Genomic DNA, 57,671 nt, shown 5'->3' on the forward strand with positions numbered 1-57,671 from the left:
GGACCGTTCGATCGACGAGATCGCGGAGGATTTCAGATTCCGCAAGCGTCCGGCGGCGGACGACATCTTCGACGACCGGTTCCTGCCGCCGGTCGAAAGCCGGCTCATCAATTGAGCAAAACCGGCAGCTTCCGCTGTATCTCGCGGCCAATCCCTGCTTAGAATATCGGCTCCGTGACCGCCGAGTTCTTCGCCCGCATGCCCATCCTCCGCCTCTACACCCGCGTTCTCGAGCTGCTCGGCAAGGAGGCGCGCCTTGGCTGGCTGCTGGCGTTCGCCAATCTCCTGCTGGCGGGTTCACAATTCGCCGAGCCGGTGCTGTTCGGCCGGATCGTCGACGTGCTCTCCGGCAAGACGGTGGCAGGCTCCAGCTCGGCCTGGCCATTCCTGATGGCATGGGTCGCGTTCGGACTGTTCACCATCGGCTGCAGCGCCCTCGTGGCCTTGCAGGCCGACCGGCTCTCGCACCGCCAGCGCCAGGCGGTGCTGACCAGCTATTTCGAGCACATTCTGCAACTGCCGCTGACCTTCCATTCCGGCACCCATTCGGGCCGGCTGATGAAGGTGATGCTCAACGGCACGGACGCGCTGTGGCGGCTCTGGCTCGGCTTCTTCCGCGAGCACTTTGCGGCGATCCTGTCGGTCGTGGTGCTGCTGCCGCTGTCGCTATACCTGAACTGGCGGCTCGCGATCCTGCTGTTCGTGCTCTGCGTCGTCTTCACCGCGCTGACGACCTTCGTCGTGCGCAAGACCTTCGGCATGCAGATGGCGGTCGAGGAGCAGTACAGCGAGCTCTCCGCGCGCGCCTCCGACGCACTCGGCAACGTCGCGCTGGTGCAGAGCTTCGTGCGCATCGAGTCCGAGGTGAAGGGCCTGCGCTCCATCGCCGACCAGCTGCTCGCGGCGCAAATGCCGGTGCTGTCATGGTGGGCGCTCGTCACCGTGATTACGCGCGCCTCCACCACCATCACCGTGCTCGCGATCTTCACCCTCGGCATCGCACTGCACGACCAGGGACTGACCTCTGTCGGCGAGATCGTGATGTTCGTGAGCTTCGCGACGCTGCTGATCCAGAAGCTCGAGCAGGTCGTGAGCTTCATCAACAACGTGTTCATGGAAGCCCCGCGCCTGCGCGAATTCTTCAACGTGCTCGACGCGGTGCCTGCGGTGCACGACCGGCCTGACGCGATCGATGCGGGCCGGCTCTCCGGCCTCGTCGAGTTCAACGACGTCACCTTCTCCTATGACGGCAAGCGGCCGGCGATCGAGGATATCTCCTTCACCGCGCTGCCCGGCCAGACCATCGCGCTGGTCGGCCCGACCGGCGCCGGCAAATCGACCGCGATCGCGCTCTTGCATCGCGCGTTCGATCCGCAATCCGGCATCATCAGGATCGACGGCATGGACGTGCGCGGCGTCACGCTGACATCGCTGCGACGGAACATCGGCGTCGTGTTCCAGGAAGCGCTGCTGTTCAACCGCTCGATCGCGGAGAATTTGCGTGTCGGCAAGCCGGATGCGACCGAGGCCGAGATGCGCAAGGCGGCCGAGCGCGCGCAGGCGCTCGAATTCATCGATCGCAGCGGCGGCTTCGAAACCAATGCCGGCGAGCGTGGCCGCATGCTCTCAGGCGGCGAGCGGCAGCGACTGTCGATCGCCCGTGCGCTGCTGAAAGACCCGCCGATCCTGATCCTGGACGAAGCAACCAGCGCGCTCGATGCCGTCACCGAGGCCAAGGTGAACGCCGCTCTCGATGAAGTGATGAAGGGCCGCACCACCTTCGTGATCGCCCACCGCCTTTCCACCATCCGCAATGCCACGCGGATCCTGGTGTTCGAGAACGGACGGGTGACCGAAAGCGGAACTTTCGATGAACTCGTGGCAAAAGGCGGCCATTTTGCCGAGCTCGCCAGGGCCCAGTTCATGGTGCAGGAACATCAAAAGGCCAGTGTCGGTGCCGCCGAGGCCGCTGCGTCTGCCGCCAAGTCGCCTTAGCAGGTCGCCTTAGCAAGCCCCTTAACAAGCCCCCGTGGCACCGTCGAAATTCGGCCTATTTCATTGCGGAATACCCGGCCGAAGCCCCTATTCTCGACGCAAGAGCCGGTATAGGTTTGCGCTGCCGCGAGCGGCGGCGCTGGATTTCAGAACCGAACAGAGATCACGAGATTCCGACCGGACCCGGCGGATCTCCAAGGACCGGAATCGGATAGTGCACGCCTTTCGCCCGCTGCTTCGCAAGCCCCTGTTTAACCTGTTCGCTGCGGCTCTCGCCGTCGCTGCGCTGCTCGCACCGCGCGTCGCAAACGCGGAAGCGCTGCTCCTGATCGAAGCCGACAGCGGCAAGGTGCTGCAAGCCGAAAACGCGACCATTCCCTGGTATCCGGCCTCGGTCACCAAGATCATGACCGCCTATGTGACGCTGAAGGCGGTGAAGGACGGCAAGATCACGCTCGACTCGATGCTGACGGTGTCGCCGACGGCCGCCTCGCAATCGCCCTCGAAGATGGGCCTCCGTCCGGGAACACAGCTCACCGTCGACAATGCGCTGAAGATGATGATGGTCAAGTCGGCGAACGACATGGCCGTGGTGCTGGCCGAAGGCATCGGCGGCTCGATCGACGGCTTCTCCGTGATGATGAACGACACCGCGAAGAAGCTCGGCATGACGCAGACGAACTACGTCAACCCGAACGGCCTGCCCGCGGACGGACACGTCACCTCGGCACGCGACCTCGGCATTCTCGCCCGTTCGTTCCTGCGCGACCTGCCGGAATATGAGTACTTCGTGCACATCCCGGCGATTCGCTTCGGCAAGCGCGTTACCGGCAATTTCAACAAGCTGATCGGCCGCTATCCCGGCGCCGACGGTTTCAAGACCGGCTTCATCTGCGCCTCCGGCTACAACCTCGTCGCATCCGCCACGCGCAACGGCCGCCGCCTGATCGCGGTGGTGCTCGGCGCCAACTCAGGCACCGCACGCGCGGTGAAGGCGGCGCAACTGCTCGAGCGCGGCTTCAGCCAGGATAGTCTGTCGTGGCTGCGGCCCTCGCTCGGCACCGTCGAGAACCTCGTTCCGGTCGACGCCTCGCCGCCGAACCTGCGCGAGGAGATGTGCGGTGGTCACCGCAAGCGGCCCGCCAGCGACGACGACGATGCGCTGATCGCGACCAACGGCGGCGGCACGAGCGGTTCTGCCACCGGCGGCGAAGCCCAGGTGACGTTCTTTACCGCAGGCCTCCAGCCGCCGCTGATGAAGGCGTCCGAGCTGATGGCCTCGGCGCCTGCAGCCGCAGAGCCCGTGGTGGTCTATACCGGCCCGCCCCGAACCGGCGCGGCCCTCGTCGCGGCGGTCGCAGCCGACGCCGACCAGCAGACCCCGCCAAAGGCGCGTGGCAAGAAGTCGCGCGTCGCCAAGAAGCCCGAGACCGGCAGCGACGCCAAAACGGCCGCGGCGAAGCCGGCGACCGCCAAGCCTGACGCTGCTTCCAAGAGCATTGCCAGGACCGATGCCAAGACTGACACCAAGAGCGATGCCAAAACTGCGGCAAAGCCGACGGCGAGCAAGCATGCCGCGGCCAAGCCTGTAGCGGACAAGCCGGCGGCGAGCGGCGATCAGGCTGCCAAGCCCGCCAAGCCCAAGGCGGCGACCAAGCCTGCGCCGAAGCCCGCGCCAAACAACAGCTAGGTTGACGCTCCAGGCCCCCCGGGCAGCGCCCGCACTTCGCACCTGCGGCAGCGATTTGTGACGATTCCAGTAGCCAGCTCCCCGGCCTTTGCCTAAGCCTCGACCGCTTGCCAGCCGTTCCGGCAGGCTCGATACTGCCGGCAATGAGGCAAGCCCGAGACACAACGGGCTCTGGTGTGAGAGAGGGGAGTTTCCATGGAGCGCATCTGGCTCAAGCAATATCCGCCCGGCGTGCCCGCTGATATCGAGCCGACGCAATACGCATCGCTGGTCGACCTCCTCGAGGAGAGTTTTGCGAAGTTCGCCGATCGCAAGGCGTTCATCTGCATGGACAAGGCGATCAGCTATCGCGACCTCGACCAGATGTCGCTGGCGCTCGCTGCTTACCTGCAGGGACGCGGCCTGCAGCGCGGTGCGCGTGTCGCGATCATGATGCCGAACGTGCTGCAATATCCGGTCGCCACCGCCGCGGTGCTGCGCGCCGGCTTTGCCGTGGTCAACGTCAATCCGCTCTACACCCCGCGCGAGCTCGAGCATCAGCTCAAGGATTCCGGCGCCGAAGCCGTCATCGTGCTGGAGAACTTTGCTCACACGGTCGAGCAGGTGATCGCGAAGACGCAGGTCAAGCACGTCATCGTCGCCAGCATGGGCGATCTGCTCGGCTTCAAGGGCGTGATCGTCAACCTCGTCGTCCGCCGCGTGAAGAAAATGGTGCCGGCCTGGTCGCTGCCCGGCGCGGTCTCGTTCAACGATGCGATCTCGGCCGGCCGTGGCCAGACCTTCAACAAGCCCAAGCTCTCGCCCGGCGACGTCGCTTTCCTGCAATATACCGGTGGCACCACCGGCGTCTCCAAGGGCGCCACGCTGCTCCACCGCAACATCGTCGCCAACGTGCTGCAGAACGACGCGTGGCTGCAGCCGGCGATGGCTGCGCCGCCCCATGTCGATCAGCTCATGATTGTGTGTGCGCTGCCGCTCTATCACATCTTCGCACTGACGGCCTGCTACCTGCTCGCGGTGCGCGCCGGCGGCTGCAATCTCCTGATCCCGAACCCGCGCGACATCGCGGGCTTCGTCAAGGAGCTCGCAAAATACCAGGTCAACAGCTTCCCGGCGGTGAACACACTCTACAACGGCTTGATGCACCATCCCGATTTCAAGAAGCTCGACTTCTCGAAGCTGAAAATCTCGAACGGCGGCGGCATGGCGGTGCAGCGCCCGGTGGCCGAGCAGTGGAAAAACGTGACCGGCTGCTTCATCGCCGAAGGCTACGGCTTGTCGGAGACCTCGCCGACGCTGACCTGCAATCCCGCGACCACGACCGAATTCTCGGGATCGATCGGCATTCCCGTGCCCTCGACCTGGATCTCGATCCGCGACGACGACGGCAACGAGGTCCCGCTCGGCCAGGCCGGCGAGATCTGCGCCAAGGGCCCGCAGGTGATGTCGGGCTACTGGAACAGGCCGGAGGAGACTGCGAAGGTCATGACCGCGGACGGCTATTTCCGCACCGGCGACATCGGCATCATGGACGAGAAGGGCTACACCAAGATCGTCGATCGCAAGAAGGACATGATCCTGGTCTCCGGCTTCAACGTCTATCCGAACGAGATCGAGGAAGTGATCGCGAGCCATCCGGGCGTGCTGGAATGCGCGGTGATCGGCGTTCCCGACAGCGGGTCCGGCGAAGCGGTGAAGGCCTTCGTGGTCAAGAAGGACCCGAACCTCACGCCGGAGGACGTCATCAAGTTCTGCCGCGAGCAGCTCACCGGCTACAAAGTGCCCAAGCAGATCGAATTCCGCACAGATCTGCCCAAGACCAATGTCGGCAAGATCCTGCGTCGCGAACTGCGCGACGAAAAGAAGGCTCAGGCGGCTTAAGCCGTCTTTTGCTGATGTCAGAGACCCACGACGTGACACCGGCCGGCATTCTCGCCTTCTGGCGCGAGGCCGGTCGCGAGCGCTGGTACAAGCGCAACGACGCCTTCGATGCCGAGGTCCGGCACCGCTTTCTCGCGCTCTGGCAGAAGGCGGCCGCCGGCGCGCTGGCGTCATGGGAAGACAGCGACGACGGCGCGCTCGCGCTCGTCATCGTGCTCGACCAGTTTCCACGCAACATCTTCCGAGGTACGCCGGAAGCTTTCGCCAGCGACGCGCTTGCGCGGGACGTCGCTCGCCGTGCCATCGCACGGGGCGCCGACCGCAGGATCGATCCCATCCTGCTCGAGTTCCTCTACATGCCCTTCATGCATTCCGAGCATCTGGCCGACCAGCTGCATTGCATTGCGCTGTTTGAAAACACCGACAATACGGAAAACCTGAAATACGCCCGGGAGCACGCCGACATCATCCAGCGGTTCGGCCGCTTCCCCCACCGCAACGGCCTGCTGTGCCGCGACACCACCGCAGAGGAGCAGGCTTTCCTCGACAACGGCGGTTTTGCGGGCTGATGACATAACGGTGAAGGGCCGCCGGCCCCTCAGCTTCCCTCGCCCGCAATGTTGTGCAGTCCCGCGCCACGGTCTAAAAAGCCCTACCGATTTTCAGGGAGACTGACGATGGCGATCCAGACTGGCGACAAGCTGCCCGAGGCGAAATTCCGCGTGATGACGGCGGAAGGCCCGCAGGTGAAGACCACCGACGATATCTTCAAGGGCAAGAAGGTGGCGCTGTTCGCGGTGCCCGGCGCCTACACCGGCACCTGCCACAAGATGCATCTGCCGAGCATCTTCCTCAACGCCTATGCGATGAAGGACAAGGGTATCGACACCATCGCGATCGTCTCGGTCAACGACGCCTTCGTCATGAACGCCTGGAAGCGCGACACCGACCAGCGCGACGAGGCGATCTTCCTCGCCGACGGCAATGCCGACTTCGCCAAGGCGATCGGCATGGAGCTCGATGCCTCCGGCAACGGCCTCGGCATCCGCTCCAAGCGCTATTCGATGCTGGTCGAGGACGGCGTGGTCAAGAAGCTGAACCTCGAAGCGATGCCCGGCAAGGTCGAGGTGTCCGGCGGCGATACGCTGCTGGGGCAGCTGTAATACTCTCGTCATTCCGGGGCGTGCGCAGCGCGAGCCCGGAATCCATCTCGCGTTAGAACGCGTAGAGGAATGGATTCCGGGCTCGCCCTTCGGGCGCCCCGGAATGACACCTACTCCGCCACCCGCTGCTGCGTCCGCGCCTTGACGATGCCGTCGCGCGCGAGTTGATCCGCCCGCTCGTTCTCCGGATGCCCGGCGTGGCCCTTCACCCAGTGCCAGCGCACGTCATGCGCCTTCAGCGCGGCGTCGAGGCGCTGCCATAGCTCGACGTTCTTGACCGGCTTCTTGTCGGCGGTGCGCCAGCCGTTGCGCTTCCAGCCGTGGATCCAGCCGGTGATGCCCTGCCGGACATATTGGCTGTCGGTGTAGAGATCGACGGTGCATGGCTTCTTCAGCGCTTCGAGCGCCGAGATCGCCGCCATCAATTCCATCTGGTTGTTGGTGGTGTGGCGCTCGCCGCCGTTCAGCTCTTTTTCCTTGTCGCCGAACTTCAGGATCGCGCCCCAGCCGCCGGGCCCGGGATTTCCCGAGCAGGCGCCGTCGGTATAGATCGTGACATTGGGAAGCTCGCTCACGCGACCAGTCCTGACGGCATCAGCCCATAATCGCGCACGCTGGAGACGCTCTGGTGGAAGCGCAGCTTGCGGAAATATTCCAGCGGATCTTTCGGCTTGACCAGCGCGCCCGGCGGCACATTGAGCCAGTCGACCAGCCGCGTCAGCAGGAAGCGGATCGCGGCGCCGCGCGCCAGCAGCGGCAGCGCAGCCTCCTCCGCCTCGGAGAGCTTCCGCACCCGCCCATAGGCGTTGAGGAAGGCGCGCGCCTTGGTGACGTTGAAGGAATGATCCGGCTCGAAACACCAGGCGTTGAGGCAGATCGCGACGTCGTAGGCCAGCATGTCGTTGCAGGCAAAGGTGAAGTCGATGATGCCCGAGAGCTTGTCGCCGAGGAAGAAGACATTGTCATTGAAGAGGTCGGCGTGGATCACGCCTTCCGGCAGATTGGTCGGCCAGACGCCACCGGAGAGATAGTCGAGCTCGGCGGCGAGAAACGCGCGCAGGCCCGGCTGCACCTCGTCGGCGCGGTTCGCCGCGGCATCGAACAGCGGCCGCCAGCCAGCGACCGACAGCGCGTTGGCACGCTTGATCGCAAAGTTCTCGCCGGCCAGATGCATCCGGGCGAGGCCCTCACCGACGCCGGCGCAATGCGTCGCGTTCGGCTTGCGCGGCCAGATGCCTTCGAGAAAAGTGATGATCGCGGCGGGCCGTCCCTGTAGCTCGTGCAGCGCCTCGCCGTCTTTCGCCTTCACCGGCAGCGGACAGCTGAGGCCGTGCTCGGCGAGATGCGTCATCAGCGCGAGGAAGAACGGCAGATCGTTCTTCGCCACGCGCTTCTCATAGAGCGTGAGGATGAACGAGCCGCTGGTGGTGTGCAGCAGGAAATTGGTGTTCTCGACGCCCTCGGCGATGCCCTTGTAGGAGAGCAACTCGCCGAGATCGTATTGCCTCAGGAAATCCGCAAGCTCGTCGGCGGCAACGTCGGTGTAGACCGCCATAAAAGTCTACTCGGCGGCGGCTTCGGGGCGCACCTGGCGCGGCAGCGGGAAGAACTCGTTCTCTTCCGCGGCAGAGACCGTCTCCACATGCAGCGTGTAGCGCTCGGCGAACGCGTCCATGATCTCCTCGACGATCACCTCCGGCGCCGACGCGCCCGCGGTGATGCCGAGGCTGGTGATGTTTTCGAACCGCGTCCAGTCGAGGTCGGCGGCGCGCTGCGCCAGCACCGCAACCTTGCAGCCTTCGCGCTCGGCAACCTCGCGCAGGCGCTGCGAGTTTGACGAATTGGGGGCACCGACAACAATGAGCGCGTCGACCACCGGCGCAACCTTCTTCACCGCGAGCTGGCGGTTGGTGGTGGCGTAGCAGATGTCTTCCTTGTGCGGCCCGTTGATGTTCGGGAAGCGCTCCTTGAGCAGCGCCACGATCTCGGCGGTGTCGTCGATCGACAGCGTGGTCTGGGTCACGAAGGCCAGATTGTTCGGGTCCTTCGGAGCGATGGTCTTGGCGTCCTCGGCGGTCTCGATCAGGGTGACGGCGCCGACCGGCAGCTGGCCGAGCGTGCCGACCACTTCGGGATGATGCGAGTGGCCGATCAGGAAGATCTCGCGGCCGCGCTTGAAGTGGATCGCGGCCTCGCGGTGCACCTTGGTCACCAGCGGACAGGTCGCATCGAGCGAGAACAAATTGCGGGACGTGGCGTCGGCCGGAACCGACTTCGGCACGCCATGGGCCGAGAACACGACCGGGGCTGTGGTGTTCTCCGGGATTTCGGCCAGCTCCTCGACGAAGATGGCGCCCTTCTTCTTCAACCCGTCGACGACATATTTGTTGTGCACAATCTCATGGCGAACGTAGACGGGGGCACCGTATTTATCGAGCGCCCGTTCCACGGTGTCGATCGCCCGGACCACGCCGGCGCAGAAGCCGCGGGGAGAACAAAGCACTAACTTGAGGTCTGGTTTGGCTGACATTGAGTGATCCTGGGACCGAATCACCCATTCGCCTTCTGGCGGGGGACGGTCGATGGATGGAAAAGGGCCTAAAACGGTCGGCTTGGACTTTATAGCGACTTGAGAGGGAATTGGCCCCCCTTTCGGGCGCTGTCAAGGCACTATCTATAGCAGAACCATTGCGTGGCTACCCCCTCCGGGCTTATATAGCGCGAATTCCCTGTCATCGCTGATGACCACCGGTTTCGCCTCCAAAAGGGGTGGGCGAAGCACAAAGGAGATTTGCCATGAGCAACGCACCTCTGATGCCCAAGGCGACCGCCGTCTGGCTGCTCGACAACACCGCGCTGACCTTCGACCAGGTCGCCGATTTCACCAAGATGCACCCCCTCGAGGTGCGCGCGATCGCCGACGGTGACGCCGCGCAGGGCATCAAGGGCATGGACCCGATTTCCAACGGCCAGTTGACCCGCGAGGAGATCGAGCGGGGCGAGAACAACCCGGACTTCCGGCTCCGCCTCCAGGAGAGCAAGGTCGTGCTGCCGCCCCAGCCCAAGCGCAAGGGCCCGCGCTATACCCCGGTGTCGCGCCGCCACGAGCGCCCCAGCGCCATCCTCTGGCTGCTGCGCAGCCATCCGGAGCTCAAGGACGCCCAGGTCATGCGCCTGGTCGGCACCACCAAGAGCACGATCGCCAGCGTCCGCGACCGCACCCACTGGAACACCTCCCAGCTGACCCCGATCGACCCGGTCACCCTCGGCCTCTGCTCGCAGATCGAGCTCGATTTCGAAGTGGCGCGCGCGGCCAAGGAAAAGCCGATCGACGCAGCCTATGGCGGCGCCACCCTGCTGCCGGCCTCCGAGACCACCAAGAAGGACGAGTACGAGACGTCGGAGAAGTCGAGCGACGACCTCAACGTCGACGCCGTGTTCGCCAAGCTCAAGACGCTGGGCGGCAAGAAGCACGAGGAAGAGGAGGAGTAGTCCTCGCTTTCATTCATCATCTCATGCAAACGCGGCGGGAAAACCCGCCGCGTTTTTGTTTTTGGGAGCTCTATCTCGGCAATGGCGAAAGAAGCCTCGCCTACGGCCGGTCGGGATGGTTCAGCATGTATTCGCCGAGATCGCGCTGGCGACGATCGGCGCGTGAGGTGGCAGCGCTGCGCTGGACGTCGCGATCCTTGCGGCAGGCCACATATTCCGGCGAACCGACCGCGAGGCCGCGGCTCTGGCACACCGCATCGTCGTCGTCACCGCCCATCGACGTCGGCGTCTGGTAACGCGCCGAGCAGGCGGAGAGAGCGAGGCCCGCAAACACAATCGCAAGGAACGACTTCGACTTCATAGCGGGGCCTTTCATCCTTCGAGACGCGCGCCGGGCGCGCTTCTCCGGACGAGGGTTGAGCGGAAAAATGCGGCCACTTCAAGCCTCATCTGCCCCTCACACCCGCCCCTTCAGCGCCTCCCCGATCTCGTCGAGCACCTTGGGGTCCTCGATCGTCGCAGGCATGGTCCAGGCCTCGCCGTCGGCGATCTTCTTGATGGTGCCGCGCAGGATCTTTCCCGAGCGTGTCTTGGGCAGGCGGCCGACGGTGATGGCGAGCTTGAAGGCGGCGACGGGGCCGAGACGGTCGCGCACAAGTGCGACGATCTCCTTCTCGATTTCGCTGGGCTGCCGCTTCACGCCGGCTTTCAGCACCAGGAAGCCGCAGGGCACCTCGCCCTTGATCGCGTCCTTGACGCCGAGCACGGCGCATTCGGCGACGTCGGGATGCGAAGCCAGAATCTCCTCCATGCCGCCGGTGGAAAGCCTGTGGCCGGCGACATTGATGATGTCGTCGGTGCGGCCCATGACGAAGACATAGCCGTCCTCGTCCTTGTAGCCGGCATCCGAGGTCTTGTAGTAGCCGGGGAATTCGGTGAGGTAAGCTTCCTTGAAGCGCTCGTCCTGATTCCACAGCGTCGGCAGGCAGCCCGGCGGCATCGGCAGCTTGATGACGATCGAGCCCATGGTGTTGGGAGCGACGGGCTTTGCCGCTTCGTCGACCACATCGACCTGATAGCCCGGCATCGGCACCGTCGGCGAGCCATGCTTCACCGGCAGCTGGCCCAGGCCCACCGGATTGCCGGCGATGCACCAGCCGGTCTCGGTCTGCCACCAATGATCGATCACAGGCACCTTCAGCTGCTGCTCCGCCCATTCCACCGTCGGCGGATCGGCGCGCTCGCCCGCGAGGAACAGCGTGCGGAACTTCGACAGATCGTACTGCCGGATGAACTTGCCTTCCGGATCCTCTTTCCTGATGGCGCGGAACGCGGTCGGCGCGGTGAAGAAGGCGACCGCCTTGTGCTGGCTGATCACGCGCCAGAATGCGCCGGCATCGGGCGTGCCGACCGGCTTGCCCTCATACATGATCGAGGTCGCGCCGTGCAGCAGCGGGCCGTAGATGATGTAGCTGTGGCCGACCACCCAGCCGATGTCGGAGCCGCACCACCAGACCTCGCCCGGCTTGACGCCATAGAGATTGAACATCGACCATTTCACCGCGACCAGATGCCCGCCATTGTCGCGCACGACGCCCTTGGGAACACCGGTCGTGCCTGACGTGTAGAGAATGTAGAGCGGATCGGTCGCGGCAACGGGCACGCAAGGTGCTTTCTTGCCGTCGTTCATCGCCTTGCGGCGGAGGCTCGCCCAGTCATAGTCGCGCTTTGGCGTGAGGTCGCAGACGAGCTGCGGACGCTGCAGCACGATGCAGGCCTTCGGCTTGGCGGATGCGAGCTTGATCGCCTCGTCGAGCAGCGGCTTGTACTGCACGATGCGGCCGGGCTCGATGCCGCAGCTTGCGGACAGAATGAGTTTTGGCTGCGCATCGTCGATGCGGGTCGCAAGCTCTTTTGCGGCAAAGCCGCCGAACACCACCGAATGCACCGCACCGATGCGCGCGCAGGCGAGCATCGCAACCACGGCCTCCGGCACCATCGGCATATAGAGGATGACGCGGTCACCCTTGGCGACGCCAAAATCCTGCATGATGGCAGCGAGCGCCTGCACCTCGGCCAGCAGCTCGGCATAAGTGAATTTGGTCACCGAATTGGTCAGCGGCGAATCATGGATCAGCGCGACCTGGTCGGCGCGGCCGCGTTCGACGTGGCGGTCGAGCGCGTTGTAGCAGGTGTTGACGATGCCGCCCGTAAACCAGCGGCCGTAAACGCCTTGCGTGGCATCGAAGATTGTCTTCGGCGGCTCGATCCAGTCGATCTCCTTCGCCGTCTCGGCCCAAAAGCCCGCAGGGTCGGTCAGCGAGCGCGCATGGACCTCGTGATAGAGACTCTTCCCTTGGACGTTCATTCCCGCGCTCCCGTTCCCTTTATCGGCCGGCGACGTCAGCCCCGTCATGACAGGGATCAAGTGCCGGCCTTGTTTGGAGGCTATTCTCCCGGGAACGGGCCGCGGTTCAAGCTGAAAAGAACGCATCGTCTCCCTCTCCCCGTTCTTACGGGGAGAGGCGAAGAACCCCGCCTAGCCCTCCATCGCATTCAGCCGCTGCAAGCGGTCCTGCATGACCTTCTTCAGATCGTAGCCGGGGCGGCGGAAGCTGGCGTCGCGGGTGGCGAGGAAATCGTGCTGGGATTTGCGCAGATCGGCGGCCGAGCGCCGGCTGATCGATTTCAGCGCCCGGTCGTAAGCCTCGGCGAGCTGGCGGTCGAGCATGCCAAGCTGCGGATCGGCGCAGATCACCTTCTCCACCTCGCGCTTGGCGGAGGCGCAATCGAATGACGGGCCGTTGCCGGAATTCGCCGCCAACGGCTGCGCGGGCTCGGCGCCGAACTTCGCGATCTCCGCCATCATGGTACGGCGGCCGTCCGCGGCGTTGATGTTGCCGGGGTCGAGCCGCAGCGCCGTCTCGTAGTCGGCCAGCGCCTTCTTGCGGTCGCCCATTTTCGTGTAGAGCACGGCGCGGTTGTTGTAGGTCTTGGCGAAATTCGGATCGAGCTTCAGGGCGTCATTATAGTCGCTCAGCGCTGCGCCGAACTCGGCCTTGAACTGGTAGGAATCGCCGCGATTGGTGAAGAAGTTCGGTCGCGGCGCCAGCCGCAGCGCCTGGTCGTAATCGGCGATCGCCTTGTCGTAATCTTTCATCGCGGCATAGGAGAGCCCGCGATTGTCGTAAGATTCCGGAACTTTCGGATCGAGCCTGATCGCCTCGCTGTCGTCGGCAATCGACTTGTCGAGCAGGCCAAGCTTCTTGTAGGCCGCGCCGCGATTGGTGTAGCTGCGCGCCCGGTTCGGATCGAGCCGCAACGCCTCGCTGAGATCGCTCACCGCCTTGTCGTTGTCGCCGTTGAGATAATAGGTCGCGCCGCGGTCAGACCAGGCCTGCGCATAATCCGGCTTCAGCTTGATCGCCTTGTCGTAATCGGCAAGCGCCCGGTCGAGCCGGCGCTGGTTGGTGTAGGCCACGCCGCGCAGCTCGTAGGCCTCCGCATCCTGCGGATCGAGCTCGATCGCCTTGCTGAGATCGGACGTGGCGCGGTTGAGATCGCCGCCCGCCTCGCGCAACAAATCGCCGCGCAGGCGCCAGGCGCGCGCGTTCTTGCCATCGAGCGCGATGGCGCGGTCGATGTCCCGCAGCGCCTGCGTGAGACCGCCGGAGGTCCGTGCATTGGCATCGGCCCGAACCAGCAGCGCCGCGACGCGATCGGAACCTGGGTTCGAGGCCTGGTCGATGACGGCGCTGCACGCCGAGATGATTTCCGCCGGGGCCGCCTTGCTGCCCATCACGCAATCAGCGGCGGATGCCGGGGCGGCGAGGACAAGGCCAACCGCCGCACCGAGAAGAAAGGTGCGAAGGGAGGTTTTTGCAAACGGGAACATTTGCGCGGAAGAACGCGTGCCGCACATGGGGAAGGCTCCGTGACATCGGGTTCTCACCGTTGTCGCGGCGGGCTGAAGTTCGGTTCAAGTCGGGCCACGGGCTCGGTTAACCTCTCCCGCTCGCGGGGGAGGTCGGCGCGCAGCGCCGGGTGGGGGCTCTCTCCACTTGGAGAGTCTCACCGCGGAGGCAGCCCCACCCCAGCCCTCCCCGCAAGCAGGAGAGGGAGCGCACTTTCCGTGTGCGAACAGCTCAGGCTGATCTTGCGATCAATACCCGTCCACCCCATTGAGCCGCTGCAAGCGCTCCTGCATGGCCTTCTTCAAATCATATGCCGGCCGGCCGAACCCGGCATTGCGACGCGCAACATAATCATCCTGCTCGCGCTGCAGTTTCTTCGTCTCCCCATCGTTGCGCGCCTCGCGCAGCACGCGCGCATTGGCGGCATAAACCTCCCTATCGAGATCCGCGAGCTCGCGGTTTCCGCAGATCGCCTTCTCGACCGGGCGGCGCGCGCCCGCGCAATTGAAGCTGGGCTTGCCGGCGACCGCCATCTGCGCGCCGATCCGCTCGAGCTCGCGCGCGATCGCCTTGTGATTAGCCTTGGCTTTTTCGTGATTCGGATCGATCCGGAGCGCCGCGCCAAAATCCTGCACCGCCTTCGGCTTGTCGCCTTTCTTCAGCCAGAGCTCACCGCGCGCATTGAAGACGTCGGCAAGCGCCGGATCGAGCAACAACGCACGGCTGTCGTCGGCGATAGCCCGGTCGATCTGGTCATGCCGCGCCAGCAGCGCCCCGCGCGCGATCAGCGCCTTGATCAGATCAGGTTTTGCCGTCTTCTCGTTGTCGATGACGGCGGCACAGGCCGGGCCTGCCTTGTCCATGTCGTCGGCAGCCGTCGCGGCCAGACAGAATGCAACGTCGATCTGCGCGACGGCCGCCGGCTCGCCCCCGGTCGCGGCCCGAGCGGCACCGAGCGAGAGCGCTGAGAGCAACACGGCTCCGGACAGTTGAAGAAGTTTTTGAAAACGCATGCTCGCTGCAGTCGGAAAGTCTTGTCTTCGGGGGCTTGCCTTGAGACCGTACTGTCCATCATACGGCCGGATTGGTGCTAGCTTGTGGCACTGCTCACATCGGTTTCGGGGATCGTCGTGTCGACATTCGAATGGATCATCGCGCTTCTGCTCGGCGCCGTTGCATTATCGGCGCTGGCGCGGCGGATCAAGGTCCCCTACCCGACCTTTCTCGCCATCGGCGGCGCGGCTATCGCCTTCGTGCCGAACAGCCCGACATGGGCGCTGGAGCCGGACCTGGCGTTGGCGCTTTTTGTCGCACCGGTGCTCCTGGACGCCGCCTTCGACACATCCTTGCGCGATCTCCGCAACAACTGGGTCCCGGTCGCGACCCTGGTGGTCGCAGCCGTCGGCCTGACCACGGTGGGCGTGGCCTTTGTTGCGCACCGGCTGTTCCCGGACATGCCCTGGGCCGCCGCGGTGGCGCTCGGCGCCATCGTTGCGCCGCCGGATGCCGCGGCCGCGGTCGCGATCCTGAGCCAGGTCAAGCTGCCCTACCGCATGGTCAAGGTGCTGGAAGGCGAGAGCCTGCTCAACGACGCCACTGCGCTCCTGATCTATCGCATCGCCGTCGGCGCGGTGGTCATGGAGCACCTGAAGTGGAGCGAGGTTGCGCCGACGATCGCGCTCGGACTGGTCGGCAGCGTGCTGGCCGGTCTTCTCGCCGGGCGCATCATCCCGCCCATTATGGAGCGCGTGAGGGAGGTGCCGAGTGCGATCATCATGCAGTTCGCCACCACCTTCATGGTCTGGATCGCCGCCGAGCATCTCGGCCTCTCCGGCATCCTCACCATCGTCGTTTACGCCATCACCGTCGCGCAAACGGCGCCGGCCCGTATCCCGGCGCGGCTGCGGGTGCCGTCCTATGCGGTGTAGGAGACCATGGTGTTCGTGCTCAACGTGCTCGCCTTCATGCTGATCGGCATGCAGATGCGGCCGATCTGGACGAAACTGGACGCCGACGTGCGCTGGGAATATTGCGTGGCAGCCGCCTGGATCCTGCTCACGGTCGTCCTGGTGCGGTTGCTCTGGATCACGTTCTACCGCACCACCCTGCGCGTGCTGATCGCGCGCGGCATCTATCACCCGAAGGACCCGAAGCAGGTCGCCTCACCGAAGGGCGGCCTCATCATCTCCTGGTGCGGCATGCGCGGCCTCGTCACGCTCGCGACTGCCTTTGCACTGCCGGAGAACTTCCCCTATCGCGACTTCATCGTCTTCATCGCCTTCGCGGTGGTGCTGGGCTCGCTGATCATCCAGGGCCTGACGCTGCGGCCGCTGATCCTCGCCTTCGGCCTCAAGGACGACGATCCCGTCGGCATCGAGGTCGCGCGCGCACGCGCCATCGCCTATCGCGCCGCGCTCGACGCGATCGAGGACGATCCGTCCGAGGAGGCCGAAATCCTGCGGCTCGAATACCGCGCCATCCTGATGCAGGCCGACGACGATCCGCACGGCGGCATCGCCAACGGCGAACTCCCCGCCGATCCGCTGCGCCGCCGCGCCATCGAAGCCGCGCGCAAATCGATCTTCAACCTGCGCACCACCGAGGTGATCGGTGACGACGCGTTTCACCGGATCGAAGAAGAGCTCGATCGGGCGGAATTGAGCGCAGGGGGCTAACTCCGATGCCTACGCCCCCGCCTTGCAGGTGATCCCGCCGTCGACCACGAGCTCGATCCCCGTCACATATTTCGACTCGTCCGACGCCAGGAACAGCGCGGCGTTGGCGACATCGAAGGCGTCGCCCATGTGGCCCATCGGCACCTGCGCATCGCGGGCGCGCCACATCGCTTCCACATCACCCTTGGCGTAGCTGTTGGCGAGGCCGGCGGAATGCTCCACCATCGGCGTTTTCATCAGGCCGGGCAGGATCGCGTTCACGCGCACATGGTGCCGCGCGAACTCGATCGCGGTGGTGCGCGTCATCTGGTTCATCGCGGCTTTCGAGGTGCCGTAAGTGACGTAGGAGATTCCCATGTGGCGGATCGAGGCGATCGAGGAGATGTTGATGATCGACCCGCCGCCCTGCTGAGCCATGACAGGAATGACGTGCTTCATGGCAAAATAAGCGCTCTTGAGGTTGACGCTGAAGACGCGGTCCCAGCTCTCCTCGGTGACCTCGACCACGCTGCCCATCTCTGCGATGCCGACATTGTTGTCGAGCACGTCGATGCGGCCGTAGGCCTTGAGGCACGCAGCGACCATCGCCTCGATCTCGGCAGGCCGCGACACGTCGGCTGTGAACGGCGTCGCCTTACCGCCCTCGTCCGTGATGATCTTCGCGGTCTCCTCGGCGGCGGCGCCGTTGCGGTCGACGCAAAGCACCTGCGCGCCCTCGCGCGCAAAGGTCACCGCGGTCGCCTTGCCGTTGCCCCAGCCGGGCCCGATCGAGCCGGCGCCCACCACCATCGCAACTTTGCCTTTGAGCCGGTCCATCGCGTGTTCTCCCTTTTGTTTTCCGGCAACAATCAAAGTAGAATACGGACTGTATCAACTATCGTGACGACGTCACCTGACCGCCCGGAGAGGACAAATTCCACAACTTCGATAGATCGGCGCTCCAATCCAACCACCGCGTTTGATGTGTTTAGCCGTGCAAAAAGGCACGTGTCGAAAGGAGAAGAATCCGTCTCAAAACAAACAAAAGCGCATGAAGGTTCATCTTTGGCTGCCAGAAAGCTCCCTTCGAGATACGAAGCTGTTCGATTGTCATAACCCAGAATTGCATCGAATCTGTTCCATTCGGATGATTCCGCCAGCGAGCGTGAGACGATCGACTCGAATAGGACCGCTGAAATCAAGTCCCAATCGTCGTAGTTGTTGGGCTCTTTCCATTGCATTCGCGCTCGTTCTGCTATCGGGATCAATGCAATCAGACCTGCGCGAAATGTGCGGACCAGTTCGTCAACGGACGTACTCCAACGTTCCGACGTCATGGGATACTTTCTTTTGCTGACAACATCGCACGCCCGCCGGTTCGGTCTCACCAACCCGAAGGCTCTTCGCAGATGCTCATCTTGGTGAAATTAGCACCAATGGGATGGCCGACAATCGCCGAAAGCGTCTGACACGCGCCGTCATGGCATAACCGCCATTCCCGGGCGGCGCCGGAATTGCCGAGCACGACCTCAGGCATCGGCGCGCGCGCAGGCTGCCATTGAAACCAACCGTCGACGAGCCGCGCCTCGGGCGGCGGCTCCATGCCGGGGCCGGTGCCCTTGACGCGGGCCTGCACCAGTTCGAGACCCGCCGGCGTGACGCGCCAGTCTTCCTGCCAGTCGACCTTCGCGATCGAATGCGTCCAGACAAGCGTGAACGCGGACAGCGCGAGCGCTTTCACGGCTCCTGCTGTTGCGAAGCAGAGGCTCACACCGCCTCGACCACAGCCGGCGGACGCTGCCGCCATTGCCAGAGTACGATTGCCGCCGAGAGGATCAAGCCGGCGGTGTCGCTGAATGGGAAGTCGCCGAGCAGGCACATTGCTGCCCCGAACGCGACGACGCGCTCGAGCAGCGTCAGCCGCGTGAACAGGAAGCCGATCGCGACCATGCCGAACAGCGCGATCGCCACCAGCGCCTTGAAGGTCGCGAGCGTCACCGCGCCATAGAAGCCGAGCTTCGCCGCCATGGGATCGCCAGCCTGCAGCATCAAGGCCGGCGAGTAGACGAAGATGAAGGGGATGACGTAACCGGCGAGCGCGATCCGCATCGCCTCCCAGCCGATCTTGTCCGGATTCTCCTTCGCGATCGGCGCGGCTGCGAGCGCTGCGAGCGCGACGGGTGGCGAGAGGTCGGCCATGATGCCGTAATAGAACGCGAACATGTGGCTCGCGATCAGGGGCACGCCGAGTTTCGCCAACGCAGGCGCTGCGAGCGCGGCGGTGATGATGTAGGTCGGGATCGTCGGGATGCCGGTGCCGAGCAAGATCGACAGCAGCATGGTCATGATCAGTGCCAGGAACAGGCTCTTCTCGCCGAGCCCGATCACCCAGCCGCCGAAGATGGTGCCGACGCCGGTCTGCGACATCATGCCGATGATGACGCCGACGATGGCGCAGGCCATGCCGACCGTGATCGCGGACTTTGCGCTTTCGGCGAGCGAGTCGCGGCATGAGCGCAGCGCCGCCACACCGCCACGAACAAAGGCCGTGATGAGAATCAGCGCGATGACGACGCAGCCGACCGGCACGATCTTCAGACCGTCATGCGACAGCGCAGCGACGACGAGCGCGAGCCCGATCCAGAAGATATAGCGGATCAGCATGGAGGAAGCGCCGGTCGCGATGCTGGTGCCCAGGATCAGCCCCACCGTCAGCGCAAGGCCCATGCTGCCGGCATAGAGCGGGGTAAAGCCCTCGAACAGCATGTAGACGAGCGCTGCGAGCGGCAACACGAGGTACCAGCCCTTCACCAGCGCGTTCCAGGCACTCGGCGTCTCCGAGCGCTTCATGCCGGTGAGACCGTGCTTGCCGGCTTCGAGATGCACCATCCAGAACGCGGAGGCGAAATAGAGCACCGCAGGGATCGCAGCCGCCTTGACGATTTCCGAATATTGGACGCCGAGCGTCTCCGCCATGATGAAGGCGACCGCGCCCATCACCGGCGGCATGATCTGCCCGCCCATCGAGGCCGTCGCCTCGACGCCCGCCGCAAACGCGCGGCGGTAGCCGAACCTGATCATCAAGGGAATCGTGAACTGGCCGACGGTGACGACGTTGGCGACGCCGGAGCCGGAGATCGTGCCCATCATGCCCGACGCAAACACCGCGACCTTCGCCGGCCCGCCGCGGGTGCGGCCGAACAGGCCGAGCGAGACGTCGGTGAAGAGCTGGATCATGCCGGCACGTTCCAGGAACGAGCCGAACAGGATGAACAGGAAGATGTAGGTCGCCGAGACGTAGATCGGCACGCCGTAAAAGCCTTCGGTGCCGTAGGAGAGATGCGTGACGATCTGGTCGAAATCGTAGCCGCGATGGTTCAGCGGCGACGGCAGATATTGTCCGAAGAACCAGTAGACGAGGCAGGCGCCACACATCAGCGGCAGCGCTGCGCCCATCAGCCGCCGCGTGCCCTCGAAGATCAGGACTGCGAGCAGCGTGCCGACGGCGAGGTCGAGCCTGGTCGGATCGCCGTCACGCGCGATCAGGTCCGCGTAGAAGATCCACTGATAGAGGCCGCAGAAGAAACCGGCAGCGCCGACCACCCAGCCGAGCGAGCGGCCAAAATTGCTCTTCGCGGTGAAGTTGGCGATCAGGCCAAAGGTAAGCAGGACCAGGAAGCCGACATGGACGCCGCGCACCACCTGGCTCGGCAGATAGTTGAAGGCTGCGACATAGAGCTGGAAGGTCGCAAAGGCGATGCCGATCCAGTAGGCAAGCGTGCCCCACCGGCCCGGGCCAAAACCTTCCGGAAACCCGTGCTCGAAATTGTCGAACTCGACCTTGATGAGCTCTGCGGTGCCCTCTGCCTTTTCCAGCATCTCAAATCGCCCCAGTCCAGCATCACGTCTGATGACATTGGCACGGTGTGCCCCGCGCCGGCATGCCCGGGCTAGTCCCGGGCTCCACGAAACTTCTTTGCATAATCGTAGAACGTGAATGGCCGGGACATCTGTGCGAAGACGCGCTTCGCGCTAATGCCCGGCCATGACGCCCGAAAGCGAGAGCAGACCCTACTTGATCAGCCCTTTTTCCTTGTAATAGCGGATCGCGCCGGGATGCAGCGGGATCGGGCTGCCGGTGGCGGCCGTCTCGAGCTTGATCTCCTTGCCGGCCGCGTGCGCATTAGCGAGTTCGGGCAGCGACTCATAGACCAGTTTGGTCATCTGGTAGGCGAGATCGTCCGACACCGCCGAGCTGGTGACGAGATAGTTGACCACGGCCGCGGTCGGCACGTCCTTGTCCTGGCCGGTATAGGTGTTGGCCGGGATGGTCGCCGCGATGAAGGGCGGGCCGATCTTGTCGACGGTCTCCTTCGGCACCGACACCACCGTGATGGGGGCCGAAGTCGAGAGATCCTTCAGTGAGGCGACGCCAAGGCCGGCCGATTGCAGCGTCGCGCCGAGTTGGCGGTTCTTCATGAGGTCGACGGATTCGGCGAACGGCAGATATTCCACCTTGCCGAGATCCTTGTAGGTCATGCCGGCGGCGCTGAGGATCGCGCGCGAGTTCAGCTCCGTGCCCGATTTCGGCGCGCCGACCGAGAGGCTCTTGCCCTTGAGGTCGGCGAGCGTCTTGATGCCGCTCTCGGCGGTCGCGACGATCTGGATGTAATTCGGATAGATCGCGCCGATGGTCCTGAGCTTGTCGAGCTTGGTCTTGAAGCCGGCTTCCTCGTCGCCGTCCCAGGCGGCTTTCAGCGAGTCGCCCAGCGTGAAAGCGATTTCGCCGCGGCCCTGCTGCAGCAGGATCAGGTTCTCGACCGACGCCTTGGTGGCCTGAACCTGCGTCTTCACGTTCGGAATCTTGTCGCCGTAGATCTTCCCGATCGCGACGCCGAGCGGGTAGTAGACGCCGGAGGTGCCGCCAGTCAGCACGTTGATGAAGGATTGCGCCTGCACGCAAGGTGCCGTCGCCGCCAGAGCAAAAGCCGCGGCCACGCCGAAAATCGTCCGTTTCATGGTTTTTCTTCTCCCCAAACCGGCGGCGAAATTGGCCGGATGAGGGGAGCGGGTCAACCCATCCAAAAGGCACAACAGGGCTGCGGAAGCCCCTGTTTTAGCTGCGTTTTGAGGGAACCCGCCGGGTGCGGCGACGTGGCGCAGTCAGATCGCTGGCGTGCGCCTCGTCGTCGTTAGAAGGCCGTCACTGGCAAGCCGTTACTGAAACGTCATGTCCAGGCACTTGGAAATGTCGGAGCCGAGGCCGGAGGAGATCGTGATGCAGCCCCGGATCTTCTGTGCGGCCATGTCGGCGGCCCAGATCGAGTAGCCGCCGGGGCCGAAGAACGAATTGGTGTTCGGCGGCTCGGTCTCGGTCGCGTCGAAATCATAGTGCCCGTCGGTCTCGAAGATGCGCGGCTTCTTGGTGCAGCCGCCGTCGGTCTGGACGTTGATGACTTCCTTGTTGTCGCGGGTCAGCGCCAGCGAGACCTGGCAGCGGAAATATTCCGAGGTCTTGCTATTGAAGAGATAAGTGTAGGACTTGCAGGTCGCGGTGTTGAGCTTGCCCGGGGCAAGGCCGCGGCTGCACGAAATCCGCTGGTTGTGGCTGAGCTGGTAATCATCGGCCTGGGCGGCCGGCGCGAACGCCGTCAGCGACAACCCGGCAATCCAGCAGAATTTAATGACATGGCGCATTCGAATCATCCCCACCAATATCTTTGTCGTGTTGCGTTCTAGACTGAAAGCGGAACATAGTCGCGAGGGGACGAAGGGAAAATCACAAACTGCTGGGCCAGACGTGATGCGCTGCGGCGTCATCGCGGATTGACCCGGAATCATCGTTCGTGATTTGTTCAAGAAGGCGCCCAACGACGGGGAGGATGGATGATGGCATTTTCAATCAAGACATTGGCAATCGCAGCCGCGCTGGGCGCGTTCGCCGCCCCCGCATGCGCACAAAACGCGGCAACGCCGTGGGAGCTCAAGGCGGACACCGGCTATGCCTATGACAAGGAGGGCAAGACGTTTTCCTACAAGATGGGCACCAGCAATGCCGGCGAGCTCTTGAAGGGCGCCAAGAAGGTGCCGAAGGGCACGCTGTTCTTCATCGGCCAGAACGGCCAGCTCTACATGCGCAGCGGGCAGTATCTCGAGGGCGACGGCAGGTTCAAGTTCGGGTCGGATCGGTAGGCTCGCGCCACAAGCGAAGCTACCGTAGGGTGGGCAAAGGCGCATCAGCGCCGTGCCCACCATCTGTTGCGTCTCAATCAAGAATGGTGGGCAGGCTCCGCTTTGCCTACCCTACAGCAGTTCGCCAGCAGCTAAAACGACGCCGCCAGCTCCCGCGCGCCGGCGTTGTTGCTGTTGCTGTCCATTCGCGCATCCGTCACCGCGAGCAGCTTTGCCACCGTGTTGTGGCGGATCGCGACTGGATTGCGCTCGTAGCCGCCGCGCTGGAAGAAGTTCGAGGTCGGCACCTGCTCGCGCATCGCCTGCGGCATCGTCACCATGTCGAGGCCGGTGCCGTCGCCGGTGAGGTTCATCATCTCGAGCTCGGCGGCGGTGAGCGGACGGGTGTAGCCCTTGGCACGCGCGAACAGCACCGAGGTCAAGAGCTTGTGGGTCTGCAGCATCGGCCCGATGTCGATGTCGAGCACCATCGCATGCATGGCCCAGCCCTGCGCGGTGTCGCCGATCTTCTCATGCTCCGACCAGGTGTCCGGCACCGACTTCGCATGCGCAACCATCTTCTTCAGGACGTTGAGCTTGTGCTCGAGCGACTGACGCGCAGGCCCCGAGGTGCGCGCCACCTTGTCGGAGAGCGCACGGATGAACTCATGGCCCTGCTCGGCGAGCAACTCGACGCTGTTGGTGGTGAGCAGCTGGTTGTAGCCCATCGCGGTCGAGATTGCGCGCTTGCCGCCATGCTCGATGCCCGCCTGCACATCGTAATTGCCGGTGCCGCCGGTCTCGAACGAATAGACGCGCACCGCCTGCTCGCGCGTCAGCCCGGAGGCGAGCGCGTAGCGCGCATAGACGCGCTTGAACTCGACCTCGGAGCTCGGCCGCTGCGGCGTGAATTGATAGAGATCCTGCGCGGCGCGCACGAGATCGGACGCGACCGGAAGCGGCTTGCGCGTGGGGCGCTCCGGCGTTTCTTCGGGCTCGGGGTTCACCGGCCGCTTCGGCCCGTTGTAGAGCGGCGCCTGCTCCAGCACGTAATCGTCGAGCGTAATCTGCTGCCCGCTGCGCCGCTTGGCATTGCGGCCACGCCGCTTCTCCGAAATCTGGCTCCAATAGGCACTCGCCTCGGCATCGAAAGCGCCGCGGATCTGCTGATATTCGGCCAGCTTGCGGCGATATTCGAGCACGGCCGGCGACGCGCCCCCGCTTTGAGCAAAAAACTGCGAGAGCAACTGGGCGTTGGCATTGCTGATCGCGGGCGGCAACGCGTCGGACTCGCCGCCACGCGCGGCGGGGACGAGCAGCACGAGCGCGAGTGGAACCAGCGCCAGATGTGTTCGAATCGAATGATGCATGCTGCCCTCTTAGCAGGCATCCGGTAACCGTCACGTTAACGCGCCGTTTACCACCTTTTCGCGCCTTGCGTTACTTCCAGGCGAATACCGGCTGTTCCAGGTCGGTGACACGGGTCTGTCGCCCCGCCAGCACCTCGCGGAACTGATAGATCAGCGCCGCCGTCGGCGCGTGGATCAGGCTCATCTGGTGATGGAAGCGGATCACGCGACGGCTGCTTTCGGCAATGGAAGTGAAATCGAAGGCGTCGTCGCGCTCGATCGTGTCGAGCGCGATGCGATGGACGGAGGCGACCTCGTCCGGGTTCGGCGCGATTGCATTGCTCTCGGCAGCCCACACCACGACCGGCGTGATCAGGTATCCGGAGCGCGTCGGATAGTCGTCGAGCAGGCCGAGCACCGCGTGGGCGGGAAGCCTGAGCGCGAGCTCCTCGTCGAGCTCGCGCAGCGCCGCCTCGACCGGCGTCTCGCCGGCGTCGCAGCGTCCACCCGGCAGCGCCCATTGACCGCGATGGGAGCGCAAGCTCGATGCACGCCTGGTCAGCAGAAACGCGGTGTCGTCGCCGTCATTGGATGCAGTCAGCGCGAGCACCACCGCGGCGCGCTTCAGCGTTGGCGGCTCGACCGCATCAGGCAGTCGCGCGAATGACGCGCAGGCGTCTGCGATATTCCGTCTGGTGGCATCGCCGAAAGCTCTCATGATGCTTGACTACACCAGGACCGCGCTCGATGAAACGAGGAGAGATCAAGCGTTGCAAGGATGGACGGAGCGATGACCAGCAAGACCGCCGCAAAGCTCAAATCAGATGGCTGGACCATCCTGGAGACCACGGGCTTCATGCACCTGGTCGGCCCGTTGTGGGAGCGCAAGGTCGACGGCCAATATGAATTCGCACTCGCGACCGAAGACAAGCACCACAACCGCCGCGGCATGGTCCAGGGCGGCGTGATGATGACCTTCGCGGACCGCACTTGCGGCATGACCGCCCGCTACGTCTCCGGCAAGGAGTTCATGGCGACGGTGCAGCTCGACACGCACTTCGTCGAGGCCGGCCAGATCGGCGACATCCTGATCTCCCGCCCCCGCGTGGTGCGCGCGACCCGCAGCCTGATCTTCATGAGCACCGAGGTCAGCGTGGACAATCGCTGCGTGGTGATGGCGAACGGCGTGTTCAAGGTCTTGAAGGGGCCGGCGTAGCGTCAACCTCGTCATTGCGAGGCGCTCGCGACAAATTTGCATAGCAATTTTGCGCTGATGCGACGAAGCAATCCAGAATCTTTCCGCGGACGCATTTCTGGATTGCTTCGCTGCGCTCGCAATGGCGGCTGTAGCTGGGCTATGCTGCCTCCATCAAAGTATCGAGGAAACACCCATGCAATACCGCCAACTCGGCCGCTCCGGCCTCAAGGTCTCGCCGATCTGCTTGGGCACCATGATGTTCGGCGGGCCGACGGATGAAGCCGCATCAACGCGTATCATCGCCAAGGCGCATGAAGCCGGCATCAACTTCATCGACACCGCGGACGCCTATTCGAAGGGCGGCTCCGAGGAGGTCGTGGGACGTGCGATCGGCAACAACCGTCACGCCTGGGTGCTCGCCACCAAGCTCGCGAATCCCATGAACACCGGGCCGGGCAACGATCCCAATCGCGTCGGGCTGTCGCGGCGCTGGGTGTTGCAGGCGGCCGACGAGAGCCTGAAACGGCTCGGCACCGACCACATCGACATCTACTATCTGCACAAGGAGGACCATTCGACGCCGCTGGAGGAGACGGTGCGCGCGATGGGCGATCTGATCCGCGCCGGCAAGATCCGCTATTTCGGCGTCTCCAACTACCGCGCCTGGCGCGTCGCCGAGATCTGCAACATCTGCGACCGGCTCGGCATCGACCGTCCCGTGGCGAGCCAGCCCTATTACAACGCGATGAACCGCATGCCCGAGGTCGAGCACTTTCCGGCCTGCGCCTATTACGGCCTCGGCATCGTGCCCTACAGCCCGCTGGCGCGTGGCGTGCTCACCGGCAAGTACAAGCCGGACGCAGCACCCGACAAGGAAACGCGTGCCGGCCGCAACGACACCCGCATGATGCAGACGGAATGGCGGCCGGAATCGCTCCACCTCGCGCAGGAGATCAAGACCCACGCAGAGAAGAACGGCATCACCGCCGGCCAGTTCGCGGTGGCCTGGGTGCTCAACTCCGCCTTCGTCTCGTCGATCGTCGCAGGCCCGCGCACGGAAGAGCAGTGGGATGGCTATATAAGCGCGCTCGACTATCGCTTTACTGCAGAGGATGAGGCACTGATCGACCGGCTCGTCGTGGCGGGCCATCCGTCGACACCGGGCTACAACGACCCGGCCTATCCGATCGAGGGACGTCGCGCGCGGACGGCGTGAACTTTCGGAGACAACGATGCCGCTTGAAGACCGCTACGGCCTGCCGCTCTCCACCACCTCCGATTCCGCCGCGTCCGCCTATCGCGAGGGCGTCGATCTCATGCTTGCCGGCTGGACCGGCACGGCGGAGGCGCTGGAGCGCGCGATCGCCGCCGATCCGGATTTCGCGCTTCCTCACATTGCTCGCGCCCGCGTGCATGCGTTCTACCAGCAGGGCGATCTTGCGCGGCAGAAGGCGGCACTGGCGCGCGAGCTTGTGGCCAGGCGCGGCACTGAGCGCGAGCGCTCGCATGTCGAGACGCTGGCGCTCGCGATCGAGGGACGCGGGCCCGACGCGATCGCGGCGATGTCTGGGCACATCGAGCGCTGGCCGCGCGATGCCGTGGTGCTGTCGCTGCCGCTTGGCGCATTCGGCCTGTTCGCTTTCTCCGGCATGGCCGATCACGACCGCGCGCGGCATGAGCTCTGCGAACGCGTCGCGCATCACTACGGTGAGGACTGGTGGTTTCTCACCATGGCCGGCTGGGCGATGACCGAGAATGGCGACGTCGCACGCGGCCGCGCCGTCACCGAGCGCGGTTTTGACCTCCGCCGGGCCAATGCCCACGCTGCCCATGCTGTGTTGCACGCGATGTTCGAAGATGGCTCGATCGAGGCCGCCGATCGTCTCGTCGACGAGTGGATTCCGACTTATGACCGCGCCGGCATCCTGCACGGCCATATCCTCTGGCACCAGGCGCTCGGCGCGCTCGAGCATGGCGATGCGGCACGGGCGCTTGCGATCTATGCGGATGTGCTGCAGCCCTCCGCCACGCAGGCGCCGCCGCTCAACGTCATCACCGACAGCGCCTCGCTGCTCTGGCGCCTCTCGGCCTACGGCCACGCCGTGCCGAGGGCGCTTTGGGTCGAGGCCGACGCCACCGCGCAAAAACTGTTTCCGAAATCAAGCCTGCCCTTCGCCGACGTCCATATGGCGCTGTTCGCGGCCGCGACGCAAAATCCCGAGGCACTGGCCGCGCGTCTTGCTGTGGTCGAGCAGCGGCTCAGCGAGGGCAAGCTGCCGGCCGGCCCCGTGGTGCCGGCAATCTGTCGCGCGCTGGCGGCCTTCGCGGATGAGGATTACGCGGCTTGCGTGCGCGAGCTCGCGCCCGTCCTCGCTGAGGTCGTGCGCATCGGCGGCAGCCATGCCCAGCGCGAGCTGATCGAGGACACTTTCCTCGTCGCCCTGATGCGCAGCGGCGAACTGCCCCGCGCCCGCAGCCTGCTCGATGCGCGCCTGCACCGCCGCCCGTCCTTGCGCGATACGCGCTGGCAGGCGGCGACGGGCTAGCTCTGCCACGAAAAAAACACCGGTCTGGCGGCAAGTGCCTGCCGGGACGGGTTGGGGTCAGCGAGGCGAATCGCCGATGGGTGGCGCGGTGGTATTCCAGTCGGGATTGGCGGAGCAAACGGGATCGCAACCAATTTGCGGTTCGATGGTTATTGGGCGGAACTTTCGCCCGTCCGTGGCCCCTTGGCACATGAGCCTGACGATGCGCCTCCGCCGACCGGTCCTGGCTGCACTCCTCGTCTTGGCCGCAAGCCCTTGTTTTGCCGAGTCTTCCAGCGCGATCCCCATCAACAACAACCCGCCGGCGCAGCAGAACTCCCTCATGGACGTGCTGGCGCTGATGTCGGGTCATTGCAAGACGCTGAAGGTCGCCGGGCGCCCCTTTGCCTGCAAGACCGTGGCCTTCGCCCATGACGACAAGGGCCGAGTCAATTTCGCGGTCGCCGTCGACGACCCCAGCGACGAGAACCACGTCGTGTCGTTCTCGGGCGAGAACGGCAAACGGGCCGACGACAATTCCTATGAGCTGCCGGTCGACCGCATGCTGCTCAACTCCAAGAACCGGCCGAAGGTCGACGGCCTGCCGGTGCCGGCGGCGCAGACCTCCACCGGGTCCTGCCGCCAGACCGGCAATTTCGCCGCCAGGAAGGTGAACGATGTCACCTGCTCCGCGACCGACAGCGAAGGCCGCAAGTACGAGCTGCTGTTCGTCTCCGACGGCACGCCGGTGAGTGTGCGCCGCATCAGGCAGTCGTCGCCCTCGTTCCAGGATCCGTTCAAGTAAACGATTGGTCGCGGCGTAGCATTTCACACACGCTTCGCATCGTCCCGGCCTTCGCCAGGACGACTTCGGCGAGACGCGATGGCGATGATTGCATCGCCGCGAAAGATGCACGGCGCTCATAAATCCCGCCAAACAATTCATTTGCTTTGTCGGCCGCCAAATCCGACTTTCGTACGAAATAACACGACACAATCCCGGGGGGATGCTGCGCTCGCCTGACCCGCGCATCATTTCATCGATCTCGCTCTCCGATCAGACGTCCGACGCTGACAGTCCGGCAATGCAATTGCCGGATCGTTGCGTCATGGCGGAGTGCGAGTACGCCATCTGCCGTCCAAAGTACCGAACCAAGAGAGGGGACCGTTCATGACAGTCAAGCGTGCCAGTAGTCCATCGATATCCACCGGAAGGATCGCGCTCGCTCTTGCAGCGGCCGCGATACTGCTTGCGCCCAATACGCGCGTCAGCGCCGCGGGTCTCAAGGACCTACCGTCGATCGTCCCGGTAATGACGTGCAGCTCGCTCGTCGGCGTCGATCTGAGCGACGTCGGCAAGAAGGTCGGCGGCACGGTCACCATCACCGCGGCGACGATCGTGCCGGCGTCGGCGACGAATCCGGCCGACTATTGTGGCGTGCGCGGCAATATCGGGCCCGGCACCAACTCCATCGTGATGCGCCTGCCGACCAACGCCTGGACGCAGCGCTATCTCCAGACCGGCTGCGGCGGCGAGTGCGGCAACGACAACATCAGCTACACGCAATCGACAGGCTGCGTGCCGATCACCAACGGCACAATCGCGAGCGCCACGACCAATATGGGCCACACCGGTGCGCAGGGGCCGACCTGGTCCGTCAACAATCCGCAGGCGCAGATCGACTTCGCCTTTCGCGGCGTGCACGTCGCTTCCGAGGCCGCGAAGGCGGTCATCGCAAAATTCTATGGCAAGAAGCCGGCCTACTCCTATTTCAGCGGCTGCTCGGACGGCGGCCGCGAGGCGCTGATGGCGGCGCAGCGCTACCCGCACGATTTCGACGGCATCGCAGCCGGCGCGCCGGCGAGCGACATGGACGTCCAGAACACCTATCACCACGGCTGGCGCGTCCTCACCAACCAGACCACGCCCGGCACGATCCCGATTCCGGCCAGGAACACCTATGTCCTGCTGGCTTCCAAGCTCGCTTATATCCACGCCAAGACGGTGGCCGCCTGCGATGCGATCGACGGTGTCGTCGACGGCGTGATCGACGATCCCAGAGCTTGCAACTTCGACACCCGGACGCTGGTGTGCAGCAACAATAGCAACGAGACCGGCTGCCTGACGCAGGCGGAGGCCGACGTCGTCCGCCGCATCCACGACGGCGCGGTGACGGCCGACGGCCAGCGGCTCGAACCCACAGCCAATTCCGAATGGGGCGGCGAACTCGACTGGAGCCTGTTCGTGCCGGCATCCCAGGGTGCCTCCGTCGGCAGCGAGAATTTCGTGACCTCGTGGGCCGCCTACAAGACCTTCTTCAATACCTACAATGCGAGCTGGACGCTGAACGACCTCAAGCTCACCGTGCCGGGCTTCAACAACACGGTGGCAAGCTCGACAGTCTATGCCGCGAACAATCCGGACCTCGGGCGGTTCGCGCGTCACGGCGGCAAACTGCTGCTGTGGCACGGCTGGTCGGATCAGCACATCCCGCCGCGCGGCACCATCAAGTACTGGCACGCGGCGAACGATTTGCTGGGCGACGATCAAGTCAACAGGTTCGCCAGGTTCTATCTCTTCCCCGGCATGGCGCATTGCGGCAGCGGGCTCGGGCCGAACACCTTCGACATCGTCACGCCGCTAATGTCCTGGGTCGAAACCAACAGCGCACCGAACGCGATCGTCGCCGCCAACAATTCGACCGCGACCTCGCGCCCGGTCTATCCCTATCCAGCCGTGGCGCGGCTGAAGGCACCCGGACTCGATCCGAAGGTGGCCGCCAACTTTGTCGCCTACACGCCGAAGAAGGAGCCGCCGGTCAGCGAGTTCGTGGGGAATTATCTGTTCTCGCCCGACTACCCGCAGGCGAAATGCCAAGCCGAGGGGACCACGCTCGTCTGCACCAACGACAAGCGTCACGATGACGGGCATGGCGACGACGGGCGCCACGACGAAGCCCAGAGGTGACGCCGCTGCGCTGCGCGCCACGCCCGGCAGGGGCAGGCGCGCAGCGTCTTTTCCGCATTCTCAAATGGCACGGATAGTGACGATGGGTTTCCCGGCGCTCGTCCTGACGAGCCTGCTCGTGATTGGCCAGGCGAGATTGGTGGCGGCACTGCCCGGCAGCGAAACCGGCCAAGACCAGGCGCCTGAGCAGACGCGTCGCGACGGCAATCCCCTGTGGGCGGTACCGCTCGCCGCGCTCGGCGCAACCGGCGGCCGCCCGATCTTCACACCCGCGCGCCGTGCGCCGCAACCGCCGGCGACGGAAGCTTCGCCAACATCCGTTCCGCAGCAGTCGCAGGCGGCACTCGACAGGCCGGCTCTCTCGCTGCTCGGAACGGTGACGGCAGGCGACGGACCCGACGGGATCGGCATCTTCATCGACGATATCGCCAAGCGCGCGCTACGTCTCAGGACCGGCGAGCAGCATGATGGCTGGGCGCTCCGGCGGGTGCAGCGCGGCCGGGTCGTGATGGAAAAGATCGGCATGCGCGTGACACTGGTGCTGGCGCCGCGCGACAGCACGCCGCCCACAGCCCCTGCTCTCCCTGCGTCGGTGCCGCGACCCGCAGCGGAGCCGACCGCGGCGCGGCCGGGGACGCCCGCACCCGTGCCCGTCGCAGCGTTCGACTGGACCTCGATCCTGCGGCAGGGCGAAGCCGGATCGCATTAGTTGCAGCACGCCCGGCCTTCGCGCCGCCTTCCCGCACGAGTTGAATGTTCGGGCCGTCGCGTGCAGTCTGGCCAACACAAACGCCGGCCCAATAAAGTCCGGTGACAGACGGTGCCGGGGGCGGGAATGCGGATCGATTTTCTGGGCTTGCAGGCCTTCGTCAGCGTGGCCGAGCGCGGCAGCTTTTTGCGCGCCGCGGCTCATCTCAATCTGTCGCAGACGGCACTGAGCCACCGGATGAAGAAGTTCGAGGAGGATCTCGGCGTCGCGCTGTTCGTGCGCACGACCCGGCAGGTCTCGCTCACGCCGGTGGGCCTCGAACTCTTGCCGAAAGCCTGCGCGCTGCTCGACGAACTGTCCGACACGCTCGAAGGCGTACGCGGGCAAGGCGCCAAGAAGGTCGAGCGCGTCACCATCGGATGCCTGCCCACGATTGCGGCCTATCAGCTGCCGCGGGTGCTGCGCGATTTCAGCGCGGCCTTCCCGAACGTGTCGGTGAAGATCTACGACAATTCGGCGCGCGAGATCGCGCAGCTGGTGCAATCCGGCACCGCCGAGTTCGGCCTGACCATCGTGTCGCCGAACGTCGCCGACGTCGAGGTCAAGGTCTTGGCCAAGGAGCCCTTCGTCCTGCTGTGCGCCAAGGATGACCCATTGGCCAGGCGCCGCTTCATCAACTGGTCGCAGCTCGGCAATGCGCCGTTGATCCGGATCAGCCCGCAGGCGGGCAACCGCGTGCTGATCGACGATGCGCTCGGGCACCGCCGCGAGAAGCTGAATTGGCGTTACGAGGTCCAGCATCTCCAGACCGCGGTTGGAATGGTGCTGTCGCATGTCGGCATCGCCATCGTGCCCAAGATCGCCGGCAGCCTGCCGGGCGTGTCCGGCCTCGCCGCCGTACCGCTGCGCAACCCCAGCATTCACCGCAGCCTCGGCGTCATCACCCGGCGCGACCGGCCGCTATCGCGCACCGCGCAAGCTCTGCTACATATGGTACGCCAGCATTTCCTCTCATTGTTGAGGTGAGAAGCGGCTGGCTCGGAGAATCCCGTGACGCGCCGCGCTGTCCGAGCGGCACGGCTTTCCCGGCCCGCATCCGTAGTGGGTACAATCCGCTCTGCTGTCCCGAAACGAGGGAAGATCGGCATTGCGCGCGTTCGTCCTCGCCTCGCATATTTGGCCCGGCACGCAGTTTGAAAGTCCCTTCCATGCCCCATCCCCTCCCTGCCCTCATCGTCGTCGACGTCCAGCATGCGTTCGACGAATGGGAGTCCGCGGGCAAGCGGCGCAACAATCCGGATGCGGTGGCCCGCATCGTTGATCTGCTCGCGGCGTTCAGGGCGCACGGCGCGCCGATCTTCCACATCCGCCACGAAGGCACCAAGCCGAACTCGACGTTTTTGCCATCACGCACCGGTTACGCCGTCAAGCACGAGGCCCGCGAACTGGCCGGCGAGCCTGTGATCGTGAAGCGCGTCAACAGCGCCTTCATCGGCACCGACCTCGAGACGCGCCTGCGCGCGAGCGGCATCGCCACCCTCGTGATCTGCGGCGCAACGACCAATCATTGCGTGGAGACGACGACGCGCATGGCCGGAAATCTCGGCTTCGACGTGGCCCTCGTGCGGGACGCGACCTGGACATTCGATCGCGTCGGCCCCGACGGCGACACGCATTCGGCCGAATCCATTCACGCGATGACACTGTCGAATCTAAATGGTGAATTCGCCCGCATCGTGGCCGCGAACGACGTGATCGCTTCACTGCGACAATAGATCGCGCGACATCCAATCATTCACCCGCGCTGATCGGACTCGCATCTGCGTCGTTTCGACGCCCGCCGTCGCCGGAACGCGGCAAGCGCCCATCTGTTGTCACTCGACATCTCAATTGGAGTGATGACATGAAGTATCTCTTTGTCGCGATGGCCATCGGTGCGGCTGCGCTCACCGCATCCACAGCCAACGCGGCCGGCGGCACCAAGGCCAGACAGAACGCGCAAATTGGCCAGCCGACCGACATCAGCGCGCAGCACAGGCACGGCCATCACGGCCATCGTCATCACCGCTGGCACCCTCATCACGGCGGCTACTATCGTCCGCACTATCGCAGCTATGGCTACTATCCACGGCACCGGGGCTATTACGGCGGCGGACCCTACGGCTACTATCGTGGTGGCGGCCCGAGCGTGACGTTCGGCTTCGGCAGCAATCGCTGGTGAGCCCAAAGGCCCGCAGAGATGCGGGCCTTCCTTCTCAACCCTGCAAAATCAGCCCAGCCGTCTCCTGCCCGCTCGCAAGCGCAGCTTCGACCGTTCCCAGGTCGCGGCCGTGATAGAGCGCCTCGCCGGCGAACAGCACGGGGCCATCGGCGCGCGCGAGAATCTTCTGCGCCGCCCGTGTCTGCGGCGTCGCCCAGGAATAGGCGCCGCGGGCAAAGCGATCGTGCGCCCAGTTGGCGGCTTCCGACGCCACGAGCTCGCGTAGGAGATCATCGCGTGTCAGGCCGAAGATCGTGGCGAGCGAATCGATGCCGGCGTCGATCAATCGCCGCCGATCGAGTCCCGTCAGCGCTGCAGCGCGCGGTCCGCCGAGCCAACCAGTCAGCACGGGAAGTTCCGATGGATGCTGCGTCCACCACACCGGGATCGTCTCGTCCGACAGCAGGAAGCTGAGATCGGCAAGATCCGGCGTCCTGACGCGCCACCATGGCCGGTTGAAGCGCAACAGGATCTTGATGACATTGCCGAAGCCGATGTCGGCCGCCGCGGCCGCCTTTTGACGCGCGGCATGCGGCAGCGCGATCTCGCGCAACAGCGGAAGTGGCACGGTCAGCACCACGCTGTCACAGGCAAACGCCTCGCCGCCCGCGCAACGGACCGCAACAATGGTGGCCTCTTCGATCGCCACCACCGCGCAATTGAGGCGGATCACCACGCCATGCTTGCAGCATTCGGCCACCAGAAACGCAATCAACGCGCCGTAGCCGCCAACGACGCGCCCCTGCGAATGGTGCCCGCCGTCCATCCACTCCTCGCGCAAGGCCAGCGTCGAGGCACGCTCGGGGTCGGCGGCGTCATAGCCTTCGACCATCCGTTCGATCGAATGACGCATCCCTGCATACTCGTCGCCTGCAAAATGTCGGCGCAGGAATTCGGCGACGGTGAGGTCGTCCTTCAGATCTCTCAGCGCGGCGTGAAGCTCGGCCTCATGCGGGTTGTCCCGGCCTCCACGCGCGAGTTTTGTGCCGTCATAGCTCCATTGCGTGCCTTCGATGGGCTGCAACGACAGCCCCGCCGCGCTCAGCAGACCGCGCGTGACCGGCGCCTCGCCATGGACGAATTCGGCACCGCCATCGGCGGGATAGCCGAACTCCGATGCCGGCAGCGGATGGATGCGCCCGCCGCAGCGATCGCGCGCCTCCAGGATCGTGACCCGTTTACCGGCGCGCGCAAGCTCGCGCGCCGCCATCAGGCCGGCCGCGCCCGCGCCGACGATGACGATATGCCCTGACGTATCAGACATTGCCGTTGCTTATTGGGCCGCGGCGTCGTTCTGGATCAGGTAGCGCAGCAACAGCACGCCGCCGCCGAGGTCCCGCGTGCTCTCAAGTGTCATCGCGGTGAGCGGCGCGCGTTTGTCGCTGTCGGCGTCGGTCGAATCGAACACGAAGGGAGCACCCCTGGCGCCGTCGATCGCGGGGCTGAGGATCAGGTTGAATTCGTCGATCAGGCCGACGCGCAGGAACGCGCCATTGGCGACGCCGCCGCCTTCGACCAACAGGCGCTTGACGCCAAGCTCGCGATTGAGGGTCTCGACCGCCAATGCGAGATCGATCTCGGACTTGCCGGCGAAGATATAAGACACGCCCTCACCACGCAGGCCGGCAAGATGCGAATCCGGCACGCTCTCGGTGAGCACCACGACGATCGGATCGCCGCCGATGTCCGAGCGGCCCCAGCCGATCTTGCCGTGCGCGTCGAGTACGACGCCGTATGTCTTGGCATCCTGCCGCGCGAACCAGTTGTCGCGCGGAAACTTTTCGCTCGTCGTCTCGGGATAGGGCTTGCCCTTCGCAAACTCCGAGCCGGTGACGCGGCCGATCACCCAGGCATCGCCACCGAGCTCGTCATGGATTGTCTCGAACCAGTCGGTGCCGGCACCCTTCGGACGCCAGCGGCTCGGATGGGTGCGGCCGTCGAGGCTCGCGTGCATCAGGCAGACGACATAAGGCTTCATGGAAATTCTCCGAACCGGCTTCTCAGGCCGGCTTATCGTTCTTCTCGCGATCGTTCCTGGCGCGATCGTTCACGATCACCGCGAGCGGATTGAGTTTCGGCGGCGCCACCAGCTTGAGCGTGTTGCTATCATGATGATCGAACGGCGCACCGCGGACAAACAACTCGGTCTGGATCGCATAGCTCCAGCTGCCATCGTCGTTGAAAGTGATGTCGCAACGATAAGTGTCGGTGCGGAAGGCCTGTTCCAGGAAGTCGGTCGAGCAGATCCCGTACGCAGTGTCGCCGCGCTTCGCCATCACGGAGATTTTTTTGTCGTCCGGCTTGGCGTGGCCGGAGGCCAGCAGCACCTGCCCGCGCGGGATCGCCAGCGTCTGCATGATCAGCCCGGTCGCGGGCTCCCACAGCCAGTAGCCGACCTGATCGTGGAAGGTGATGTCTTCCTCGGGCGTGTTGATGTGGATGTGATAACGCAGTCCATAGAACAGCTGCGGCCCGTTGGCCTGCGGATCGATCGGGTCCATCCGGATGTGCTCGATGAAGGTCCGCCGCTCCGGGCCTTCCGCCTTCGGATTGATATCGATGCCCTTGTCCGCCTGCCAGGTGCCGGCGAGCCGGCGGAGCGGCCCGAGATTGGCAAGACCGTCGGGCGAGACGTCGTCGGGCTCGGTGAAGATGTCAGCGGGAATGGGGAGCATGGAGACCTCGCAACGTTGCGTGGAGCAGCAATAGCACAAGGGCAGCTCGACACCACAGCGATGGAACCGAAAGTCCCGCCGGGCGTTGGGAGCCGTTGAGTACGAGTCCTCGATAGTCGGGCTCGAATGGGCAAGGATGCCCATGTCACGCGTCGCGAGGGGATCCCATTGCTGTCGGAGAAAGCTGCTCGGCAGTCAACTGATGTGGGCTTCCTCTCCAACGGAGGCGAGCTTGGTGCGATGACGCGCACGCTCGACTGGTCGGACTCGCCGCTCGGTCCTCCCCACCAATGGTCCCAGGCGCTGAAGACGACGGTCGGCATGATGCTGGCCGCGCAAGCCCAGATCGTCCTGTTCTGGGGCCCTGATTTCGTCGCGCTCTACAATGACGCCTATGCGCCCGGTATCGGCGCCAATCATCCCCGCGCCCTCGGCCGGCCCGCGATCGAGAACTGGGGAGAGCTATGGGACGATCTCGAACCGCTGCTGGCCGGCGTCCGCAATACAAGAAAGACATTCGCGGCGAAGGACCGTCCCTTCTACGTCGAGCGTCATGGCTACGGCGAGACCAGCTATTGGGACGTCTCCTACTCGGCCGTGTCCGACGATGACGGCTCGGTCGGCGGCGTGCTCTGCCTCGTCTCCGAGACCACCGAACGCGTGCTGGGCGAGACCCAGTTGCGGGCGAGCGAAGCGCGCTACCGGGAGCTGGCCGAGACGCTCGAGCAGCGCGTCGCCGAACGCACCGCAGAGCGTCATTTGCTCGCCACCATCGTGGAAACCACCGACGGACAGATCCAGGCGCTCAATCTCGATTATCGCTGGCTCGCCATCAACGCATCCTGTGCGGACGCCTATCAGCGCATCTACGGCAAGCGGCCGAAGGTCGGCGATTCCCTGCACGAGTTCCTGGCCGACCGGCCCGAGCATCTCGCCGCGGCCACGGCGATCTGGGGCCGCGCCCTGGCCGGCGAAGCCTTCACCAATATCGAGGAGTTCGGCGATCCCCGGTTCGACCGCCGCGTCTTTGAGATGAAGTTCGAGACACTCCTTGCCCCTGACGGCACGCGGATCGGCGCTTTCCTGACCGGGATCGACGTGACCGATCGCCTGGAGGAGCAGGCGCGGCTCGCACAGGCCGAGGAGGCGCTGCGTCAGGCCCAGAAGATGGAGGCCATGGGCCAGCTCACCGGCGGCGTCGCTCACGATTTCAACAATCTGCTGACGCCGATCGTCGGCCTGCTCGACCTGTTTCAGCGCAAGGGCATCGGCGGCGAGCGCGAGCATCGCCTGGTTGCCGGAGCCGCACAGGCGGCTGACCGCGCCAAGACGTTGGTGCAGCGCCTGCTTGCTTTCGCCCGCCGGCAGCCGCTTCAGGCTATCCCGGTCAACATCGGCCAGCTCGTCACCGACATGGGCGAGCTGATCTCCAGTACCACCGGACCGCAGATCCAGGTCACGGTGGACACGCCGGAGGGACTTCCCGAAGCCATGGCCGATCCCAACCAGATCGAGATGGCGATCCTGAACCTCAGCGTGAATGCCCGCGACGCCATGCCCGACGGCGGAAGCTTGCGCATCTCGGCCAAGGCCCGGACCATCGAGCGTACGCACGGCTCGGAACTTACGCCGGGCACCTATGTCTGCATCTCGGTCGCAGACAACGGCATCGGCATGAACGAAGACACGCTGGCCCACGCCGTCGAGCCGTTCTTCTCGACCAAGGGCATCGGACAAGGTACCGGCCTCGGTCTCTCGATGGTCCATGGCCTTGCCTCGCAGCTCGGTGGCGCGCTGACGATCAAGAGCGCCGTGGGGTCAGGCACCACGGTGGAGTTGTGGCTGCCGGTCAGTCACGCGGCCGCGGGCGCGATCGATGCCGTCACGCAACCCAAGCTGCGGCCGCTGCCTGCGGGCACGGCACTGTTGGTCGACGATGAGCCGCTGGTGCGCATGAGCACTTCGGAGATGCTGAGCGAGCTCGGCTACAGGGTCGTCGAAGCCAGCTCCGCCGAGGACGCGCTTCGGCGCGTCAAAGACGGCCTGCGGCCGAACCTGCTGGTCACCGACCATCTGATGCCCGGCATGAGCGGCACTGACCTCGGCCTCGCACTGCGCAACCAATATCCCGAGATCCAGATCCTCGTCGTCTCAGGCTACGCCAACAACGAAGGCATCACGCCGGATTTGCCGCGACTGACGAAACCGTTCCGGAGCGACGAGCTGGCGGCGAGCTTGGCGGGCTTGGCAAAGGCAGGAAGGTAGCAGAGTTCTAGCGCTCGTCGTGATACCGCTGATTTTAATGGCTCCGTCCCCTGAAAAAGAAATTTCGCTAGGACCGTTTCAGCTTACCGGTAATATAGCGAAACACCGCACAAATGTGGGCGAACCACAGCTTAGTCCCGCAACTTGATCTCCGAAACCTTCATACTGACAGATTGCATTTTTCGGCGCTCCGCAGGGCGCGCTGAGTCGGAAAGGTAACCGTGCAGGCATCGCTTCAGCTACTGACCAATCAGGCCGAAATCCACCAAGCTTTTTCCATTTGGCGCAATGCCATCGAGCAGCGCGGAGAACGTCTCCATGGCATCCGGTGGCTCCCCGAGGACGTGTACTTCCTCATCACGGGAAGCAACCTCAAATTTGGCTTTGACGGTGAAGGCGAGAACTGGATTGTCGAGCTAAACGAGCCGACGCAGGGAACGGAGGATCCCCTGTCTGGCCTTGCGCGAGATTCAACCGGTCAGCTTTATCTGCTCAGACAAGGGACCTTGCACAAGAATGCGCTATCTGTCCGGATCGAGAGCGACGTCTTCGAAGAACGTACCGGCCTAGGTCCCGCGGACGTAACAATAAATGGCGAGCCCACAAAGCGCTCGTGGTTCATCGTGGCGGCACTGGACCGCACAGCAGAAGAAATCTGTCGGAGCACGGCAATTTTCGTGGAGCAATGCCGCCTCGCCAGGAACGCGACGGCCGCCTCCATTGCAAAGCTGGACGACGAGCATCTGACCCAACTTTTCGGCAAGCCGGAGCAGGGTGGCCAAATGAGCGGGCATCCATATATAAATTCCAACCAACGCCATCGCGTCCAGGGCGAGGTTTCGCATAGGCTGCGGATGCTGCTCGAGGCCGACAATCGCGATCTCGTTAAACCCAGGCACGCCCGTGGCTACGAAGTCGACGGCGAGATCGAAACTGCGACCGGAAGCCTATTGCTCGAAATCAAGACCGGTACCACGGCATCGGACGTCTACGCCGGAATAGGTCAGTTGATCGTCTACCCGAAGCTACTGCCGCAACTTGCCAAGCACCATCGGATCCTTCTCCTTCCGGGCGCCCCGTCGAGTGCTCTTTGCAAAGCGATCAGCGAGTGCGGGGTTGAACTCCACAGTTACAAAGTAAAAATTGAAGGTGAGAACGTGGACGTCAGCTTTTCGAAGGCGTTTCTTCAGCTGTGTGGTCTAGGCGGCTAGCATAACCACCCAAACCCCGATGTCGCTCTTCGAGCTGCGGCGGACATGTCGCAATCAAGGTCGTGTCTGCCGCAGTTTTGATCACGCACCGCGCAGACACTCGGGAAATCATGGCAGGCGCCAAGCCGCATCACAAAGGTTCGTATTAGCGTCCACGTTGGCGCCGCGTATGGGCGATGATACCGTTGGCTCAAGGTTGTGAAATCCGTCATAGGCGGTGATCTGGTTCCGATATAACTTTCAAGTGACGGCGTGTTTTTCAAGTGAGCGGTTTTGGAATGCAGCAGGCTTCGGTCGAGAAGTTCTCGGACCTCATCGGCGGAATCTATGATTGTGTGATCGCGCCGGAACGCTGGGCTGCAACTCTGGACGAGATATGCACCGAGTTCGGCTTTGCCACCGGCGCGCTTTCGGCGGCCAGCCTCACCAACATGAAGGCCGTCGTCAATGCAGTGTCAGGAAATGACCTGACCCAGATGTCCCAGAACGCGATCGGCTACGGGCCCGACATCATCGAGCTCTGGGGCGGCGCCGAGCGCATTCAGCAGTACCCGCTCGGAGAACCCATCGTTCAATCCCAGGCCGTCCGGCAGGACATCATCTCCGGCAATCGCTATTATCGTGAATGGGCCGTGCCCAAGGGCCTGTTCGACGCTGTCGCCGTCGGACTCGTGCGCGACCGGACGATCATCGGCAACGCGATCTTCAGCCAGCATGAGTCCGCCGGCCCCATCGGCGATACGCAGCTCAACGGATTACGCTTGCTCGCGCCGCACATCCGGCGCGCCGTGACGATCAGCAATCTGTTCGACATGAAGACGGTGGAAGCCGCGACATTCGCCGCGACCGTGGAGGCCCTGACCGTCGGCGTCGTCCTCGCGGACGGAGACTCGAGGATCGTTCACGCCAATGCGGCCGCCACCGCCATGCTCGAAGCCGGCGATCCCATCGTGGAGCGACATGGCCGCATCGCGGTTCAGTCGGCGACGACGACCACGTCGTTGCAATCGGCGATCGCACAGGCCGCAAAGGACGAAGCGGCACTCGGCCAGAAAGGCATCGGCATTCCGATCCTTCGCGGCAGCGGCGACCCGCTCGTCATCCACGTTCTGCCGCTGCGACGCGGCCATATGCGCGCCGGGCTGATCCAGCGCGCCGCAGCCGCCCTGTTCGTGGCGTCAGCCTCCGGACCGCCGCAGATGTCCCACGTCGCTCTCAACCAGCTCTACGATTTGACGCCGGCGGAGATTCGGATCTTCGAGCTCATCTGCGAGGGACATACCCGCGACGCGATCTCGGGGCTGCTCGGCGTGTCCGTCGCCACCGTGAAAACCCACCTCTTTCATGTCTTCGAAAAGACGGGCTGCCGGCGCCAGGTCGACCTGGTCAGGCTGGCGAAGTCGCTGACGTTTCCGGTGTGAGGCGGCCTCTCAAGCCGCCTCTGAGGTCGATCTCGCACGCTGCTCGAGCACGCCGATCGTCGAGACCAGATTGTCGCGTCGCGCGCGAAGGTTCGCTGCGAGCACCGGATATGTCGGCTGCTGCGCGTCGAACACCCCGGCCCGGGCTTCTTCCTCGATAATGTCGGTGTTGAGCAGCCGGACGCGCCACCACAAATCGGCGATCAATGCGTCGAGCCGGAGTTCTCCAGCACCAGAATGGGACACTTCCTGCATCACTTGCCTCAACCTGAAACGGCCTTCTCACTGAGGCCTGGCTTTGGTCCCAACTGAGCAAGCGGAGTGCCAAAAGGGGCTGCGTGCGATCCGGTGCCGTGCGCGGCTGCGCTGAAAAGCAGGATTCCCCGCTCACAAGCGGGCCTGAAATGACCGGGTCGATGACCCGCGAAACGTCGCGTCCTAGCGCTTCGTCTTGTGAACCACGATCCTGCCTTTTGAAGCAATGTCACCCCATTTGGCGGACCAGGTGACTTCCGGGTCGGAGGATCGGGCCATGCCATCCCACGCCCCCTGCAGCGCAAACAGGGCGCCTTGGGGATCGACACATCGCACGATCCAGCAACCATCGGGCAATTCGATCGGTTCCTGAAGAACCCGGCCCCCGCCAGCATTGACCCGCCGGGCCGCTGCGCCGACGTCGTCGACATTGAAGTAATGCAGCCAACACGCCTGCGATACGCTCGGAAGCTTGGTAAGCATGCCGCCGATCATCTGCCCGGCCACCGAAAACAAGCCATACACGCTTGCCGGGTCGGCCCCGGTGGAGGCCTGTTGCCAGCCGAGAAGCTTGCCGTAAAACGGAAAGACCTTGCTTCGGTCTTCAGCCAGCAACTCGTGCCAGCCCACGTGCCCGGGCTGGTCCGATCCGCGCGGTTGCGATTGGCCATATGTCAGCCCGGTGACCAGCGCAAACGTCGCTCCTTGCGGATCGGCGACCACCGCAATGCGCCCGATGTTGCTGTCGGTCGGCGAGACCAGGATCGCGCCCCCGAGCCGGCGGATCTGCGCGACCCGCCCATCCATGTCGTCGACGGCGACGTAGCCGAGCCATCTCGGCGTCGCTCCCATGCGCACCCCTTCTTCGGGGAGATCCATGAGCGCGACGGCCGGAGTGCCGGCTGCAGTCAGCAGCGTGTAGGTCAGTTCCGGACTCGACGCATCTTTCACCGCCCAGCCAACCACCCCGGCGTAAAAAGCAGCCGCCGACGGCATATCCGTCGTCAGAAGCTCATACCAAACGAAGCACCCGAATTGATCGACCACGCTACTGTTCCCGTTCGGACGGACAGACGCTTGCGCACCGCATCATGCGCCGCAGCCCGCTGGCATCGACGGGAATTTGCGGCAACGCCATTCATGAAGATGAATGCAATCTGAACGAGCGTCATTACATTTCGTGTTCACGTGAATCTTGCCCGCTTTGATTGCTCGGCGTACCATGACCGTAGAAGATAGTTCTTCCGACCATGGAGGATGCGGCCATGCAACGAGCGAAGCAAGCTTCGAAAAAGAAGCGAATGACCAAAGCCGCGGTACCGGCGCTCGGATTCGCCGGACTGACTTTTTCGATGGCGGGAAGCGCGATGGCGTCCGCGGTGCCGGCGGACGAGCCGCAACAACGATTGAATTTTGCGCCCGGCCAGTTCAGTGCGCTCAGCGAGGAAGAACTCGCCGACGTCAACCTCGCGACCTTCCATCTCGCCGGTGACGAAAAAACCCTCAGCGGCGTGCTGCTGGCGCGCGGATGCGGTGGCTGCAGAGGTTGCGGCGGTTGCAGAGGTTGCGGTGGCTGCCGAGGCTGCGCAGGCTGCAGGGCCTGCCGCTGCGGCGTCGGTTGCGCTGGTTGTGGCGTTGGCATTGGCTGTGCCGTTGTTGCGCCGATAGCATGCACAGGGTGCTGCGCATCGTGGGGCCGCTGTCGCTGGTGTTAGGCGCTGGCGCTTCTTGACCGGACATCGACAGGTCGCGATTTCATTGGCCGGGTTCGCTAACGACCCGGCCAATTTGCTGTCGTCGCCACAGCGTTCGTTTCGCCCTGCTCCTCCGCTTGCCGATGGCGAACGAGTGTGTTCCAACTTGTTCGAAGAAGGCCGGTCGCGCCCGGCGCACAAGTCGGGCCGCGCCAGGCGTCCGTCGTGCGCCGGCAATCGGATATGACGGCAACAGGATCCGCGTGCTGACCCGATGACAGTCAAGCGAAAGAGCCGTGCTGCGAAGCGGACCCGCAAGGACATTTTGCGCTTCGCACCAAACTTCACCGCCTATCTGCTTCCTCCCAATGCGGTCTGTCTCTATTCCGAGAACCGCAAGTTCTTCCTGCACGGCGAGCTCTACTGCGCCGTGGCAAGCGCAATCGGAAGAAACGGCAAGGCTGCGCCGGAGATCATCCGCCAGCTTTCGAAGAGTTTTCCCACAGCCGAGATCGAGCAAGCGATCCGGCGGCTGCTGGAGCGCCGCTACGTCATCAGCGGAACATCGCACGCCTACGCAGGCGCCGTTGATGGTTATTGGGCAAGCCTCGGCCTGCCTCCGGAGGTCGCCGAAGAGAACCTGCGAAATTGGCCGGTACGGGTCGAATCGATCGACGTCAAAGGCGCGGGCGAACTGAGCGCGGCGTTGGGCAAGCTCGGGGTTCACATCACCAAGCGATCGCCCAGGCTCGTCATTACGCTCGTGAACGACTACCTCGAGCGGCAACTCGCCGAACTGAACGGGATGCGCGTCGCCGACGGGACGCCTTGGCTGCTGGTCCAGCCGTCCGGCGTGTTTCCGCTGGTGGGACCCGTATTCACGCCGGGCGAGAGCGCCTGCTGGACCTGCCTGCACGATCGCATGATCCGCAATCGCGAGATCAAGGGATTTCTCGATCGTGGCGCAGCGCAAGCAGTCGCAATATCGCCGCTGGTCAGCGACGCCGTAGGTGAAACCGCGATCCACTTCGCTGCCGTTGAAATCGCGAAGGCGATCGCCTCCGGATTTCGCACCGATCTCAGCGATCACATCGCAAGCTTCGACCTGACCGGAGCTGCCATCGCCAAGCACTACGTCGCGAAGCGCCCGCAATGTTCGGCCTGCGGCAGCAAGAAGCTCAGGAATCCGCGACGGGCAGCGGTGCCGATCGAGCTTGCCGAGGGCAGAAAGCTCGTCATGACCAGCGGCGGGTACCGCACCGTGACGTCGCGAGCGACCGTGGCGCGGTTTCGCAAACACGTCAGCCCGCTGACGGGCGTGGTGTCGCGGCTCGAGCGGATCGAAGCCGACCTGCCGATGAACACCAATTTTTTCGCGCACCACAATTTCTCTGCACCGGCCTGGAACATCGACCAGCTCAGGTCCGGCCTGAGCGGCGGCAGCTTCGGCAAGGGCTCCACGGCCGAGCAGGGCGAGGCCAGTGCGCTGATGGAGGCGATCGAGCGCTATTCGGGTATTTTCCAGGGGGACGAGATCAGGACGACGCGCCGCTTTGCCGATTTCGCGCCCGGAGACGCTCTTCTTCCCAACAACGTCCAGTTCTTCAGCGACAGACAGTTTCAGAACAGGCACACCCCGCTGCCGGACGATTCACATCCGGTACCCGAGCCGTTCGATCCCGCAACCAAAACCGAATGGTCGCCGGTCTGGTCGTTGCGCGACAAGCGCTTCAAATATCTTCCGACCGGCTTGCTGTATTTCTTCTATGGCGGCTTCCACACGGATTCCAACGGATGCGCGGCCGGCAACACCCGCGAGGAGGCCATCGTTCAAGGCTTCCTCGAACTGGTCGAACGCGATGCCTACGCGATCTGGTGGTACAACCGCGTTCGACGTGCCGAACTCGATCTCGGGGAATTCGAGGATTCCTACGTACGGGATCTCCAGACCCAGTTTGCCGATGCGGGACGCCGGCTCTGGGTGCTCGACATCACCAGCGATCTCGGCATTCCCTGCTATGTTGCGATCATGCACTGGATGCAGAACGGACACGAGAATATCGAGTTCGGGTCCGGCGCGCATTTCGATCGCCGCATCGCGCTTTTGCGTTCGCTTACCGAGCTGACCCAGTTCATGTCGATCGGGATGATGAGCGGCGGCAGCGGCGAGAAGCCGTCGCTTGACGGTGTCACGCCGCTGCGGCTGGACGATTATCCGTTCCTGATCCCCAGCGACAATCCGCTTCTCCCGCCAGCGCCCGGCCTCAAGGTTGCGGACAACACGCGCGACCAGGTCAATGCCTGCGTGGAGATTGCGGTCCGGGCAGGATATGATTTCCTCGTGCTCGACCAGACGCGCCCCGACGTCGAGGTCCCCGTCGTCAGAGTGCTCGTCCCAGGCCTGCGGCATTTCTATCGCCGCTTCGGGCCCGGCCGGCTTTACGATGTCCCGGTGCAGCTTGGGTTGCTGGATCGCCCGCGACTGGAAAGCGAATTGACTCCGTTCCTGCCACACACCTGAAGGCTGGTCTCGTTGCGCGCTCCCCGGAAAAAGCCGAGCAGGACAATCGCGCCAATCATCGCCGCCCGACTGAACGGCCGCTTCTCCCTTCACATGCAGGCCGACGGAAGCATTGCCGCTGTCTCGAACGACTATTCGGTCAGCCTGGGACAATTCAGCGCCGCAGCAATCGCTCGCGCAGGGCATCTCGCGACCGGCCTGCCGCTCGCATCCCTCGCCGGCAAGAGCGTCCTCGCGCAGCAGGTCCATGCCCTGGTGCGGCGACTGGCGCAGCATGGACTGCTCGACTATCGCCTGTTCTCTCCTCGCGACGCGCAAGATCTTGTGGTCATCGAGCCCCAGAGCGCCGAATACTGGCCGCAACCCGCAAAGCTGTCGAGCAGCGATACGATCGTGTTGTCGCGCTTCGCTTATCTGCGCCGGCGCGGCAACGAGATGGTGCTGGAATCGCCGCGCGCCGGCGCGCTGTTCCGGATTTGCGATCCCGCCATCGCGGCCGCGCTGGCTGCCCTGTCGCAGCCTCAAAAAATCGGCAAGCTTCGCCAGCACCTGGCCTCCCTGAACCTCGGCCTGCTCGGATTGCTGCTCGACAGCGAGATGCTGATCAAGCTCGATGCGAAGGACGGAAACGGCCTTCGAGCGAACGAAGGAGACCGCCAGCTTGCTCTCTGGGATTTCCACGATCTCTTGTTCCACACGCGGAGCACGGAGGGCCGGCATGCCAATCCGGTTGGCGGTACCTACGCGCATGCGGGTGTTGTCCCGCCGCTGCCCGCCGTGCGCCCACCCTGGCCCGGCAAGACAATCCCCCTCGGCAAATTCGTCACGCCGGAGCCGGCGTCGCCCTTCGCGAAGCTGCTGCGCGCGCGCCATTCGACACGGGATTTCGACGACCGGCATCCGGTCACGCTCGCCGAGCTCGCGCGGTTTCTCGACACCACCGCCCGCGTTCTGTCGGAATGGAAGAGCGGCGCAGATGCCGACGTTGGCCCGGAGGCCACCTACAGTTCGAGGCCGTATCCGGCTGCAGGCAGCGCGTATGAGCTGGAGTTGTACCTGACGGTCTCGAACTGCGAGGGGCTTGCGCGTGGACTGTATCACTACGACGCCGGCGGCCACGCCCTGGTCGCGATCGACGCCTCCGCCAATCAACGCCAGGCACTCTCGATGGCCGCCGAGTTTGCCATGGACGCATCCGGTCCGCCGCAGATCCTGATCACGATTGCCGCGCGCTTCGGGCGGATCTCCTGGAAATATTCTTCGATCGCCTACTCGCTGATCCTGAAAGACGTGGGCTGCCTGATCCAGACGTTCTACCTGGCCGCGACCGACATGGACCTCGATGGCTGCGCCATCGGCACCGCCAATATCGATCTGTTTGCGGGAATGACGGGACTGGAATTCCACGTCGAGGGCCCGGTCGGGCAATTTGCACTCGGGCGCGGGAGGAAGGGGGCGGGGCCGGGATAGACGGTATTTCCCGGGACTACAGTGCCGACCCTGGCCTGCGCACGGATCAATCGGTGACGATCGGCCCGAACGCCTCCCATCGTTCGCCTGTGAAACGCATCATCCGGAATTCCTTGACCACACGATAGTCGGTCGGGCTGGTGTTGACGGAGAGCCCCGGGAGCAGCAGATCGAGTTTGACGTTTTTCAGGCTCGTCGCTTGCGCCATGACATTCTCGCGCGAGAGATCGTCGCCGCATTGCTTCAAGACCTGCACCAGCAGCTCGGCGGCGCTATAGCCATAGACCGTGAAGATGCTCTTCCGGTCGCCTCCCGGATAGTAGCCGTCCATGAAGGCGCTCCATCGCTTCATGCCTTCGTCGTCACGCCAGGTCGGGTCCGCGGCCTCCTTGAACGAGCTCGCCGAGATGATGCCCTTTGCGTTCTCGATGCCCGCCGGGCTCAGGACCGCGTCGATCGAGGACGAGCCTACGCCAAGGAGGTGAACGGGCTTCCAATCCAGCTCTGCCATCTTTCTGATGACTTGGGCGGCGAATTTCGAGGCTGCCATGTTGATGAGGACGTCGACACCGGCCGCCTTGAGGCGCACGACCTGCGAATCGACGGTCGGGTCCGACACATCATATGAAGCGTCACTGACGATGAATTTGCCTGCCCTTGCGCCGAGCGCGTCCTTCAATCCGGTCAGATAATCCCTGCCGGTCTCATCGTTCTGATAGAGCAGACCGATTCTGGCATTCGGATAATTGTCCAGGATGAAATGCGCGTAGACGCGAATCTCCGTGCGCAGATTGGGAGCAAATCCCATCGTCCAGGGGAAATTGATCGGATCCTCGAAACGCGTCGACCGCCCGGCCACGAAGAGCTGAGGGATCTTGCGGTCATTGAGATATTTCTGAACCGCGATGTTCGAGGCATTGCCGAGCGTCTCGAACGTGAACAACACCTCATCGCCCTCGATGAGCCTGCGGACCTGCTCGACGGTCTTGGACGGCGTCGCCGCGTCGTCGTAGGAAATCAACGTGATCTTGCGTCCATTGACGCCGCCATGATCGTTGATCATGCGGAAATAGGCTGCCTGCACCTTGCCGATCACCGAGGATGCCGAGAGCGGACCGCTAAAGGGCATCGTCTGGCCGATCTTGATCTCAGTATCACTTGCGCCGGGACCGTATTGACGATCACCAGCGAGCAAAGGGGTCGTCACGAAAAGTCCGGCAGCAAGGATTGCCGCTCTGGCAGCATTCGTGCGCAAGCTTTTACTCATCGCTGCAACCCTCATCGCTGGAGCGGAGTTCGAGGATCCTGGCGCCGTTCACGACATGCATGCTCCCTAGCTGGCTGAAGAGCGAACTCATCATGCAGCCGCAAGAGAGCTGTTCGGCCGGATTGGATCAGGGCGGACAAGCGCAGTCCAACGAGCCCTGCCCGCAGTGCGTTGGGAAATCCTCCCGACGTTCGGCAAAGCCTACGACCGGGCCACGGTGAGCAGCGTTGGGACAGGGTGGCGTCGGCCTGGAGCCAACGAACCCCTGGCCAGGTTCAAATCCGGGAAGGCGCAACACCCAACCTCTACGGCTGTTAGCGGGCTACCTCGCCTGCTGGCGGAAAGAGATGACGACACCAGGCGAATTGCTCGGCAGCATCAGGCGGTGCCGGGTGCGACAACTGTCGGGCCTGCCGCCCACATTTTTGGCAGAGGGAACATTGCAAACGGTTGTATGTTAGAACGAGGAACTTCTTAGACGCGAATTCGTTTGGGCGCGAGTTCGAAGAGGCATCGCCCGGCTCCGCCTGCTCCCGCTTGCGAGGCAATAAGCTCAAGAAAAACAATGCGTTTTCTCGTAACCGAAGGAGAGGCAAGTGAAATGACGCCCGTGCCTCAAGTGCGCGCCAGTGCCTACCTTCCGTTTGTCGAGTTTGCGGAAAAGCACGGCGCGCGCTGCGATAGGGCAATCGATGACGAACTGCTCCCGGCCGTCGTGCGCAGGGACGAGGAAGCACTCGTTCCGATGCATCTGGCGCACGCTTTCCTGGCCAAGACCGCTCGGTCCGCCGGTGTCGCGAACCTCGGCTACGCGGTCGCCGATCAGGCGCGGATCGAGGGCCTTGGTGACTTCGGTCGCAGCCTTGCGCGGTCCCTAACCCTGCATGACGCACTCGGCAAGCTACGCCGGCAATTTGCGGATTACAGCTCCGCCGAGCAAATCTGGCCGACCCGATCCGGAGCCAAGGTCCTGTTTCTCCACCGCCATGTCTATGACACCGGACCCGGAAGACGCGAAGCCCAGCAGTGCGCCCTGCTGCTGATGCGGGATCTCATCAGGCACGTCGCTGGACCTGACTGGCAGCCCGGCGAAGTGCTCATAACGCCTGACCACGATGTCCCGGCAACGCAGGAAGCGTTCGAAACCAACAATGTGCGCCAAACGGCGTCCTGCGGCTTTGCCTTTCCCGCCGAATTTCTCAGCCAACCTTTCGAGCGGTTCCGCGCGGAGAACCGCGACCTGACGGCCTTCGAGGCCTCCGTGCCTGGCGCCGGTTTTGTCAGGTCAGTCAAGGAGACTATCGCGGCGCTGATAGTCGAGGGCCGCTGTCACCTGAGCGTTCTTGCCGAGGTGCTGGGCACACACCCCCGAACGTTGCAGCGCAATCTATCCGAGTGCCACCACCAGTATTCCGACATTCTGGCGGAGGTCCGTTTCGAAGCCGCGACGAAACTGCTCGAGGACCCTCACCGCAAGGTCATCGAGATCGCCTTCGACCTCGGCTACACGGATCCGGCCAACTTTACACGCGCATTCCGGCAGTGGACCGGAATCTCACCGTCGGACTTCCGCGAAGCCCGCGAGAGTAACGCCAAACCCTTCCGCGTCCGGCTGTCACCGTAGGTGCCACGCTGCTGTCGCGAAATGACAGGACGCCACCAAAGCCGGCCGCGTACCGTTTGGCCGGATCTGAACCTACCGACTGTCTAAAAAACCGGAGGATACAATGATCAAGAAGTCCGTCGCCGCAGTCGCTACTTTCGTTGCCGCGCAAGCGACGCTTCCTCTGGCAGACGGCGCGCCCGCATCACTCAGTTCAGCGGCCTACGCGCAAACGATGACCGCCCAGGACGGACAGGTTCCGCCTCCCCAAAGCGGCAAGGACGTCCCGTCGCCCGTGGCGGGGGCGCCGATTTCGCCCGAGTATGCGAACGTGATGGGTCGCTTCGCGTATATATGGGGTTGGCCCCTGGTCAACATGCACAACCGGCATGCTGTATTTGGCACCGCGCCACATCCTGGACTTCTCGGCGGCGTTCTTCCTGTGGCTCCGGTCGGTCAACTCGCCATGCTGTCGGACTATGTTGCTCCCGAACAGCGCTTTGTAACTTCGCCCAATCAAGATGTCGTCTATGGCGCCGGCTTCTTTTCGCTCGACGAGCAACCGGTCGTGATTCAGGTGCCTGATTTCGCAGATCGCTTCTGGGTTTACCAGATCGTCGATCAGCGCTCCGATTCATTTGCTGAAGTCGGTATTCAGTACGGCACGAGGCCAGGGATGTACCTGCTGGTCGGCCCGAACTGGCACGGTCAGGCGCCCGCAGGGATCAATGCAGTCTACCGCTCCTCCACCAACATCGCTGCGATTTTTCCACGCGTTTTCATGGACGATACGAAGCAGGATCGCGATGCCATTCAGCCGCTACTCAACCATGTCATGGCTTATCCGCTGTCCAAGTATACCGGAAAAATGCAGACCGCCGATTGGAAGGGCCTCCCCACCATTGAAAATCCCAATGCTGGCAGCTCCGGCGAAACCCAGTGGGTCATTCCCGATAAATTTTTCGAGCAGTTGCCGGTCGTGATGAATGAAGTTCCGCCCCTGCCTGGCGAAGAAGCGCTCTACGCTCAAATCTACTTTGTGCTGAATGCCGCGAAGAATAATCCGTCGCTGCAAAGCGCTCTCAAAGAGGCTGCGGTTACGACGGAAAAGAACGTCATCAAGGACATGTTTGAGTTCCGCAACAACGGCGTCGATGTGGGTAACGGATGGCGGACCCAGAAGAACGCGGCGCGGTTCGGCTTCGGCTACTTCCAGAGAACCGCAACCGCCAAAGGCAACATGTTTTCCAACGTGCCGAACGAGACAATGTATTTCGGTGCGGATTTTGACAGCAACGGTGAGCGCCTAGGCGGCAAGAATGCCTACAAGGTCACCTTCAAGCCCGGACAGACTCCGCCCGTGAAAGGCTTTTGGTCGCTCACGCTCTACAATCAGCAGCATTTCTTCGCTCAAAACAAACTGGACCGCTATTCGCTTGGGACGAAAAACAAAGGCTTGAAGAAAGACGCGGACGGCAGTCTCACAATCTATGTGCAGCCGAACAATCCTGGCGGCGACAAAGAGGCGAACTGGTTGCCTGCACCTGACGGTGATTTCTCGCTGTACATTCGGGCGTACTGGCCCGAAGAAGGCGTTATCAACGGCTCTTGGCCACTGCCTACAATTCAAAGGAATTAGAAAAGATCGTTTAGCATTCCTGATATCCCTGTTGCTTGCCACTGCGAAACGAACTCAAGGAAGAATGAGATGCGGACAAAAATGTTGACTGTCTGCGCCCTGGTCCTCTGCTTCAATGCAAGCACTGCATACGCGCAGGAAAAGCAAGAGACTATAAAGCAAGAGACTATATCGACACGGCTTGGCCCGCTGACGCTTGATCACGGACTGCCCACCCCCGAAACGCGCCAAAAGCTGTACGATGAACTCGACTTTCAGCGTGGCGTTCAAGGCGTTCTCTGGGCAGAGCCCGCGATCAATAATGCGCTGTTTCTGAAGGCCATGCACAGCGCCGGCGTACCGAACCTGGGCGCCATGGTCTACGACGTGCGCATGCAGCCGGGCCAGGAAACGCTGACGCCCAACCAGAGCGTTGTCTATCTGTACGACTACATCAATCTGAAAGAAACGGGTCCCGTCGTCCACATCTTGCCGCCTGGTCCAATCAACGCAGGCTTGTTCGATGCCTGGATGAGGGCCGTGCTTGATCTCGGAATTGTCGGTCTCCACAAGGGCAATGGGGACCGCATCATCATCCTCCCCCCGGGCTATTCGGGTGTCGTGCCCGAAGGCTATCTCATTGCACGTCCCAAGACCTGGCGGATCTTCTCCATCACGAGGATCACCGTGAAGGAAGGCATGACCGCCGCGCAGGCCGTGGAGCTTTTCCGGAAAATACAAACCTATCGTCTTGCCGATGCATCGAACCCTCCGACCAAAACGCTGGTCATGATGGGCGATCCGAAAAACGGCGGCAAAGAGTTTCGAATGAATCGTCCAGCGGGCATCGACTACTGGCGGCTCGTTCATGAAATCATCAACCAGGAGACGGTCGAGGATCGCGACCGCATCATGCTCGGCACGCTTTCCGCAATTGGTGTCGCTGCCAACAAGCCCTTCGCACCCGATGACCGCATGCAGAAGATATTGGTGGATGCCGAGCGCGTCGGAAAGTTGATGATGGTCAACGAAGCGTTCTCGCCACGCAGCTACCCGGACGGCATCGTGAAGGAGATGTATCCGGGCACGAATTGGGAAAACATCCAGTTGCTTCCAAGCCTGGATCAGGAGGGACCGAATTCCACCTATGTCACGGAGCGCATGATCGGCTTCTATCAGGCCAATGGCGCCCAGTTCATCTGGGCTCCGCAAGATTTTCCGCCGGGCTTCGGTCAAAAATACATGGCCGCGTACAAGGACAAGTCCGGCGATTGGCTAAAGGGCGAGTATCAGTATCGACTGCATGTTCCCCCGAAGGTCCCGGTAAAGGACTTTGCGGCTCTGACGGTGTATGACGTGGCTACACGGGCGCTGATCGAAACGCCCCAACACGATGCCGAAATCAATCCGAATCTCGACAAGCTCAAAATGAATCCGGACGGATCGGTTGACCTCTATTTCGGTCCGACAGCTCCCCAAGGCGTGGAATCGAACTGGACACAGACAATCCCGGGCAGGAGTTGGTTCGCCTACTTCCGCTTGTACGGCCCGACGGAGGGTTTCTACGACAAGAGTTGGAAGCTACCGGATATCGAGCGGTCTAAGTAAGGGACCGCGGGTGCGCGCCGGCATTGCGACGGTGGCAAGCCGTCCGATAGAGATCGTCGCCCTTGCCGTCGTCCAACGACCGCAGGACCGCCCGCGCCACCAAGTCATCGGAGAATGAAGCAATCGCCGCATCCGGGCGGGCTTTGTAAAAAAGGATACAACAATGCGCTACTGTTTGGGCAGAGCTAAGCTCGCAACTTCCATCGTTGCTGTCGCGATCACGATCCGGGCGACCATGTCTTCACACAAGAGAACGTCGGCACACGATATTTGTATATGGCGGTCCGCAAGTTGGTCGATCCCGACGAGCCGAAAGACCTCGTAGCAGCGCATACCTTGAAACTGGGCGATACCTGATGCGGCATTGGAGGCTGTGATGAAAACAACACACACATTTGCTGTAGGCTTTAGCCTCGCGTGGGGTGCGATATTCGCGCCAACAGCATTCGCGCAGCAGATTCTTCCCTTCCCACCAACGCCCTCCGGATCCCAAGCGGGTGTTACGATCCAAAGCTCCACCTACAAGAAGCGGGTTGAGCCTAACCATCTGGCCGCTGGCGCACCGAATATCCTGATCATCTTGATGGATGATTTAGGGCCGGGCACGCCCTCGACCTACGGTGGAGAAATCAACACACCGTCGCTGAGCCGCGTGGCAAACGCGGGCGTCTCATACAATCGTTTCCACTCCACGGCCATGTGTTCGCCGACCCGAGCTGCCCTGCTTACCGGGCGCAATCATACCCGCGTAGGCAATGGCCAGATCGCGGCGCTGGCTAACGACTTCGACGGCTTCAGCGGGATCATCCCGAAGTCGTCCGCGACCGTGGCGGAAACGCTAAAGAACTACGGGTACAACACCGCGGCCTTCGGCAAATGGCACAACACGCCGGAGGATCAGATCACCTCGAAGGGGCCGTTCGACTATTGGCCGACCGGCTACGGGTTCGAATATTTTTACGGCTTCCTCGCTGGCGAAGCCTCGCAGTACGAGCCCACGCTGGTGCGCAACACCAGCTATGTAGATCGGCCAAGGACATCTGGCGGCCACAGCTACTATCACTTGTCTGAGGACATCGCCGATAACGCCATCCTCTGGCTGCGCGAACAGAAAGCCTATGCCCCCGATAAGCCCTTCTTCATGTATTGGGCACCAGGCGCGTCGCACGGCCCGCACCAGGTCCCGAAAGAATGGGCCGACAAGTATAAAGGCAAGTTCGACGACGGCTGGGATAAGTACCGCGAGCGCACCCTTGCCCGGGCAAAGCAGCTCGGCTGGATTCCAGCGAATGCCAAGCTAACGCCTCGAGCCGACTCCATGGCTTCGTGGGATTCGATCCCCGACAGTGAAAAGCCATTCCAGCGACGGCTCATGGAGATATTCGCCGGTTTCACGGAACATGCGGATTATAACGCTGGTCGTCTCATCGACGAAATCGAGAAGGAGGGGAGGCTCGACAACACCCTCATCTTCTACGTCTGGGGCGACAACGGCTCATCCTCGGAGGGCCTCTACGGCACGATCAGCGAGCAGCTCGCGCAGAACGGAATCTCGACCGAGATTTCACAGCACCTTGCGGCATTGGCCGACCTCGGCGGGATGGATGTGCTCGGCGGTCCGAAAACCGACAACATGTATCATGCGGGTTGGGCCTGGGCAGGCAGCACGCCTTACCAAGGCACCAAGCTTCAGGGCGCTTATTTCGGGGGCACCCGCCAGCCAATGGCGATCTCGTGGCCCAAGGGCATCAAGCACGACACGGTACCGCGTCCGCAGTTCCATCACGTCGTCGATCTCGTGCCGACCATCTATGAGCTGACCAAGATCACCCCGCCTCTGGTGGTCAACGGGTTCGAGCAGGACCCGATCGACGGCGTAAGCATGGTCTACACGCTCAGCGATCCCAAGGCACCGGGCACGCGCCACATCCAGTTCTTCGACATTATGGCGAGCCGCGGTGTCTACAAGGATGGTTGGTTCGCTAGCGCCCGTGGTCCGCGCGAGCCATGGGTAGGCGGCATGCCGCCGGGCATCAAGGAGTGGTCGCCCCTGACGGACACTTGGCAGCTCTACCACGTTGATGAGGACTGGAGCCAAGCAGTGGACTTAGCGGCCGAGGAGCCGAAAAGGCTTGAAGAGATGAAAGCTCTCTTTCTGACCGAATCCGCCATGAACAAAAATCTCCCCATCGGCGGCGGACTGTGGTCCACAACGCTCTATCATCCTGAGGATGCCCCCGCATCGTCCCTCACCGAGTGGACCTTTGATGAGCCGATAACTGGCATGCCGGAATCAGCGGCGCCCAAGCTGGGGAAGGTCAGCAGCCTGGTGACCATGAAGGCAGATGTGCCGCCAAACGCCAACGGAGTGCTATATGCGCTGGCGGGCTTCTCCGGTGGTGTGACGTGTTACGTGAAGGACGGCCTCCTAAACTACGAGTTCAACCTTTTCGAGGTCGAGCGGACGAAAATCCGGTCGAAGGGCAAGCTGCCCACCGGCAAGGTGACCATCGAGATTGAGTCGAAATTGGTCGACAAGATCGGCGGTCCGATGGACATCACACTGCGGGTGAACGGCGCGGCAGTAGGCCAGGGTCGTGTACCAGCCGCGATGTCCCTCCATTTCACCTCGAATGCGACCTTCGATATCGGAACAGATTTGGATTCGCCCGTGTCGCTCGACTACTACGATCAGGCGCCATTCGCTTTCAATGGCGCTATCGGAAAGACCACAATCAAGTACTCGGAGAAATGAGGCTGTACCGCGCACGCAGCGAGGTTCTGAGTGGCCAATGGACCTTTCCAAACGCCGAGCAGATTCAATGGCTTCAGCTCTTTTCAGAAAAACGGAGGATCGTCGTGAAGACAAGATTGATAACTACTTCACTCGGCTTTCTGGTCGCGCTGTTGGTGCCCGTCTACGCTCAAACCGTTGGCTCAAGCGACCGATGGGTCACAAAAGCCGGCCGCACCGCTGACGGCAAGATCATCGTGACGCGCGAGAACTTCGTGGTCGCGGAAACAGACAAGTATTTCGCCGAACACGTCAAGAGCCATCCGGTCAATACCATCCGCCACTCGCGGTCATTCTCCAACGTCAAGAACCAGGTGGTGATCCGCGAAAACAAGGATTGCCTTTACAGTCACGCAGTCGTGGACATTTCCAAGGGGGCTGTCATCAAGAACCCGGCTTGGGATAAATACTCGATCATCCAGATCATCGACGAGAACGAGTATTCCTTCGCGCACCTTTATCCGGGAGAGTCCATCACCATCACGCCGGACATGGTTTCGATGGGGAATTACGTCTGGCTTAACATTCGCACCGAGGTCCGGCCGGAGGATGGCGACGGCTTCTACGAAGCCCATAAGCATCAGGATGGCTACGTGATCGAGGCCGTCTCGGCCAAGCCGTATCAGCCTAAAGGCTTTGACCCGGAGTCGCTCGCGAAGGTCCGAAATGAGTTGCTGAGGGAAGCCGCCAAGGTCAATTCCTGGACGGCTTTCGGGACCAAGGATGCGGTCGATCCCGAGCAATTCGTCATTGCCGCAGCCGGCGGTTGGGCAGGACTTCCCAAGGAACACGCCGTTTATTGGCCGAAGATCGTTCCCAGCGGCAAGGCCGCCGAACTCGCGCCATCGAAGATCACGCTTCCGAAGGCCCCGCTGGACTATGACAAAGGCGGATTTTTTTCAGTTACCGTCTACGGTCCCGACGGCTTCATCGCCACCGAGGACTACGCCTATAGCAATCGGACCGCGAAGCCGAATGCGGATGGCAGCGTGACCTTCCATTTCAATGCGCCCGGCAAGCCGAACAACATGACCACGGTCAAAGGCTGGACCATGACGCTTCGCTTTTATCGTCCGACCAGCTTTGAGGCGATCAAGACCTATATCGACGACCTCGGGAAGAACAACGTTCAAATCGAGCCAATAGCGAATTGATTCGACCGACACCGGAAACGAAGAGCAAAGCGATGCAGTTCACATTGCAGGGCGTTGGCCCGTTCTTACATTGGTTGACGCTGGGCGTCCTTGTCGTGGCGCCGATCCTCATAGCCTATGTGATCTACAAGCTCGGGAGCCTGCCC

50 protein-coding genes and 1 pseudogene (2 of these 51 cut by a window edge) are annotated in these 57,671 nt (G+C 63.2%); 29 read left to right on the forward strand and 22 right to left on the reverse strand.

The window, feature by feature from the left end; translation table 11 throughout:
* The 6 genes from K3F49_RS23205 to K3F49_RS23230 form a co-directional block, all read left to right on the forward strand.
* Positions 1 to 115, forward strand: partial view of an ABC transporter substrate-binding protein gene (locus K3F49_RS23205; RefSeq protein ID WP_234683269.1) — the final stretch only. It extends 926 nt beyond the left edge of the window; 115 of the gene's 1,041 nt are visible here — the last part of the coding sequence; the start codon falls outside the window, past its left edge; the stop codon is at positions 113 to 115.
* A gap of 83 nt (positions 116 to 198) precedes the next feature.
* Positions 199 to 1,995, forward strand: coding sequence for a glucan ABC transporter ATP-binding protein/ permease (locus tag K3F49_RS23210; protein WP_234683463.1), 1,797 nt, complete (start codon positions 199 to 201; stop codon positions 1,993 to 1,995).
* Between the two features lie 214 nt (positions 1,996 to 2,209).
* A complete protein-coding gene (locus K3F49_RS23215) occupies positions 2,210 to 3,685 on the forward strand; it encodes a D-alanyl-D-alanine carboxypeptidase family protein (protein WP_234683270.1) in 1,476 nt (491 codons plus the stop codon).
* 195 nt (positions 3,686 to 3,880) lie between these two features.
* Positions 3,881 to 5,566, forward strand: a complete 1,686-nt coding sequence (locus K3F49_RS23220) for a long-chain fatty acid--CoA ligase (RefSeq protein WP_234683271.1) — start codon at positions 3,881 to 3,883, stop codon at positions 5,564 to 5,566.
* Between the two features lie 14 nt (positions 5,567 to 5,580).
* Complete coding sequence (locus K3F49_RS23225) at positions 5,581 to 6,135, forward strand: DUF924 family protein (protein ID WP_234683272.1); 555 nt, start codon at positions 5,581 to 5,583, stop codon at positions 6,133 to 6,135.
* Positions 6,136 to 6,243: 108 nt separating this feature from the next.
* Positions 6,244 to 6,729, forward strand: coding sequence for a peroxiredoxin (locus K3F49_RS23230; protein ID WP_234683273.1), 486 nt, complete (start codon positions 6,244 to 6,246; stop codon positions 6,727 to 6,729).
* A gap of 110 nt (positions 6,730 to 6,839) precedes the next feature.
* Here the strand turns inward: K3F49_RS23230 and rnhA are convergent, their stop codons facing one another.
* Genes rnhA through ispH form a run of 3 tightly spaced genes read right to left on the reverse strand, consistent with a single transcriptional unit; the run spans position 6,840 to position 9,259 of the window.
* Complete coding sequence (rnhA, locus tag K3F49_RS23235) at positions 6,840 to 7,304, reverse strand: ribonuclease HI (protein WP_234683274.1); 465 nt, start codon at positions 7,302 to 7,304, stop codon at positions 6,840 to 6,842.
* Positions 7,301 to 8,284, reverse strand: a complete 984-nt coding sequence (locus K3F49_RS23240; RefSeq protein WP_234683275.1) for a homoserine kinase — start codon at positions 8,282 to 8,284, stop codon at positions 7,301 to 7,303. The genes rnhA and K3F49_RS23240 overlap by 4 nt, the downstream gene beginning before the upstream one ends.
* Before the next feature lie 6 nt (positions 8,285 to 8,290).
* Positions 8,291 to 9,259 (reverse strand): 4-hydroxy-3-methylbut-2-enyl diphosphate reductase, encoded by a 969-nt coding sequence (ispH, locus tag K3F49_RS23245; RefSeq protein ID WP_148749947.1) that lies wholly within the window; start codon positions 9,257 to 9,259, stop codon positions 8,291 to 8,293.
* Positions 9,260 to 9,525: 266 nt separating this feature from the next.
* Between ispH and K3F49_RS23250 the strand changes: the two genes are divergently transcribed.
* Positions 9,526 to 10,221, forward strand: a complete 696-nt coding sequence (locus tag K3F49_RS23250) for a DUF1013 domain-containing protein (RefSeq protein WP_234683276.1) — start codon at positions 9,526 to 9,528, stop codon at positions 10,219 to 10,221.
* Between the two features lie 100 nt (positions 10,222 to 10,321).
* Here K3F49_RS23250 and K3F49_RS23255 read toward each other — a convergent pair whose 3' ends face one another.
* The 4 genes from K3F49_RS23255 to K3F49_RS23270 form a co-directional block, all read right to left on the reverse strand.
* Positions 10,322 to 10,582 carry a hypothetical protein gene (locus tag K3F49_RS23255; RefSeq protein ID WP_234683277.1) on the reverse strand — a complete coding sequence of 87 codons (261 nt, stop codon included), beginning with the start codon at positions 10,580 to 10,582 and terminating at the stop codon, positions 10,322 to 10,324.
* Positions 10,583 to 10,678: 96 nt separating this feature from the next.
* The gene (locus K3F49_RS23260; RefSeq protein ID WP_234683278.1) at positions 10,679 to 12,589 is read right to left on the reverse strand and encodes a propionyl-CoA synthetase; all 1,911 of its coding nucleotides are present in this window, start codon (positions 12,587 to 12,589) and stop codon (positions 10,679 to 10,681) included.
* A gap of 171 nt (positions 12,590 to 12,760) precedes the next feature.
* A complete protein-coding gene (locus tag K3F49_RS23265) occupies positions 12,761 to 14,143 on the reverse strand; it encodes a tetratricopeptide repeat protein (protein WP_234683279.1) in 1,383 nt (460 codons plus the stop codon).
* 240 nt (positions 14,144 to 14,383) lie between these two features.
* Positions 14,384 to 15,148, reverse strand: a complete 765-nt coding sequence (locus tag K3F49_RS23270; RefSeq protein WP_234683280.1) for a tetratricopeptide repeat protein — start codon at positions 15,146 to 15,148, stop codon at positions 14,384 to 14,386.
* 84 nt (positions 15,149 to 15,232) lie between these two features.
* Here K3F49_RS23270 and K3F49_RS23275 point away from each other — a divergent pair.
* A pseudogene (locus K3F49_RS23275) lies at positions 15,233 to 16,810 on the forward strand (cation:proton antiporter).
* 9 nt (positions 16,811 to 16,819) lie between these two features.
* Here the strand turns inward: K3F49_RS23275 and K3F49_RS23280 are convergent.
* The 6 genes from K3F49_RS23280 to K3F49_RS23305 form a co-directional block, all read right to left on the reverse strand.
* On the reverse strand, positions 16,820 to 17,626 hold the full coding sequence (locus K3F49_RS23280; protein WP_234683281.1) for an SDR family NAD(P)-dependent oxidoreductase: 807 nt from the start codon (positions 17,624 to 17,626) through the stop codon (positions 16,820 to 16,822).
* Positions 17,627 to 17,658: 32 nt separating this feature from the next.
* The gene (locus K3F49_RS23285; protein WP_234683282.1) at positions 17,659 to 18,126 is read right to left on the reverse strand and encodes a hypothetical protein; all 468 of its coding nucleotides are present in this window, start codon (positions 18,124 to 18,126) and stop codon (positions 17,659 to 17,661) included.
* Positions 18,127 to 18,173: 47 nt separating this feature from the next.
* The gene (locus K3F49_RS23290) at positions 18,174 to 18,596 is read right to left on the reverse strand and encodes a DUF1850 domain-containing protein (RefSeq protein ID WP_234683283.1); all 423 of its coding nucleotides are present in this window, start codon (positions 18,594 to 18,596) and stop codon (positions 18,174 to 18,176) included.
* Positions 18,557 to 20,668: a TRAP transporter permease gene (locus K3F49_RS23295; RefSeq protein ID WP_234683284.1), complete on the reverse strand. Its 2,112-nt coding sequence runs from the start codon at positions 20,666 to 20,668 to the stop codon at positions 18,557 to 18,559. Before K3F49_RS23295 ends, K3F49_RS23290 begins: the two co-directional genes overlap by 40 nt.
* A gap of 192 nt (positions 20,669 to 20,860) precedes the next feature.
* Complete coding sequence (locus K3F49_RS23300; protein ID WP_234683285.1) at positions 20,861 to 21,808, reverse strand: TAXI family TRAP transporter solute-binding subunit; 948 nt, start codon at positions 21,806 to 21,808, stop codon at positions 20,861 to 20,863.
* A gap of 198 nt (positions 21,809 to 22,006) precedes the next feature.
* On the reverse strand, positions 22,007 to 22,486 hold the full coding sequence (locus tag K3F49_RS23305) for a hypothetical protein (RefSeq protein WP_234683286.1): 480 nt from the start codon (positions 22,484 to 22,486) through the stop codon (positions 22,007 to 22,009).
* Positions 22,487 to 22,678: 192 nt separating this feature from the next.
* Between K3F49_RS23305 and K3F49_RS23310 the strand changes: the two genes are divergently transcribed.
* A complete protein-coding gene (locus tag K3F49_RS23310) occupies positions 22,679 to 22,981 on the forward strand; it encodes a hypothetical protein (RefSeq protein WP_234683464.1) in 303 nt (100 codons plus the stop codon).
* 131 nt (positions 22,982 to 23,112) lie between these two features.
* On the opposite strand, the gene K3F49_RS23315 is transcribed toward K3F49_RS23310, so the two are convergent.
* Positions 23,113 to 24,330: a hypothetical protein gene (locus tag K3F49_RS23315; protein WP_234683287.1), complete on the reverse strand. Its 1,218-nt coding sequence runs from the start codon at positions 24,328 to 24,330 to the stop codon at positions 23,113 to 23,115.
* Positions 24,331 to 24,400: 70 nt separating this feature from the next.
* Complete coding sequence (locus K3F49_RS23320) at positions 24,401 to 25,027, reverse strand: NUDIX hydrolase (protein ID WP_234683288.1); 627 nt, start codon at positions 25,025 to 25,027, stop codon at positions 24,401 to 24,403.
* Between the two features lie 72 nt (positions 25,028 to 25,099).
* On the opposite strand from K3F49_RS23320, the gene K3F49_RS23325 reads away from it, so the two are divergent.
* The 9 genes from K3F49_RS23325 to K3F49_RS23365 all read left to right on the forward strand — a co-directional run bounded on the left by K3F49_RS23325 (position 25,100) and on the right by K3F49_RS23365 (position 33,930).
* Entirely contained in the window at positions 25,100 to 25,525 is a 426-nt protein-coding gene (locus tag K3F49_RS23325; RefSeq protein WP_234683289.1) for a PaaI family thioesterase, read from the forward strand.
* A 175-nt stretch (positions 25,526 to 25,700) separates the two neighbouring features.
* Positions 25,701 to 26,723, forward strand: coding sequence for an aldo/keto reductase (locus K3F49_RS23330; protein ID WP_234683290.1), 1,023 nt, complete (start codon positions 25,701 to 25,703; stop codon positions 26,721 to 26,723).
* A gap of 16 nt (positions 26,724 to 26,739) precedes the next feature.
* Positions 26,740 to 28,053 (forward strand): tetratricopeptide repeat protein, encoded by a 1,314-nt coding sequence (locus K3F49_RS23335; protein WP_234683291.1) that lies wholly within the window; start codon positions 26,740 to 26,742, stop codon positions 28,051 to 28,053.
* A gap of 202 nt (positions 28,054 to 28,255) precedes the next feature.
* Positions 28,256 to 28,837 (forward strand): hypothetical protein, encoded by a 582-nt coding sequence (locus K3F49_RS23340; RefSeq protein WP_234683292.1) that lies wholly within the window; start codon positions 28,256 to 28,258, stop codon positions 28,835 to 28,837.
* Positions 28,838 to 29,203: 366 nt separating this feature from the next.
* On the forward strand, positions 29,204 to 31,000 hold the full coding sequence (locus K3F49_RS23345) for a tannase/feruloyl esterase family alpha/beta hydrolase (protein WP_234683293.1): 1,797 nt from the start codon (positions 29,204 to 29,206) through the stop codon (positions 30,998 to 31,000).
* An 82-nt stretch (positions 31,001 to 31,082) separates the two neighbouring features.
* Complete coding sequence (locus tag K3F49_RS23350; RefSeq protein ID WP_234683294.1) at positions 31,083 to 31,709, forward strand: hypothetical protein; 627 nt, start codon at positions 31,083 to 31,085, stop codon at positions 31,707 to 31,709.
* A 126-nt stretch (positions 31,710 to 31,835) separates the two neighbouring features.
* Positions 31,836 to 32,735, forward strand: a complete 900-nt coding sequence (locus K3F49_RS23355) for a LysR family transcriptional regulator (RefSeq protein ID WP_234683295.1) — start codon at positions 31,836 to 31,838, stop codon at positions 32,733 to 32,735.
* A gap of 182 nt (positions 32,736 to 32,917) precedes the next feature.
* A complete protein-coding gene (locus tag K3F49_RS23360; protein WP_234683296.1) occupies positions 32,918 to 33,484 on the forward strand; it encodes a cysteine hydrolase family protein in 567 nt (188 codons plus the stop codon).
* Between the two features lie 128 nt (positions 33,485 to 33,612).
* Positions 33,613 to 33,930 (forward strand): hypothetical protein, encoded by a 318-nt coding sequence (locus K3F49_RS23365; protein WP_234683297.1) that lies wholly within the window; start codon positions 33,613 to 33,615, stop codon positions 33,928 to 33,930.
* A 34-nt stretch (positions 33,931 to 33,964) separates the two neighbouring features.
* On the opposite strand, the gene K3F49_RS23370 is transcribed toward K3F49_RS23365, so the two are convergent.
* From K3F49_RS23370 to K3F49_RS23380, 3 genes are read right to left on the reverse strand one after another with little or no spacing between them, the layout of a single operon-like run.
* The gene (locus K3F49_RS23370; RefSeq protein WP_234683298.1) at positions 33,965 to 35,233 is read right to left on the reverse strand and encodes a flavin monoamine oxidase family protein; all 1,269 of its coding nucleotides are present in this window, start codon (positions 35,231 to 35,233) and stop codon (positions 33,965 to 33,967) included.
* 9 nt (positions 35,234 to 35,242) lie between these two features.
* Positions 35,243 to 35,947 (reverse strand): RibD family protein, encoded by a 705-nt coding sequence (locus K3F49_RS23375; RefSeq protein ID WP_234683299.1) that lies wholly within the window; start codon positions 35,945 to 35,947, stop codon positions 35,243 to 35,245.
* 22 nt (positions 35,948 to 35,969) lie between these two features.
* Positions 35,970 to 36,644 carry an FABP family protein gene (locus K3F49_RS23380; RefSeq protein ID WP_234683300.1) on the reverse strand — a complete coding sequence of 225 codons (675 nt, stop codon included), beginning with the start codon at positions 36,642 to 36,644 and terminating at the stop codon, positions 35,970 to 35,972.
* A gap of 240 nt (positions 36,645 to 36,884) precedes the next feature.
* On the opposite strand from K3F49_RS23380, the gene K3F49_RS23385 reads away from it, so the two are divergent.
* The 3 genes from K3F49_RS23385 (at position 36,885) to K3F49_RS23395 (ending at position 41,541) form a co-directional block, all read left to right on the forward strand.
* Positions 36,885 to 38,909, forward strand: a complete 2,025-nt coding sequence (locus K3F49_RS23385) for a hybrid sensor histidine kinase/response regulator (protein ID WP_234683301.1) — start codon at positions 36,885 to 36,887, stop codon at positions 38,907 to 38,909.
* A 221-nt stretch (positions 38,910 to 39,130) separates the two neighbouring features.
* Entirely contained in the window at positions 39,131 to 40,120 is a 990-nt protein-coding gene (locus K3F49_RS23390) for a hypothetical protein (RefSeq protein WP_234683302.1), read from the forward strand.
* Positions 40,121 to 40,398: 278 nt separating this feature from the next.
* Positions 40,399 to 41,541 (forward strand): helix-turn-helix transcriptional regulator, encoded by a 1,143-nt coding sequence (locus K3F49_RS23395; RefSeq protein ID WP_234683303.1) that lies wholly within the window; start codon positions 40,399 to 40,401, stop codon positions 41,539 to 41,541.
* Between the two features lie 9 nt (positions 41,542 to 41,550).
* Here K3F49_RS23395 and K3F49_RS23400 read toward each other — a convergent pair whose 3' ends face one another.
* The 3 genes from K3F49_RS23400 to K3F49_RS23410 form a co-directional block, all read right to left on the reverse strand.
* Positions 41,551 to 41,796: a hypothetical protein gene (locus tag K3F49_RS23400; RefSeq protein WP_234683304.1), complete on the reverse strand. Its 246-nt coding sequence runs from the start codon at positions 41,794 to 41,796 to the stop codon at positions 41,551 to 41,553.
* Between the two features lie 183 nt (positions 41,797 to 41,979).
* Positions 41,980 to 42,843 carry a VOC family protein gene (locus K3F49_RS23405; protein WP_234683305.1) on the reverse strand — a complete coding sequence of 288 codons (864 nt, stop codon included), beginning with the start codon at positions 42,841 to 42,843 and terminating at the stop codon, positions 41,980 to 41,982.
* A 124-nt stretch (positions 42,844 to 42,967) separates the two neighbouring features.
* On the reverse strand, positions 42,968 to 43,261 hold the full coding sequence (locus K3F49_RS23410; protein WP_234683306.1) for a hypothetical protein: 294 nt from the start codon (positions 43,259 to 43,261) through the stop codon (positions 42,968 to 42,970).
* Positions 43,262 to 43,764: 503 nt separating this feature from the next.
* Between K3F49_RS23410 and K3F49_RS23415 the strand changes: the two genes are divergently transcribed.
* Together K3F49_RS23415 and K3F49_RS23420 are read left to right on the forward strand one after the other, a co-directional pair.
* Complete coding sequence (locus K3F49_RS23415; protein ID WP_234683307.1) at positions 43,765 to 46,011, forward strand: TOMM precursor leader peptide-binding protein; 2,247 nt, start codon at positions 43,765 to 43,767, stop codon at positions 46,009 to 46,011.
* Between the two features lie 93 nt (positions 46,012 to 46,104).
* Positions 46,105 to 47,481 carry a SagB/ThcOx family dehydrogenase gene (locus K3F49_RS23420; RefSeq protein WP_234683465.1) on the forward strand — a complete coding sequence of 459 codons (1,377 nt, stop codon included), beginning with the start codon at positions 46,105 to 46,107 and terminating at the stop codon, positions 47,479 to 47,481.
* 46 nt (positions 47,482 to 47,527) lie between these two features.
* Here the strand turns inward: K3F49_RS23420 and K3F49_RS23425 are convergent, their stop codons facing one another.
* Entirely contained in the window at positions 47,528 to 48,748 is a 1,221-nt protein-coding gene (locus tag K3F49_RS23425) for an ABC transporter substrate-binding protein (protein WP_234683308.1), read from the reverse strand.
* 565 nt (positions 48,749 to 49,313) lie between these two features.
* Here K3F49_RS23425 and K3F49_RS23430 point away from each other — a divergent pair.
* From K3F49_RS23430 to K3F49_RS23455, 6 genes are all read left to right on the forward strand, one after another.
* Entirely contained in the window at positions 49,314 to 50,372 is a 1,059-nt protein-coding gene (locus K3F49_RS23430) for a helix-turn-helix transcriptional regulator (RefSeq protein ID WP_276575412.1), read from the forward strand.
* Positions 50,373 to 50,475: 103 nt separating this feature from the next.
* The gene (locus K3F49_RS23435) at positions 50,476 to 51,990 is read left to right on the forward strand and encodes a DUF1254 domain-containing protein (protein WP_234683309.1); all 1,515 of its coding nucleotides are present in this window, start codon (positions 50,476 to 50,478) and stop codon (positions 51,988 to 51,990) included.
* 69 nt (positions 51,991 to 52,059) lie between these two features.
* A complete protein-coding gene (locus K3F49_RS23440) occupies positions 52,060 to 53,577 on the forward strand; it encodes a DUF1214 domain-containing protein (protein ID WP_234683310.1) in 1,518 nt (505 codons plus the stop codon).
* A gap of 376 nt (positions 53,578 to 53,953) precedes the next feature.
* Positions 53,954 to 56,332 carry an arylsulfatase gene (locus tag K3F49_RS23445; RefSeq protein WP_234683311.1) on the forward strand — a complete coding sequence of 793 codons (2,379 nt, stop codon included), beginning with the start codon at positions 53,954 to 53,956 and terminating at the stop codon, positions 56,330 to 56,332.
* Entirely contained in the window at positions 56,329 to 57,525 is a 1,197-nt protein-coding gene (locus K3F49_RS23450; protein ID WP_234683312.1) for a DUF1254 domain-containing protein, read from the forward strand. Before K3F49_RS23445 ends, K3F49_RS23450 begins: the two co-directional genes overlap by 4 nt.
* 32 nt (positions 57,526 to 57,557) lie before the next feature.
* Positions 57,558 to 57,671, forward strand: partial view of a DUF3302 domain-containing protein gene (locus K3F49_RS23455; RefSeq protein ID WP_234683313.1) — the 5' portion only. Its footprint extends 255 nt past the window's final position; 114 of the gene's 369 nt are visible here — the first part of the coding sequence; the start codon lies at positions 57,558 to 57,560; its stop codon lies beyond the right edge, outside the window.

This window comes from Bradyrhizobium monzae (assembly GCF_021458635.1).
In the GTDB taxonomy this organism is placed as follows: domain Bacteria; phylum Pseudomonadota; class Alphaproteobacteria; order Rhizobiales; family Xanthobacteraceae; genus Bradyrhizobium.

Bases quoted from the DNA above. Each gene is read 5' to 3' on its own strand.
- K3F49_RS23210 (WP_234683463.1), top strand. From the start codon at position 199: ATGCCCATCCTCCGCCTCTACACCCGCGTTCTCGAGCTGCTCGGCAAG.
- K3F49_RS23220 (WP_234683271.1), top strand. From the start codon at position 3,881: ATGGAGCGCATCTGGCTCAAGCAATATCCGCCCGGCGTGCCCGCTGAT.
- K3F49_RS23225 (WP_234683272.1), top strand. From the start codon at position 5,581: ATGTCAGAGACCCACGACGTGACACCGGCCGGCATTCTCGCCTTCTGG.
- K3F49_RS23230 (WP_234683273.1), top strand. From the start codon at position 6,244: ATGGCGATCCAGACTGGCGACAAGCTGCCCGAGGCGAAATTCCGCGTG.
- K3F49_RS23240 (WP_234683275.1), bottom strand. From the start codon at position 8,284: ATGGCGGTCTACACCGACGTTGCCGCCGACGAGCTTGCGGATTTCCTG.
- ispH (WP_148749947.1), bottom strand. From the start codon at position 9,259: ATGTCAGCCAAACCAGACCTCAAGTTAGTGCTTTGTTCTCCCCGCGGC.
- K3F49_RS23250 (WP_234683276.1), top strand. From the start codon at position 9,526: ATGAGCAACGCACCTCTGATGCCCAAGGCGACCGCCGTCTGGCTGCTC.
- K3F49_RS23255 (WP_234683277.1), bottom strand. From the start codon at position 10,582: ATGAAGTCGAAGTCGTTCCTTGCGATTGTGTTTGCGGGCCTCGCTCTC.
- K3F49_RS23260 (WP_234683278.1), bottom strand. From the start codon at position 12,589: ATGAACGTCCAAGGGAAGAGTCTCTATCACGAGGTCCATGCGCGCTCG.
- K3F49_RS23265 (WP_234683279.1), bottom strand. From the start codon at position 14,143: ATGTGCGGCACGCGTTCTTCCGCGCAAATGTTCCCGTTTGCAAAAACC.
- K3F49_RS23270 (WP_234683280.1), bottom strand. From the start codon at position 15,148: ATGCGTTTTCAAAAACTTCTTCAACTGTCCGGAGCCGTGTTGCTCTCA.
- K3F49_RS23280 (WP_234683281.1), bottom strand. From the start codon at position 17,626: ATGGACCGGCTCAAAGGCAAAGTTGCGATGGTGGTGGGCGCCGGCTCG.
- K3F49_RS23285 (WP_234683282.1), bottom strand. From the start codon at position 18,126: ATGACGTCGGAACGTTGGAGTACGTCCGTTGACGAACTGGTCCGCACA.
- K3F49_RS23290 (WP_234683283.1), bottom strand. From the start codon at position 18,596: ATGGCGGCAGCGTCCGCCGGCTGTGGTCGAGGCGGTGTGAGCCTCTGC.
- K3F49_RS23295 (WP_234683284.1), bottom strand. From the start codon at position 20,668: ATGCTGGAAAAGGCAGAGGGCACCGCAGAGCTCATCAAGGTCGAGTTC.
- K3F49_RS23300 (WP_234683285.1), bottom strand. From the start codon at position 21,808: ATGAAACGGACGATTTTCGGCGTGGCCGCGGCTTTTGCTCTGGCGGCG.
- K3F49_RS23305 (WP_234683286.1), bottom strand. From the start codon at position 22,486: ATGCGCCATGTCATTAAATTCTGCTGGATTGCCGGGTTGTCGCTGACG.
- K3F49_RS23310 (WP_234683464.1), top strand. From the start codon at position 22,679: ATGGCATTTTCAATCAAGACATTGGCAATCGCAGCCGCGCTGGGCGCG.
- K3F49_RS23315 (WP_234683287.1), bottom strand. From the start codon at position 24,330: ATGCATCATTCGATTCGAACACATCTGGCGCTGGTTCCACTCGCGCTC.
- K3F49_RS23320 (WP_234683288.1), bottom strand. From the start codon at position 25,027: ATGAGAGCTTTCGGCGATGCCACCAGACGGAATATCGCAGACGCCTGC.
- K3F49_RS23325 (WP_234683289.1), top strand. From the start codon at position 25,100: ATGACCAGCAAGACCGCCGCAAAGCTCAAATCAGATGGCTGGACCATC.
- K3F49_RS23330 (WP_234683290.1), top strand. From the start codon at position 25,701: ATGCAATACCGCCAACTCGGCCGCTCCGGCCTCAAGGTCTCGCCGATC.
- K3F49_RS23335 (WP_234683291.1), top strand. From the start codon at position 26,740: ATGCCGCTTGAAGACCGCTACGGCCTGCCGCTCTCCACCACCTCCGAT.
- K3F49_RS23340 (WP_234683292.1), top strand. From the start codon at position 28,256: ATGCGCCTCCGCCGACCGGTCCTGGCTGCACTCCTCGTCTTGGCCGCA.
- K3F49_RS23345 (WP_234683293.1), top strand. From the start codon at position 29,204: ATGACAGTCAAGCGTGCCAGTAGTCCATCGATATCCACCGGAAGGATC.
- K3F49_RS23350 (WP_234683294.1), top strand. From the start codon at position 31,083: ATGGGTTTCCCGGCGCTCGTCCTGACGAGCCTGCTCGTGATTGGCCAG.
- K3F49_RS23355 (WP_234683295.1), top strand. From the start codon at position 31,836: ATGCGGATCGATTTTCTGGGCTTGCAGGCCTTCGTCAGCGTGGCCGAG.
- K3F49_RS23360 (WP_234683296.1), top strand. From the start codon at position 32,918: ATGCCCCATCCCCTCCCTGCCCTCATCGTCGTCGACGTCCAGCATGCG.
- K3F49_RS23365 (WP_234683297.1), top strand. From the start codon at position 33,613: ATGAAGTATCTCTTTGTCGCGATGGCCATCGGTGCGGCTGCGCTCACC.
- K3F49_RS23370 (WP_234683298.1), bottom strand. From the start codon at position 35,233: ATGTCTGATACGTCAGGGCATATCGTCATCGTCGGCGCGGGCGCGGCC.
- K3F49_RS23375 (WP_234683299.1), bottom strand. From the start codon at position 35,947: ATGAAGCCTTATGTCGTCTGCCTGATGCACGCGAGCCTCGACGGCCGC.
- K3F49_RS23380 (WP_234683300.1), bottom strand. From the start codon at position 36,644: ATGCTCCCCATTCCCGCTGACATCTTCACCGAGCCCGACGACGTCTCG.
- K3F49_RS23385 (WP_234683301.1), top strand. From the start codon at position 36,885: ATGACGCGCACGCTCGACTGGTCGGACTCGCCGCTCGGTCCTCCCCAC.
- K3F49_RS23395 (WP_234683303.1), top strand. From the start codon at position 40,399: ATGCAGCAGGCTTCGGTCGAGAAGTTCTCGGACCTCATCGGCGGAATC.
- K3F49_RS23400 (WP_234683304.1), bottom strand. From the start codon at position 41,796: ATGCAGGAAGTGTCCCATTCTGGTGCTGGAGAACTCCGGCTCGACGCA.
- K3F49_RS23415 (WP_234683307.1), top strand. From the start codon at position 43,765: ATGACAGTCAAGCGAAAGAGCCGTGCTGCGAAGCGGACCCGCAAGGAC.
- K3F49_RS23420 (WP_234683465.1), top strand. From the start codon at position 46,105: ATGCAGGCCGACGGAAGCATTGCCGCTGTCTCGAACGACTATTCGGTC.
- K3F49_RS23425 (WP_234683308.1), bottom strand. From the start codon at position 48,748: ATGAGTAAAAGCTTGCGCACGAATGCTGCCAGAGCGGCAATCCTTGCT.
- K3F49_RS23430 (WP_276575412.1), top strand. From the start codon at position 49,314: ATGCGTTTTCTCGTAACCGAAGGAGAGGCAAGTGAAATGACGCCCGTG.
- K3F49_RS23435 (WP_234683309.1), top strand. From the start codon at position 50,476: ATGATCAAGAAGTCCGTCGCCGCAGTCGCTACTTTCGTTGCCGCGCAA.
- K3F49_RS23440 (WP_234683310.1), top strand. From the start codon at position 52,060: ATGCGGACAAAAATGTTGACTGTCTGCGCCCTGGTCCTCTGCTTCAAT.
- K3F49_RS23445 (WP_234683311.1), top strand. From the start codon at position 53,954: ATGAAAACAACACACACATTTGCTGTAGGCTTTAGCCTCGCGTGGGGT.
- K3F49_RS23450 (WP_234683312.1), top strand. From the start codon at position 56,329: ATGAGGCTGTACCGCGCACGCAGCGAGGTTCTGAGTGGCCAATGGACC.